Here is a 53,603-nt window from a genome sequence, read left to right as displayed (position 1 = left end):
CTGCAAGGAACATGAACTGAACGAGTTCGAGCTGACCATCTCGGACCTGGAATATCTCTGGTACCTGCATACGGTTTGATCGCTTCCCAAAACCCGAAAACGGCGGCCCAGGGCGCCGTTATTCGTAGAGCAGGTTACTCAAGTACCAACCAGGTGGCTTTCAGTTCCGTGTACTTGTCGAATGCATGCAGGGACTTGTCCCGGCCGTTGCCGGACTGCTTGAAGCCGCCGAACGGGGCCGTCATGTCGCCACCATCGTAGTGGTTGATCCATACACTGCCGGCCCGCAAAGCCTTGGCCACTTTGTGGGCGGTGTTGATGTTGGAGGTCCACACCGCCGCCGCCAGGCCGTAGATGGAATCGTTGGCAATGGTGATGGCTTCCTCGGCAGTCGTGAAACCAATCACCGACAACACCGGCCCGAAGATTTCCTCCGAAGCTATGCGCATGCCGTTGTTCACCCCGTCAAACACCGTGGGCTGGACGAACAGGCCGCCCGTGTCTTCCAGCACACGCTGGCCACCCTCCACCAGGGTTGCCCCTTCGGACTGGCCGATGCCGATGTACTCAATGATGCGATCAAGCTGGGCCTGATCGACAATGGCGCCGCAGGTTGTGGCCGGATCCAGCGGGTGGCCGGGCCGCCAGGTTTTCAGGGCCTCCCGAATCAGTCCGATGAACTCGGCGCGGATGCTGTCTTCCACCAACAGCCGGCTGCCCGCGGTACAGACTTCGCCCTGGTTAAAGGCGATGGCGCTGGCGGCTTCGGCAGCGGCTTTTTTCAGGTCCGGTGCGTCCGCGAAAATGATGTTGGGGCTCTTACCGCCGGCCTCCAGCCACACCCGTTTCATATTGGACTGGCCAGCGTAGATCATCAGCTGTTTGGCCACGTTGGTGGAGCCGGTGAACACCAGGCAGTCCACATCCATATGCAGGGCCAGGCCCTTGCCCACAGTGTGGCCATAGCCGGGCAGCACGTTGAACACGCCGGCTGGAATGCCGGCTTCTTCCGCCAGGGCCGCCAGCCGAATGGCAGTCAGTGGGGATTTCTCGGAGGGCTTGAGGATCACCGAATTGCCGGTCGCCAAAGCCGGGGCAATCTTCCAGGACGCCATGATCATCGGGAAGTTCCAGGGTACGATGGCGGCGACCACGCCCATGGGCTCCCGGGAAATCATGCCGATCTGGTCATGGGCTGTGGTGGCCAGTTCGCCGTAGACCTTGTCGATGGCCTCGGCGGTCCAGCGAATGGCGCGTGCTGTTGCGGGCACATCCCCGGAGCGTGCGTGCCCAATGGGTTTGCCCATATCCAGGGTTTCGAGCAGGGCCAGTTCATCGCCGTGGTCCTCGATCAGTTCCGCGAAGCGAATCAGAATGGCTTTGCGTTTGGCGGGTGCCAGTCGGCTCCACACGCCACTGTTAAAGGCTTTTCTGGCAGCGTCGACCGCAAGGTCTGCGTCGGCCTGGTCGCAACTGGCAACCTGGGTGAGTTCACGGCCATTCACCGGGCTGATGCAGGGAAAGGTCTGGCCATTAACAGCCCATTGATAAGCGCCATTTACATAGGCGCGGCTTTCAAGGGTGAGCTGGTCAGCCATGGCCTGCCAATCGGCCTGGTTGGTGGGAGTGATGGAACGTTCAGGATGATTCATGGCTGCCTCTCAGGCAAGGAAGTTGGCCAATCATAGCAGCACTTTCGCGGGCAATCGCGGCCTCTGGTATAGGTAGAAGAACGTGTCTTCCCGAACGTCCGGTCCTGGCATAGACTTGCCTCGGCGGGCACTGTTTTCACCCGTTTCCAGATCTCCGTCACCCTGTATGGCGCCACACTATGACCCTGTATCCTCCGGTTCCTTCCCTTTACGCCGCCTCTGCCAATCGGGCGCCGAGACGCCCCGCACTGCAGGGCCGGTGTGAGGCAGACGTGTGCGTGGTGGGTGCCGGTTACACCGGATTATCCACCGCGCTGTTCCTGGCGGAGTCTGGTTTTCGGGTAGTAATACTGGAGGCCGCCACCGTGGGGTGGGGCGCTTCAGGACGTAATGGCGGCCAGATCGTCAACAGCTTCAGCCGTGACCTGGATACTATAGAGCGCCAGACCATGCCAGATCATCTGCGCCTGCTGGCGAACATGGCCTTTGAAGGCAGCCAGATCATCCGCCAGCGGGTACGGGATTACCGCATCCGGTGCGACCTGAAAGAGGGCGGCATATTCGCAGCCCTTAACTCGCGACAGCTCAACCATCTGCAAGCTCAGCAAGCCCTGTGGCGCCGGTTCGGCTATGACAAACTGGAACTGCTGGACCGGGAAGCGATCCGTGCCCGCGTCGGCACCGATCGCTACGTGGGCGGAGCAATCGACCACACCGGCGGACACATCCATCCGCTGAACCTGGCTCTGGGCGAAGCGGCTGCGCTGGAATCCCGGGGCGGGGTGATTCATGAGCATTCGGAAGTCACACAGATTCTTCCCGGCCAGCCGGCAACGGTGAAAACCCGTGACGGCGAGGTCAAAGCCCAGTTCGTGGTGCTGGCCGGTAACGCCTACCTGGGCGGGCTGGTACCGGAGCTGGGCGCCAAGTCCATGCCTTGCGGTTCACAAATCATTGCCACCGAACCGCTGGATGAAGCTACCGCAAAACGGTTGCTGCCTGAAGACAACTGCGTGGAGGACTGCAACTACCTGCTTGATTACTTCCGCCTGTCCGGCGACAAGCGCCTGATCTACGGCGGCGGCGTGGTTTACGGTGCCCGCGACCCGGCCAACATCGAGCGGCTGATTCGCCCCAACATGCTGAAAACCTTCCCGGAACTGGACAACGTGAAGATCGACTATGCCTGGACCGGCAACTTCCTGCTCACCCTGTCACGCCTGCCACAAATGGGCCGGCTGCAGGACAACGTGTTCTATTCCCAGGGCTGTTCCGGTCACGGCGTTACCTTCACCCACGTGGCGGGCAAAGCCCTGGCCCTGGCGATTGAAGGCCAGGCCGAACACTTCGACGCCTTCGCCAGCCTGCCGCATTATCCGTTTCCGGGCGGGCGTGCGTTCAGGGTACCGCTGACGGCGCTGGGGGCCTGGTATTACGGGTTGCGGGATCGGTTGGGGGTGTGAGCGTCAGGGGTTGTCTATTCTGAAATCGTCTTTCAGGTCCTGCCAGTGCGTTCTCAAGGTGTGTTTGTGGGCATCCGCCATTGGAAGGTTTTCTAGCGCTTTCGGCCACAGGGTGCGGGCTTTTCCCATAGTGTCATCCAGGTGGGGCTTGATTGCCCGCCATGGTATCCCGGATTTTTCAGCCCAGGACCGGAAGTGGTTCATCGTAGTAGTGTACCACTGTTTATTTTTGCCCAGGTTGAGCGCGAACGCACTCTCATTCTCGATGTAAACGCGGGTTGTGACGATATCGTAGGCTGGTGAAAGCCTGGGCGTAACCTGGTCAGGGTAGATCAGGCTCCAGTTTTTCAGGTGGGCGTCCCCATTCGCGAGCAGGATATTCACTAACAACCGGCGGGCAAATTGTTGGGCGTCTGCCAGGCCCTCGCCGGAATAGTCGTAGACCACCCTGCCAATCTGCTCATAGTTTGCCGAGTTGTATTTTTCGTGGGGGTATTTCACCAGGATCTGTGCAAAGTCTTCCATATGAATACGCTTGGGTCCGTCCCGGTCAAACCGCTTGATTGCGAATGCCTGCCTCTCCTCCGGTAGATTAATGGGCGGAAGGTTATCGAGCTTGTCCATATCCACCAGCTTGATGTCCGGGATATCGACTCCGACCAGGGATGCCAGGCTCATGGCCGTGTATTCGTTCAGGGGGACATGACTGTGTTTTGTGGACGGTGTTTTGATAATCCAGTCGCCCAGTTCGTCACCCTTTGTCAGGTTGTAGCGACCTTCCTTTTCCTTCATGGAAAATTTCATCTGCACGCCCGCCAGCGAGAACCTGTTTTCGAACTTGGGTTTCTCGAACTTCACAGCTTTGGCCTTGCCGTGGGCGGATAACACGCTGTCTGGCACGTCGCCGGGTTCCATGGGAGTGGCGATCAATGCGCCCGGCAGGTCCTCCCCGAGATAAGAAAACAGGTGAAATTCGTTATCAACATGAACTTTCAAACTCTGTGCAATCAGTTCCCTGAGCGACCCTTCCGGTAAGAGGTTGGATAGCGAGGGGTGAAGTCTTTGGTTGCGGGCCCAGGATTCCGTGAGAAGCTTTTCGGAGTTTGGAAATTGGGGATGAGTGATCAGGCTGAAAGTCGGTCGCTCTGTGTTTCTTCGGAATTCGTCCGCAAAGCTCAAAACATTGCGGCCGTTCCCGAAGCCGGCCAGGTAGCCAACCAGTCGTCCGTGAAGAGTCAATTTAAGTACATTGACGTCCTCGCCTGTTGTCTCGCTCATTCATTGTCCTCCAGCAAACCTCGCCAGGGATCATCCGAGAGCGGCTTTTCTGGTTCGGAGGGTCGGCTATTGTTAGAGGGCTGGTTGGTTGTTGTGCCCGCCAGGACAGCCATGACCGCTTCCAGTTTTTCCTGGGGGACTAGTACTAGCTCGCTCCTCAGCCCCAGGGCAATCAGTTCAAGCGTATCAAGCCTGGGGTTACCCTTGGATTCCAGGCGCTGGTATTGCTGACGGGACATGCCGACACGCATCATCATATCGTGCTGTTTCAGCCCCATGCTCAGCCTACGGTGTTTGATTTGATCTAATATTGAAGCCATACGGAAACGTATAAGTTGCTTAAATGAACAGTAGAAACATATTAGTTTCTTTCTTAGTGTTGAGCAACAAATAAGTTTCTTTTGATTAAGGGCGGGATGAGGGAAAAGAAAAAAGCAACTTATGTATTGCTGTAAATAGACAACTCCCGCTCGTGTCGTTCGGGTTTGGGGTCGTCAATGGAGTCCACGGCTTCAATCTGTGCAATGTAGTCCGCAGGAAGGCGGTTTTCCCGCGCGCCGATAAGCACGTGGTCCTTGTACCAGTGGAAGGGTTTTAGCGAGTTGTTGATACGTGTGGCGTAATACATCCAGGCGTGAAGACTGCCTTTTTCGCTTCTCAACTCCACCTGCTTTTCATCGTAGCCAAATCCCAGAGCCTCATGCCGGTCCAGATCGGGCTTTTCTGCATCGGCAATCTCGTAAACCACACCAATCACCCGGTCCTCCGGATTGCCGGTTTCTTCCGCATCGCATTTGGCGGAGCCGTCCCTGGCGGATTTATGGAAGCGAAGCCGATGAGCGGGGAGCTCTGCCACGGCCACGACCCGGGCGGAGGGGACCCGGGCCTGAAGCCTTCGTTGCGACATGTTGGATCCGTAGCAGAAGCAGAGCATGGAGTGTCCTTGTTGGCTATTACACCGAGCTTACCAGTGACGAGGACGTCAATGCAGGTGCGGCCTTTATGAATGAATCCTGCAACTGCACCACCAGCTCATCCACCCTCCGCTCAGCCTCCTTAACCGAAGCCTTCAGCAGCTCACCGCCGTCCTCCTGATGCTCGACAGCAATGCTGTGCACGTTGGTAATGCCGATAAATTCAAGCACGGTGGTGATGGCGGGCTCGAGATGATTCATATGCGCCATCTCGCCACCGGGGTCGAATCCGCCCACACCGCGTGACGAGAGAATAACGGCATGCCTGGGGCGATCGGCGAGTAGCGGTATAAAGGGGGACTCGGGCTCAGACGGGACATAGTCCACGGTCCTGTGCATACGAACCACCTGGTCAACCCATGCTTTCAGTGCTGCCGGCATGCCGAAGTTGTACAGCGGCGCACCAATAACCAGGATGTCTGCTGGTATGAGTTCGTCAATCAGTTGGTCGCTCTCTGCTAGCGTTTCATCCATCCAGGGTTCGTGCTGCTCCGGTGAGGCAAAGGCTGCCTGTATCCAGCGCTGATCAATGAAGGAAGGTGGCGTGCCACCGATATCGCGATAGGTCACGGTATCCCCGGTGCGTTGGGCCTGCCACCGGGAAACAAATCGGTGGGTCAGGCTGCGGCTGTGGGAACCGTGCTCATGGGTGCCGGCGCGGCCAGGGCGGGCGGAGGCGTCGAGTTGCAGGATATGAGTCATGTGAGTCTCCATTCGGTTGTAAGAAAAATTCATCTGTTGTTGACAGTGAATTAAGCCTAAAACCATACTTAAAGGGCCACAAACGATGATTTTTCGCACATATAGATGAGGCAAATTCATCCATGAGTCCTCGCCGCCTGCCTTCGCTATCCGCCCTGCGAGCCTTCGAAGCCGCCGCTCGCCATGAGAGTGCCAAGCAGGCTGCCCAGGAGCTGTCGGTGACCGCTACGGCCATCAGTCATCAGATTCGCGGGCTTGAGGAAGCGCTGGGGGTGGCCCTGTTCGTTCGCAAACCCCGGCAGTTGGTGTTGACGCCCCAGGGGCGGGAGTTGCAGGAGGTTCTGGGTTCGGCTTTCGACAACATTGGCAATGCCATCGAGCGCCTGAAGGCAGTGCCCTCGCGGCAGGCCGTCACCCTGTCGACCACGCCGGCCGTGGCCGTGCGCTGGCTGCTGTCCTGGGTGTGCATGTTGCGGGACACCCATCCGGATATCGATCTGCGTATCCACGCCTCGCACGAAGCGGTGGCGCTGGATGGGGTGACAGCGGACCTTGCCATTCGCTACGGGGATGGCCATTGGCCGGGCCTGGTCGCTGAAAAGCTGTTTGATAACATCTTTATACCGGCGTGCAGTCCCCACCTGGGGCTGACAAGGGTGGAGGATTTGCCAGACCATCCACTGATTCACTTTCGACCACAGCAGGTGTCGATATCACCCCTGGATTGGGCCGGTTGGCAGAAGCAGGTGGGAGTGCCGGGGCTGGATGCCAGTGCCGGGCTGGTGTTTTCAGACGAGACCCACGCTATTTCCGCGGCGGTGGGTGGCCAGGGTGTGGCGTTGATGAGTCGGCAACTGATAGAGGATGAGTTGGCCGAAGGGCGCCTGGTGCAGCCCTTCGGCCCGGAACTCGAGGGTAAGCCGTTCTACCTGGTGTATCCGGAAAGCCGCCGGCAGGACCCGACGATACAGGCCATCCGCGATTGGGTGCTGAATGTACCCGGCGGGTTGTGCCCGGTATCGCCGGCTGCCGCTGGCTGAACCTCAGGCCTCGACCGCTTTCATCGTTTCAGCCAAAGCATCATCCAGTTCATTGGCGCGCTTGGCGGCTGGCCGGCTCTCCGTGCGTTGGATGTAATCCTGGAACACCCTGTTTGGCGGAATGTTCTTCTGCATGGTTTCCCACCATAGGTAACTGCTGACCAGCACATCCGCTGCGGTAAATGTATCACCGCAAATGTAGGGGCTCTTGCCCAGCACTCTCTCCAATGTATTGATGCTGTCTTCCACACGGCCACAGCCGACGGCCTGTACGTTACTGCTATCAATTTTCCAGCCATACGCCAGCGCACTGGTGGCCATCTCGAAGGGGCCCGCCATGAAGAACAGCCAGCGGTAGTAGGCGCCGCGTTCCGGGGATTGTGAAGGTGGCGCCAGCTTCTTGTCCGGAAACTGGTCCGCCAGGTAGGCGCAGATAGCCGCCACTTCAGTGACAACGGTGTTGCCGTGCTTGATGGCAGGCACCTTGCCCATGGGGTTAATAGCCAGGTATTCCGGAGTTTTCATATCCGCGCCGAATTCCATCGTCTCCACTGTATAGGGAATGCCGACTTCTTCCAGCATCCAGCGTACAACCCGCCCGCGGGACATAGGGTGAGTGTAAAACGTGAGTTCTGACATGTTGCTCTCCTTTTCAAGCCAGTTTTCGAAGGGTGTGGGTTACTGCGAAATCAGATTAATCTGGAAATAGGTGAATATCTGTCCTAGATAAATGGGACCATGCATTTATTAATGCAAATTGCCGAAAAAGCTGGCAGAAGGAAGGTGACAATGTCTGGTCCCACTACCCGTGTGTTGACCGTGCTGGAATTATTGCAGGCTCACGGCCAGATCGGCGGCGCAGAACTGGCGGAACGGCTGAGTGTCGACCGGCGGACGATTCGGCGCTACATCACAGTACTTGAAGACCTGGGTATCCCGGTGATGACGGAGCAGGGGCGTTACGGCGGTTACCGGTTGGTAGCAGGCTTCAAGTTGCCACCGATGATGTTCACTGAAGAAGAAACCCTGGCGGTGTCTTTGGGGTTGTTGGCCGCCCGGCAACTGGGGCTGACGGATGCGGCGCCGGCCATTGCCAGCGTGCAGGCGAAACTGGAACGGGTGATGCCGGCCAACCTGAAAAAGCGGGTTCGTGGTGTCAGCGATACCACCCGGGTCATCCTGCCCCGGGGCGAACCCAGCCTGGACGACCGCGCCCTGCAAACCCTGACCATTGCCACGGAAGCGATGCGTGCGGTGGGGTTTACCTACCACTCCCCGGAGCATGGCGGCATCGACCGCAGCGCTGATCCCTACGGGCTGGTGTTCCGCCAGGGGCGTTGGTATCTCACCGGCTTCTGCCACCTCCGGCAGGCCATGCGCTCGTTCCGGCTGGACCGCATCAGCAATGTCCACCTTCTGGACAGCACCTTCCAGCGGCCACCGGATTTCGATGCGGCGGATTTCCTGAGCGAGAGCTTCCTGTCCTGGGGCCGAACCCATGAGGTGTCGGTGTTGCTGCATACGGACCGTGAGTCCGCCGCAGCGGTGTTTGATTTCCATTCATCCTGTGCGGACGGATTCGAACAGCGTGATGACGGCCTGCTGCTGACCACACAAACCGACAGTTTCGAGTGGTTTGCCTGGTGGCTGGCGCAGCTTCCGTTCCGGTTTACCATCCTCAAGCCGGATGCCCTGAAGGATGCGTTGCGGGAGCATGCCACAAGGCTTCTAGAGTGTTGTGAGTAGCCGCCGGAGTTACCCCACAAACATCCTCTTCGCCAGCGGTAACCCCTTCAGACCACTGACCGCCACGGTGGCCAGTAACCCACCGATCATCGCCCCGGCTACGCCGCAGGTCATCACATCCTGGCCGGTCAGGTACAGGCCGGGAATGCGGGTTTTGGGCTTCAGCCAGTCCTGCTCGAAACGGCTCGGGGTGTGGTTCAGGCCGTAGATCTCGCCTTTGCTGTAGCGGCAGAAATAATCGGTGGACAGGGGCGTGGACAGCTCGTAGTAATCCACTTTGCCTTCCAGGTGCGGGAACTTCTCGTACAGCTTGGCCAGCAGCCGCTGGGCATAGGCTTCCTTCTTGGCTTCGTAGTCCTCACCGCGTTTGCCCCAGGTTTTGTCGGCCCAGTCCTGGTACCAGTCGTAAGGCCCGGGGGCGACGATCTCGATGGTGGCGCGACCGGGGTAGCGCTCGGCAAAGCTCGGGTCCTTGGCGGAGGGGAAGGAGATGTACGTCAGTGGAATGTCGTGCTCATCCGGCGCGGCCACGAAGTCGCTGACCTGCTTCTCGTAGTTGGTGCCCGGGTATATCCAGTAGTTGGTCTTCGGCAGCTTCAGGTTCTCGGCGGTATCTTCCAGGCCGATGTACAGGCAGTTGCTGGCCATGGAACGTTCCACGGCTTTCAGCTTTTGCTGGTAATAGTTCCGGTGGGGCGCCGTTTCCGGCAGCAGTTTGTCGAAGGTGTTGAAAACGCCGGCGTTGCTGATCACCAGCGGGGCGCGGACTTCCTCACCGTCCGCCATGCGAACGCCCACGGCTTTGCCTTTCTCTATCAGGATTTCCGTCACATCGGCGTAGGTGAACACCTCTCCGCCACCCTGCTGGATAACCGGAATAATGGTCTTGGCCATTTCCGAGGCACCGCCGATGGGATAATAGCCGCCGTAAAGATAATGGCGGGCGATCAGGGCGTGGATGATAAAGCTGGATTCCGCAGGCGGCAGGCCGTTATCGCCCCACTGCCCGGTGAGCACGGCGATCAGTTTCTGGTTGTTGGTCAGGCCTTCCAATACCTCGCGGGTGGGTCGGTTCAGGAAGGATGGCGCAGTGCGGTCCACGAGCTTGCGCAGGGGGCCAGCCGCCAGGTCAGGCAGCACCTTGCCGATCACCAGCCCCGGCATGGCTTTGGCGACTTTCTTCAGGTACTCCAGGTAGGTGTCGATGGCCTGCTCCTCACCGGGAAACGCCTTCTTCAGCTCGGCCTTGAACGCATCCGGGCCGGCTACCAGGTCTACATGGCGGTTACCGATAAAAATGCGATCAAAGTGGCTATCCATGGGAGCCCACTTCAACTGGCCATCGGTAATGTGATCAAACAGACGCTTCGTCAGAGTGTGGTCCGCGCCCACGTCACCGATGTAATGCACGCCCACGTCCCATTCGTAGCCATTGCGGTCGTAGCTGTGGGTGAAGCCGCCGGCGGTGTAATGCTGTTCGAACACCGCCACTTTCTTGCCCAGTTTGCTCATGCAGGCAGCCGTGGTGAGCCCACCAATGCCGGAGCCAATCACGATGGCGTCGTAGGGCCCATCCAGGCGATTTGCACGGTACCGACGTCCGACACGAATGGTGCTTGGTTTGGGGCTGCTCATGATGCGGTGTCCTTGTGAGGTTGTTCGTCTTCGGCAACTGAGCCATCCAGCAGTAGCGTGACAACGCCTTCCGCCAGATGAGGTTCCGCCTTGGCCGACGGCAGGTGCCCGTCGATGGTCAGTTGCGACAGCCCATGCACCAGCGACCAGGCGGCGGCTGTCATCAACGCAAGCGGCATGGGTTTGACATAACCGGCCTGCTGGGCCCGCGCAATGGTGTCTTCCAGTACCTGGAACGCAGCTTTACCGGCCGTGTCCAGACGGGGATGGACGCCTCTGGGCAGCACCCGCCCGCCAAACATCAGCCGGTACAGGTTGGGTTCGTCCTGAGCAAAAGATACGTACACCAGGCCGATATCAATCAATGCCCGCCGGGGTTTGCTTTGGTCCACAGCCAGCAGCCGTTCCCGCAGGGCCTCGAACCCGGTTACGGCCAGCTCCGCGAGTAGACTTTCCCGGTCAATGAAATGGCGGTACAGGGCCGGCGCACTGACACCGATCTGCTTCGCCAGGGCCCGCAGGCTGATGGCGGCATCGCCATGTTCCCGCAGGATTTCCAGCGCTAGCTGATGGGCCTGCTGGGGCAGGTCGCCGTGGTGGTAATTGGTTTTGAGAGGGGTTGGGCTGTCAGGCATAAGTTATCACCGGTAACATTGTTACCGGTGATAACATCATGGAGTGAAGGCGATTGTCAACTGAATTCTGCGGCTGCCTGTTCACTCATTATCTTCTTTTTCTTCATCAGCCGGCCGCGGCTTTTTGCTGGAGAAATCGGCGCTGGCAAACACCTCTGAGAGGATCGACTGCTCGATGTAACTGCGCCGCCCGGATTTGGCGGGCAGCCGCACGGTGAGGTGGATTTCGTTGGCCACCGGCGCCTGGATGGTCACCCGTGGATCGACAGAGGGCACTTCCAGGCCCCGCAGAACGCCCACCTTGTTCATGTGTTTGCGGACCTGCTCAAGATAGGGCTCACAATGACGATTGGCGGCCTCAAGCAGGGCTTTCTGGGCGGCCTGCCAATCGTCCTCCCGTTTAAAGGGCACGGTGAACACATGGAAGTCCCAGTGGTCGGTAAAGCTCTCGTTGATGACCGGTTCGGCCACGAACAGCGCGTTGGGTATCACAATCATCCGCCCCGTGCGCTGGTGTCCCGTTTTGCCCGGGCCAACCTCGAGGATGGTGGTGGCCAGGAGGGTCTGGTCGATGACATCGCCGCGGAAATCCTTCACCTGAATGCGGTCTCCCAAGTTGAAGGAGCCGGCACCGCTCTTCAGGATCGAGCCGGAAACACAGAGGATCAATTCCTTGGTCGCGACCACAAAGGCGACAGCGATCGCGACGATAGACAGTGCCAGTGAGCGAATCTGGTCTCCCCAGATCAACGCCAGGCCAAGGATCCCCAATAGCAGGAAGCCGTTGCGGGAGTTCACCAGCAACCGGCCCCGCAATTCGGATGACGCAATGTTTCGCCGTATAAAGCGGGCGGTGAGCGTCCGCAGGATAACGATGGCGAGCACCAGCAACACGGTGCTGACCACCAGCCTCAACATGGAGTCCGGCAACGAAAAATTTTCAGGCACCCAGGCCAAACTCTCAAGCATGCTTCAGTCCGATGATTTTTACGCGTAATTGCTCATTGTCGGGGTAAAGCGTCGAAAACAAAAGAGTCCATCGACAACACGCCATGTTCAATGCCCCCCTCAATGACCGAAGCACGGGCTTTGGGGGCACTGGCGCCGAGGGCGACCAGCAGGGGCAGAAAATGTTCCGTGGTTGGATGGGCACGCTGGGCGTGGGGCGCCAGGGTCAAGGCATTTATTAATTGCTGGTGATCTCCTTCCAGAACCGCGTTCCGAATCCACTGGCTAAAGGCCTTGGCGTACTCTGCCCCGTTACTGTCTTTCCAGCGTACCTCGTACAGATTGTGGGTGAGGCTGCCCGAACCGACAATCAGTACCCCTTCCTGTTGCAGCGGTGCCAATACCTGGCCCAAATGCCACGCAGAGTTGCTGTCGAGATGGACTGGCAGGGAGACCTGGAATACGGGCACCGAGGCGTCGGGGTATAGATACATCAACGGTACCCAGGCACCATGGTCCAGACCACGACTGGCATCCGCCGTCGGCTTCCACCCTGCGGTGTCCAGCAGGGAAAGAGCCTTCCTCGCTAATGCCGGATGTCCTTTCGCGGGATACGTCAGTTGATAGAGCTCTGGATCAAATCCCCGGAAATCATGGATGGTGGCCGGCGTTTCCGCCAGGCCCACCTGTACCTCGGGCGTCATCCAGTGAGGCGATACCACCAGCACCGCGGTCGGCCGGGGAAAGTCCTGCCCCAGCCGGGTGAGAGCCGGGCCCGCCAGGCCCGGCTCCAGCGCAAAGGTGGGGGCGCCGTGGGATACAAACAGGCTGGTCATGGCGCGTGCTCCTTTCCGTCAAATCAAACGGCTTGTTCAGCGGGCTGTTACCAGCCGATCCACTGAGGCACGACCGGCACCACTGAACAACAGGGAGACGGAAGCGGCCAGCAGGGCCAGGCCAAACTCGTAGCCGTTGTTGCTCATGAACAGGCCATTCTGGAAGTGCACGCTGAAGATGGCAATCAACATGGCGAACGCCAGTGCCGCACTGGCCGGACGAACCAGCAGGCCGATGATCAGCGCCAGGCCGCCGAAGAACTCTGTACCGCCGGCCATCAGGGCCATCAGGTAACCGGGGCTCAGGCCGATGGAATCCATCCATTGTCCGGTGCCTTCAAGGCCGTAGCCACCAAACCAGCCAAACAGTTTCTGGGCGCCATGGACGGCGAAGATAATGCCGACCGGAATACGCAGGGCAAGGGCGCCCCAGCCAGCGTTGGTGTCGAGCAGTTTGTTGATGAATGTGTTGTTCATGATCAGGCTTCCTTATGTGGGTATGAAAATGCGTTTGAGCATGGTGATACTTTACGAGTCCCGGTTTATGAGATAAACATGCATTTAATGAATTAACTGTCTCGGAAAGTGAAACAAAGTCCATGGATCGATTACTGGAAATGCAGACGTTCTGCGCCGTAGTGGAGGCGGGCAGCTTTGTTGCCGCTTCAGAGAGCATGGGAGTGTCGAAAGCCGCGGTCTCCCGCTATATCAACGAACTGGAATCACGCCTTGGAGTACGGTTGCTGCACCGCACCACCCGCCGGCTGTCCCTGACGGCGGAAGGGGAGGTGTTTTACGTCCGTTGCCGGGAGCTGCTGGCAGGCGTGGAAGAGGCGGAGTCGGAGCTAACCTCCCGTAGTGGCATCGCCAAGGGCGTATTGCGCGTTAACGCACCGGTAAGTTTCGGCATTCGCCACCTGGCGCCCCTGTGGGGGGAGTTCCACGCCCTGTATCCGGATGTTGAACTCAACATCGACCTGTCCGACCGCATCGTGGACATCGTCGAGGAAGGCTTCGACCTTGCCATCCGCATCGCCAGCCTGAGAAACTCCACTCTGGTGAGTCGTCGTCTCACCACCACACGGCTGGTGGTGTGCGCGTCTCCGGAGTACCTCAGGGCCCACGGCACGCCTGAACGGCCCGAAGACCTGGTCCATCACAATGTCGTCGCTTACAGCAATCTGGCCACGGGCGACGATTGGCATTTCCAGGGGCCGGACGGCCCGGTCAGCAGGCGTGTACGCCCCTGGATGTACGCCAACAATGGCGAAACCTGCTGTGCGGTCGCCGTGGCCCACCAGGGGGTGATACACCAGCCCAGTTTCCTGGTGCAGGACGACCTGGATGCCGGCCGGCTGGTGGAACTGATGCCAGGCTACCGCTCCGCCGAACTGGGCGTGTATGCAGTTTATCCCACCCGCAAGTTTGTCACGCCCAAGGTGAGGGCACTGGTGGAATTTCTGGTGTCGGCGTTTCCGGAGGTTGTTTAGTGGTAGGGGATTTGTGGAGCGGGCTGACTACTTCTGCAGTATGTCGAGTTCTGGTAGAGGGATAACCCGGCGCTTCGCAAGATTGACCGGATGATCAAAAACGGCCCGGTAGTGCTTTTCCGCCAGCGTACGGATGAGCCCATCGCGGCTAGCCTCTGGCATCAGCTTGCTCAGCGTGCGGTGGAGCTCCACTTCCCGGGGAGATACGTAGAGGACATGGTCCTTGTCATACACCAGAACCAGGTGTTGCTCGACATCCAGGTTTGGATGCTCCTGCCATTCCCGGGCCATTTCCTGAGCGCCCCTAGGTAGGTAATCAATGCCCCGGTTGCCAACGGCTACCATGTTGTACAGCCGTCGCCATTCACCAACCATCCCGATCACCGGCAGGTCATTGGCCAGCCAGATCTGGTAGTCAAGCCAAGAGGCGCCCATACCTCCAACCACACCCAGGGCCCGGAAATCTTCGAGGGACTTAACCTGGTTGTATCTGTATTGCTGTCCTTTGGGGATGAAGAGGATACGCTGGTTCATCAGGTTATCGGTCATGGCCACCCGCACCGACAGGAATCGGTCGCTGCGTGGGGCTGTCTCGCCCATCATCATGACACTGATCATGCCCTGTTCCAGAAACCACTCCAGGCGCGCGGGCGAAACATCCGATACCTTTACAATATCGACCTCGTAACCGTCTGCTTCCAGCACGTGCGTCAGCAACTCGGACAGGTAGTCGAATTCGGTCAAGTCACCAAGCCTGAGTGTCAGGCGCTGGTTCTCCATGGCGGATACGGCAACAACAAAGGCGGCAAGGACTGCGAGCGCAGTCCTCCAAAGGTATTTATGAACACGTGCGGTTCTGTGAGGCATCACGGGGCACCCGAAACACCGTTGCGCCGAGGCGATGCATTAAGTTTAGTGGAGCGTGGGCGCGCCGGCAATCGACTTTATCCCCTGAGCGCCGCCTCAATGGTCGCAATATCGATCTTGCCCATCGTCATCATGGCCTCGAACGCCCGCTTGGCGGCTGCGCGGTCGGGATCAGCAATGGCTTCCGACAGAACCTGTGGCGTAATCTGCCAGGAGAGCCCCCACTTGTCCCTGCACCAGCCGCAGGCACTCTCTTCACCGCCGTTGCCAACAATCGCGTTCCAATAGCGATCCGTTTCCTCTTGATCCACGGTGGCAACCTGAAATGAAAACGCCTCGCTGTGCTTGAAGGTGGGGCCGCCATTGAGCCCGAGGCAGGGAATGCCCAGTACCGTGAACTCCACCGTTAGCACATCCCCTTCCGAGCCGGATGGGTAGTCCCCCGGTGCGCGATGTACCGCATCAACCGATGAATCTGGGAAGGTCTCCGCGTAAAAGCGCGCCGCCTCTTCCGCATCGCCGTCGTACCAGAGGCAAATGGTGTTCTTTGCGTGTTTCTTCATGCCTTTCTCCTTTTTTGGCTGACTGACATTATGTAGGTCGCGCATCACTCCTGGAAATCGACAGCGAGAGCAAAATTCTCATAGGGGATGTTCCAGGCGGATCGTTTTGGCTGGCCTGCGGATAAGGTCGACATCAGCTACTATTTTTATAGACGCATTTTGTCCATTCGTAGCCCGCCCGATTCACGAGGTAATTATGAGCAATACGGAAAAACGCCCCCTGTACATTCCCTATGCCGGCCCCACCTTGTTGGAGATGCCGCTGTTGAACAAGGGGAGTGCCTTCACCCAGAGGGAGCGCGTGGACTTCAACCTGATCGGCCTGCTGCCGCAGAACGTGGAAACCATCGAGGAACAGGCGGAGCGCGCCTATAAGCAATACCAGTTATGCCAGACCGACCTCGACCGACACATCACCTTGCGTGCAATTCAGGACGACAACGAAACCCTTTTCTACCGCCTGCTGGAAAACCATCTGGAAGAAATGCTGCCGATTATCTACACCCCGACGGTGGGCGAGGCGTGCGAGGAGTTCTCCAACATCTACCGTAACCATCGGGGCCTGTTCGTGTCCTGGCCTGACCGGGAACACATGGACTACCTGCTACGCAGCGCCACCAAGGAGAAGGTCAAAGTCATCGTGGTGACCGACGGCGAGCGCATCCTGGGGTTGGGGGACCAGGGCATCGGTGGCATGGGCATTCCCATTGGAAAACTGTCGCTGTACACCGCCTGCGGGGGTATCAGCCCGGCCAATACGCTGCCGATAATGCTTGATGTCGGTACCAACAACCAGGCCCTGCTTGATGACCCGATGTACATGGGGTGGCGCCACAAGCGCATCGAGCAGAAAGAATACGACGCTTTCGTGGCTGAATTCCTCGCGGCGGTAAAGCGCCGCTGGCCCAATGTGCTGGTGCAGTTCGAGGATTTCGCGCAGAACAACGCCATGCGCCTGCTGAAGAAATACCGCGACGACGCCTGCTGCTTCAACGACGACATCCAGGGCACGGCCTCGGTGTGTCTGGCCACCTTGCTGGCGGCGTGTAAAACCAAGAACGAACAGGTCAGCGAGCAGACAATTGCCTTTGTGGGTGCCGGTTCCGCGGGCTGCGGCATTGCCGAACAGGTCATCGTTGCAATGACGAACGAGGGGGTGTCGGAACCCGAAGCGCGCCAACGGGTTTACATGATTGACCGTCCCGGGCTGCTCACCAACGACATCACCGGCCTGCAGGATTTCCAGTTGGCGCTCGCCCAGGATCCGAGCCGGGTAAAAGACTGGTCAGGCCGGCAATTGATTGATGTGGTGAAACAGGCGAAACCAACCGTCCTGATCGGCGTCTCCGGCCAGCGCGGCCTGTTCAGTGAAGAAGTGATCAAAGCTCTGCATGCCGGCTGCGACCGCCCGCTGGTGATGCCATTGTCGAACCCCACGTCCAAAGTTGAGGCAACGCCCGAAGAGATCCTGACCTGGACAAACGGCGAAGCCCTGGTGGCTGCCGGCAGCCCCTTCAAGCCGGTGGAGCTGAAGGGCAAAACCTACCCCATTGCCCAATGCAACAACGCCTATATTTTCCCGGGGATTGGCCTCGGAGTGATCGCCGCCGGCGCTTCGCGAGTGACCGACACCATGCTGATGGCGGCGTCCGATGCCCTGGCGAAACAGGCGCCGATTGTTCAGCAAACCGGCGAGCGGCTGTTGCCGGACCTGGCCAGTATTCAGGAAATCAGTCGCAACATCGCCTTTGATGTCGCCAAGCAGGCACAGGAGGATGGCGTCGCCTTGCGCTCCGATGACGACACCATCCGCCAGACCATCGAACGCAATTTCTGGCGCCCCCGTTACCGGCATTACCTCCGGCGTTCGATTTAAAGGTGGACCCAAGTCGCATTCATGAGTCGGTAAAGTGCCTTCTGATCTTCACCCAATATATCCGCTGTTTTTTTGTTCTTTAAAGATCTAAAACCCTTGTCCGACAAGGGTGAAGGAAACCTCTCGGCAGCTATACTTCTACGTGTAGTCTCGATAGGCAGGGGGGATAAAAGATGGATAAGATTGATTGGCGCATCAAGGGGTTTGAGTTTGTGAATTGCAACTGTGATCCTGGCTGTCCTTGTCAGTTTAACAGCAGGCCCACTCATGGCAATTGCGAGGCGCTGGGGGCTTTCAGGATTGAAGAAGGGTATTTCGGTGACACCCGCCTGGATGGCTTATCCTTTGCCATGACGTTGAAATGGCCGGGGGCTATATACGAGGGCAATGGCCAGGCTCAGGCGTTCATAGACGACAGTGCCAGCCCGGAGCAGAGGGATGCGATCCTGGCGATCCTGTCCGGAGAGACATCCGAGCCAGGGGCCACCTTCTTCAATGTATTTGCCAGCACCATGACAACCATGCACGAGCCGGTCTTCTGCCCCATTGAAGTTTCGGGGGATATTGATGGCAGAAAGGCGGTTGTTAAAGTGGCTGATCTGATTGAAGCCAGCGGGAAGCCTGTCCTTAATCCGGTGACCGGCGAAGAATTCCGGGGCCGTATCGAACTTCCCCACGGTTTCGAATATGCGGTGGCAGAGGTAGCCCAGGGGCGTACCAGCGCTCACAGCAATATTCCCTTGGAGTTGGATGGCAGTCACTGCCACATGGCGCAACTGGATATAGGTCCAAGCGGCGTCTACCGGTAGGTTGGACGGGATGACTGCAGGAGGGGGAGCATTCGTTCGCCTGGTGTCGCGCAACTCGATTGCCACCTTGGTTGCGGTGGCGATCATTGTGTTGTTGTGCTGGTGGTATCTCGTCGAGATGGCCGCTGGCATGGGGGCCGTGGATGTTGGCGAAGTGATGGCGTTCAGAGCCTGGACACCATCCTATTTCGTTATGATGTTTGTTATGTGGACCATCATGATGATCGCCATGATGTTTCCCAGCGCCACCCCGATGATCCTGCTCTACCGTCAGGTTGCGATAAAAAACCACCTCTCCCACGCCGCCACAGGCACTGCCCTGTTTATAGGTGGGTATGTGGTGATCTGGATGGTGTTCAGCCTGGTTGCCACCGTGCTGCAATGGCTGCTCGAACAGTGGGCGCTGCTAAGCCCTATGATGCGGAGCCAGGATCAGGTGTTTAGCGGCGCTATGCTGATCTTCGCCGGTCTCTACCAATGGTCACCCTGGAAGAATGCCTGCCTGCGTCACTGCCGGGGACCGTTCTTCTTTATCACCCGGCACTGGCGCTCGGGGCTGGACGGCGCCTTTCGTATGGGCCTGATCCATGGTGGGTATTGCCTCGGCTGTTGCTGCGCACTCATGGCCCTTCTGTTTGTCGGCGGTGTGATGGACCTGATGGTGATTGCCGTAATCGCTATTGTCGTATTGCTGGAGAAGCTCATGCCCGGCGGGGAAAGGCTGGCACGGTGTCTGGGTACCGCGGCTGTCGTTCTAGGAGGGGGCCTTGTTGGTTTCAGCCTGGCCTGATTCGGCCCCTCGCTTATTGTCCCTGGCAGTAAAACCCCAGCCGACGGCGGTAAGGAGAATCAATCCGGTGATGATCGGTGATACCTCTCCAAAGGTGACCACGGCCCCAATGACCGAGGCCACTGCGGCGACCGCGGAGAGTTTCCATGAGTATCCGCTGGTTCCGGATTGCTTTTGGGGCGCTTCTTTCATACAAAACCCTCGTGAGCCAAACTCAACAGTAGCAGGAATTGCTTTATTTTCCTCGCTTTGAAGTGGGTTGTGTTACAACATAATCGCCCATATCCCAGACGCGGAGTCTATTCATGGAACCAAAAGACATCGTGGCACAGTTCATTGCTGATATTCATGCCCAGCGTTTTGATGAGGCCAAGGCCTTGCTGGTAAATGAGGGTTTTGAGTATGTGGGGCCGAACATGCGATTCCTTCGCCCGGATGACATGCTGTCCTACCAATTCGGCATGGCCGCCATTCAGAAAGACCTGATCGTCCGCCAGCTCAGTGCCGACGGGGAACACGTGTTCGCAATCCTGGACTACCGGACCAACTTTGAACCCATCGGGGACGTGCGGCTCGCAGTCTGGTTTCGTGTCCGGAACGACAAAATACAGACGGTCGAAGCCTTCTATAACGCGGCAGTGGTTGAAAACATGCTGGGAGGCAACCTGCCTTCAACTTGATCCCGAACACTTCGGCCCAAAGCGAAGCATCCGCATCGAATAAAGTCGCACAATAGACATCCAAACCAACGGTGCAGGAGACGTTCAATGTCTATAGTTTGCGTCATTCGCTATCAGATGGATCCATTCCAGAAAGAGCACTTCAAAGCCTACGCCGAAAACTGGGGTGAAATCATTCCGCGTTGCGGCGGTGATTTGATCGGCTACTTCCTACCCTCGGAAGGAACCAACGACATTGCCTGGGGCCTTGTCGGGTTCGATTCTCTTGCAAGCTATGAGGCGTATCGGCATCGCCTCAAGGCGGATGAGGCCGGAAAGCGGAACTTCGCGCTCGCTGAATCCCAACGATTTATACTACGAGAGGAGCGCAGTTTCGTGGAAACCGTCGAAGGCACCCTGAATGCACCTTCAACACTTTGTCGCTCGAACGCTGCGGAGGAGGTATAGAATGTTGGCAGTGATATTTGAACTGGAGCCACGCTCGGGGAAAACCGCCGAGTATCTCGATGAAGCAGCCGCGTTGGCGCCGCTGTTAGAGCAGATAGAAGGGTTCATATCCATTGAGCGTTTTGAGAGCCTCAAGCAACCTGGCCGGATGCTTTCCTTGTCTTTCTGGCGGGATGAAGCCGCCATTGAGCAATGGCGGAACATGGAGGCTCATCGCCAGGCCCAGGTGAAAGGACGGAGTGAGATCTTTTCCGATTATCGATTGAGAGTGGCGGAAGTTGTACGAGATTATGGGCTCTCTGATCGGTCAGCAGCGCCCAGCGATTCAAAGGCACATCATCACCAGTGAACACCAACGAAATTGCCCGGATAGCGTCATTAGTGGGAGTCCCTGCCCGCACGGCCATGTTGCTGGCACTGATGGATGGCCGGGCATATACCGCGCATGAGCTGGCGAGAATTGGAGGGATTACTCCCCAGACCGCCAGCGGTCATCTGTCGCTGCTGATCGAAGCGGAGTTATTGGTTTTGTTGAAACAGGGCCGGCATCGTTATCACCGTCTGGCGTCAAAAGAAGTGGCGACAATGCTGGAGGGCATCATGCAGGTCGCTGCATTGGGTCGGAAACCGCCCAAGGTTGAGACTGGCCCCCGCGATCCCGGCATGAGACGGGCAAGGATGTGTTACGACCACCTTGGTGGCCGCCTGGGCGTTGCTATTGCACACCACCTGATGGCCGAGCAAGCCATTGTGCTCGAACCCGATGGCGGGGCTCTTACAGGCCGGCTCGAGAACGTGTTGGCGGCCATTGATTTGTCGTTCGACCGAACCCAATCTGCCAATTCCGTGCCTTTGTGTCGCCCATGCCTTGACTGGAGTGAACGCCGGTTTCACATAGCGGGTCCTTTGGGGCAGCGCATTTGCAATCATCTGCTCGACAGGAACTATCTGCGACGGCGTGAGGCAGCTCGGGGATTAAAGGTGACTGCCAAGGGTGCCACAGCCTTGAGTCGCTGGTTGGGCGCGGAACGCTGGAGTAAGGTGTGAGTTGCAGAGGTAGGCTTTCCCGATTAGTGCCCAGAGAGGACACTCGTTATGAGTTACCAGCACCTTTTTGCCAGACAACCCACATTGGATGTCGTGACGGCGCACGCGGGCGGTGATGTCGGCTGCGTGATCCTTGAAGGGGTGAGCAACCTGCCCGGCGGTACCGTCTCGGATCGTGCGGAGTACCTGCGACGTGAAGCCGACGGGCTGCGCCGCATGCTGATTCAGAAGCCCCACGGCGACCCGTCGCAATGCGTGAATCTTGTCGTTCCTCCGGCCGATCCCGCCGCGGACGCCGGCCTGATCATAATGGGAACGATGGGCTATCCGGATTTCTCGGGCTCCAATGCCATGTGTACGATGGCCGCGCTGTTTGGAACCGGGCGATTGCCCATGGAGGAGGGAGAACGACGGGTGGTGCTGGAAACCCCAAGCGGTTCCTCCGAGCTGAGAGTAGCGTGCCATGCTGGTCGTCTTGAGTCCGTGGCGTACGACGCCGTGCCTGGGTTTGTTCTTGGCGAAGAGCGCAGGGTGGTCGTTGAAGGTTGGGGAGAGGTTTCCTTCAGCCTGGTCTATGGCGGTGTCTTCTATGCATTGATCACTGGCGTGGATATTGGGCTAGATCCCGCTAGCGCGCCGGTTCCTGAATTAAAGCGCTTTTTCGAGAAGTTTTTCGCCGTAGTAGCTCCGGGCCTGGAACTTCGGCATCCGGTACGCGGCCATTCCGCGCCACTCACCCTGGGTTTGCTCGTTGGCGAAATAGACCAGGGCCCGTCGACAACGTCTGGCGTTCATGTCGCTGCGTATATGGCCCCGGGTGTTATTTGCCAGAGCCCTACCGGAACCGGGACGACGGCGTTACTCGCGTGGTTGGCCGGGCAGGGGCGAGTATCCGTCGGGACAACAATCCGGACCATCTCACCGTTCGGCAGCGAATTTAACGGAACGCTGGCCGGTCTCACCACCGTTGGCGGGGTCGCTGGCGTACAGACAGTAGTCTCAGGCAGGCCGTATCTATTGGCGCACAGTAGCATAGTCGTTGACACTGAAGATCCGCTTGTTAGTGATCTTGGGCTTGGGTTCAGCCACATCCTCAGGCAGGACCAGTTGGAGTAGTGTTGGCACCTTCGGGCGAATTTTTTGTGACATCGCCAACACGACGGCTCGTTGTCCGCAAGCCATGACAGTATAAAGCACCGGCAGGGCTACCGTTATCATCGGTCGGGATTGGCTCAATCAGCAATGACGGCAAGCGACTGAAGGGGAAGAACAGCGTGGGGTCTTGCCGCAGCTCGGCATATACTCGAGCACAGTCAAACTGTGTCGGCTCTGCAACAAACATCGCTGCCATCAGATCGAAAGGGTAAAAGCCGTTCCGCCCTATGTCTGTCTTCCAGTACCTCAGCCAGGATTGGGCCCGTTGAGCCACCCACCGCCCGCCATCTCCGTTGGAGGCGATGCTGGCCAATGCATGCTCATCGATTTCCACCTCACGGGCAGCCTCATAAGGCAGCAGAACCAGTGGTATATCCAGATCAAGGATTACACGCAGAGCGTCCGGATCCTGAGCAACATTGAAGTCTCGGAACACCGGCCCATGCCCCAGCAGGGTGCCTTCGCCACTGCCCTCGGCAGGATGGAAAATATGCCCTGGCCGACGCCCCATCACCGCAATAATTTTCTGGATTCTGTCGCGAAGATCCGGCCGGGCCTGCAGTGCGGCGGCTATATTGGTCAGCGGACCGAGGGCCACGATGGTCAGCTCATCAGTGGCCAGTGCGTCAATCAGGGCATGCTCCGCTTCCGTACCCCTGTCGTGCATCTCTGGTAGGGGTGCGTCCGCGCCTCGGTAGACCGGCACGTCGTCCTGCCGGCGCTGCAGCTTCGGCACCAGGTCCCGGGTTATAGCGTCAGTAACGTCCAGCGAAGCGTTTCCGAACACCGTGGACACCCCGGCGATGGCCACGTCGGTCTCGCGCATCAGGTACCAGAGGGCGATACAGTCATCGGGATCAACTCGGGGGCCTTTCCCGCAGGCAGGGTCTGCATCCACCCAGATCCGGTGGGGTGCGGCGGGTAATTCAGAGGGCGCAAGCACAGGCAGTGGCGCGGAAAACTGCTGGCCTGTTCGCCAGGTTTCCACCGGTATGGCCAGGGTCAGACCGAACAATGCCAGCAGCCCAACCAACCCCAACCCCGCTCGGACCACAGTTTGTCGAAGCCTGTTTTTCTTACCCGGTGTATTCATTTCCGTTGCTCCGCAGTAACAACCTGGCTTCCCACCGCCGGGTATCGACCGGGGCAGGGATCACTTCCGGGCAACGAGAAAAACCGATGCCTTGTCCGGCTGCCATTCGTACTCAATGCTGAATCCGGCGTTGATCAGCATCAACACCAGTGCCTGCCTGGTAAAGCGATTCACAAACGGAGCCAGCCCCACCCTCTGCATGGCCGGAATCAACAGCCGCCAGAGAAGCATGAGTTCGCCCACCAGCGCCGTGCTGGAGACAAAAATACCGCCGGGCTTCAGCAGCCCGTATGCCCGGGAAATCGCCGCTTCGGCGTCTTCCAGCAGATGCAGGATATTGAGCCCCAGCACGGCATTAAAGCTTTCCGCCTCCAGCGCAAGGCTCTCCAGCGTGCCCTGCTGAAAGCGTACATTCTCAACGCCGGCATCGCGGGCTTTCTGTGTGGCGATATCCAGCATCTTGCCGGATATGTCGGTGGCAAGGATGTCTTTCACATGGGGCGCATGAACCAGGGCGGTGCTGCCGGTGCCGCAGCCGAATTCGAGTACCGACCAGTGAGGCCGGAAATACCCTTGGGTGATCGCGAGCTTCTTTTGATAGGTTGCTTCATCCCGCACCGGGCTTTTGGCGTAGCGGCGTGCACTTTTGTCCCAGAATTCCTTTGAAGCCTTCATCCTGCAAATGCTCCAGTCAGCATATTGCAGCAAACTTTACATCCAGACTCTTCAACTGGCTACCTGTAAAAATCCTGGCGCTTGTCGATTCTGTACGGTGTCATTCGACTAACTGGAGCAACCAGGTAATTCATGGAGAAACCGCAAAATGCGCAACAGGAGTGTCCCGAATGATTCCGACCATCACCGCCTTTGAACAATCGCCGGATCGCGGCCAGGGGCTGGCCCGCGACATGCCCGTTCGCTGGGCGTTTGAAGAAGTGGGCCAACCCTATAACGTTCGCCTGGTCTCTTTCAGCGCGATGAAAGAACGTGCTCATCGTACCCTTCAGCCGTTCGGACAGATTCCGACCTATGAAGAAGGCGATCTCGTCCTGTTCGAGTCGGGCGCCATCGTGTTCCATATAGCGGAGCACCATGCGGGTCTGCTGCCGAACGATGAGAACGCCAGGGCACGTGCGATTGGATGGATGTTTTCAGCGCTCTCAACGGTTGAGCCCGTGATCGTTCAACGCGAAGCTTCGCTGTATCTGGAGAACCACAAGGTATGGCACGAGGAGCGCCTGCCGATCGTTGAGGATCGCATCCGCAGCCGCCTGGACGACCTGGCCGCTCGGTTAGGTGATGCCGAGTGGCTCGACGGCGCGTTCAGCGCTGGAGATCTTCTGATGATACAAGTGCTACGCAGGCTGGACGGGGCGGACATTTTGAACGACTATCCAAACCTCATGGCCTATGTCGCCCGTGGCGAAGCGCGACCGGCTTTCAAACGTGCTTTCAGCGCTCAGTTGGCCCTCGTTCCAACTGACGAGGTACTGAGGATGTCCGGTGTCCGCTAGCGTTAGGCTGGAGCGTTTCAACACTGTCATGCAGGCTCAAAACCATTTCACTATCATTAGGGAAGGCGTTCCGGTACTGGTTGCCAGCACGAGGACAAGATGAGCCAGAGCCCTGAGCTATTGCGAAGATTGTTGCGAGCAAAAGACCGGATGGACGGTGCTCCCCACGAGGAGTGGCCCATCCGCCGGTTGGCACAGGCGAGTGCCGTCTCGGTGGCGCACTTCGCACGGGAGTATAAGAGGGCTTTCGGCCTGCCTCCACATCGTTATCTGCTTACCCGTCGTATTGAGCGCGCCACGGCACTGCTCCGTGATACGGACCTGCCCATAACACAAATCGCGTTCCAAACCGGCTGGAGTAGTGTTGGCACCTTCGGGCGAATTTTTCGTGACATTACCGGCGAGAGCCCTGGAGAGTTCCGAGCCCGTGAAGGTTTGGCTGCGCACACACGGGAAGAAGTGCCCGAATGCTTCGTGCGCAGCGCCGATCGGCCAGACCTTAACATAGCAGTTTCGGAGAAGCGCCGACGGAAGGCCGCTGGCAAACTGGAACTTCCATCCAGTTGAGGAGGTTCTATGACTACAGGTATAAACGTGGCGGGTCTGTATGTGCGCGATCAGGATGAAGCACTTACATTCTACGTCGAGAAATTGGGGTTTGTTGTTCATACCGACGTTCGCAATGGCAACTATCGTTGGCTGACGGTCCAGCACCCGGACCAACCCTCGTTCCAGCTCGGCCTGTTCAAGCCCGGGCCGCCAGTACATGACGCAGCAACCGCGCAGGCATTACATGAGGTCGTCGCGAAGGGGGCCATGCCGCCGCTGGTGCTGCTGGTGGATAACTGCCGTGCGGCTTACGAACGTCTGAGTGGGTACGGAGTTGAGTTCACGCAGGAACCTGTGGAGCGCTACGGCACTGTAGATGCCGGCTTTCGAGATCCATCAGGCAACGGATGGAAGATGATCGAAGCAACATCCAACTCGCAGTCCCGGAGGTTAAAATGAACTGGAGCCACTGGATTCGACAGGCCCATCGTTGGCTTTCCATGGTTTTTACGGCGACCGTGGTTGCCAACTTTGTAGCTAGAGCGGTAGATTCGGCTGAGCCGTCGCCCTGGATAACCTACTCGCCGTTGCCTCCGCTCTTACTTATGCTAATTACCGGTCTATACCTGTTCGCACTACCGTACATCCAAAAGTGGCGCGGTAGGACACGTGCCTAGGTTGGCGAGCCAAAGCCAGTGGACGCAGCAGTTCGCGGCTGCCATACGGACATACATCCACACGTTCAGTCCGTATGCAACTCCTGAACGGCCTCTGCAAACAGGCCGGCAACCGGAAGGGTGGTAACCCGGCCTTGGGCCTCCGGTTCCTGCTGGGGTGTCACGCTGTCTGTAATGAAAAGCTGATCGATAGCCCCCGCACGGTAAAGTTGCTCCGAACCTGGCCCGAACAGGGCATGGGTGATCACCCCGAAAACCTTAGTGGCTCCCTTGTCCTTGCAAGCCTCGGCGGCGCGCAGCAGGGTGGTGCCGCTGGCCACCATATCATCGACGATGATGGCCACTTTGCCTGTCATATCCCCCATCACGGCATCGCCGGTTACTTTGCCGTCTTTGCGGTGCTTTTCCAGGAAGGCGGTGGGTGGCTGTTCGTCGGCGGCATCCGCCCAGGCGTCCCGGAACCGATCCACGCGTTTGGTGCCTCCAGCGTCGGGGGAAACGATCACCAGCGGCTCTTTACCGACGTGGTCTTTGAGTGTGTTGACGAACAATCTGTGGGCTTCCAGGTGCACCGTCTGGCAGCGGAACGCGTTGTCGAATGCGCCCTGGTTGTGAACTTCCAGTGCCACCACGCGGTCCGCCCCCATGGCTTCGAACAGTTGCGCCACGTAGCGTGTGGTGATCGGGTCCTGGCTCTTGCCACGTCGATCCTTGCGGGCATAGGCCAGATACGGCAGCAACGCGGTGACGCGCTTCGCACCGGCATCTTTTGCTGTCGCGACGAAAAACAGCAGGCGCATCAGCTTGTCGTTAACGCTCGACGCTTTCTCACCAAACAGGGAGAGGAGAACGTAGACGTCCCGGCTCCGCACACTGTCCAGCGGCCGGGACTTGTGTTCACCATCCTCAAAATTGCGATCTTCATGGGCGGCCAGGCTAATCCCGAGCTGTGAGGCAACGGCATGACCAAACGCCTGGCTGCCTTCCAGGGCAAACAGAACCGGCTCGCTGTCCATAAAGTAGTCTCCGATTGGCACATGGTTCAGGAAAGTGAAGCATGGCGACGGCTCGGTGACAATCGCTAATTCAGGCGCCGGGCCAGAATGCACTTCAGCCCCACCTCATAATCCTCAGGCCGAATTTTCCATCGCCGCAAACGCCTCACCGATGGTCACCGGGGCTGTGGGGCGGGCGTACATCGCCTTCAGGTAGTCCCGCAACCTCGGTGCATCCTCCAGCATCTTCTCTTCATTCGCCCAGTCCAGCATATACGCAGCGTTGAAATCGGCCACGCTGAGCCGGTCGCCGACCATGAACTTGCGGTTTGCCAGGTGTTGTTCAAGCACCGCCACCATCTCCAGGCACTCCTGCCTCGCCAACTCAACATCCTGAGGCAGCTGTTTCTCTTCCGGGTAAACGAACGTGTGACGCGCGATGCGCCACAGGGGCTGTTCAACCTCGGTCACCAGGAAGAAAATCCAGCGGTACATCTGGGCCCTGTCCTCCAGTGATTCCGGAATGAAACCGGCCTGGGGATATTTCTCAGCCAGGTAAAGCTGGATTGCGGCAGATTCAGTGACCACAAGGTTGCCGTCCACCAATACCGGCACCTTGGCGGCAGGGTTGAGGGAAAGAAAATCCTGTTGAAGATGCTCACCTTCCATGAGGTTCACCGGGTGCAGCTCGTACTCCAGACCCAGTTCGTTGAGCAACCAGATAGCGCGCAGGGCGCGGGTTGGGGGTGTTCCGTATAGTTTCAGCATAGCCAGATTCTCCGATGGACAGGGATTGTTTATTCGCTTTACTCCCTATCTAGTCGGACCAGCGCATGTTAAATCGACACCGCATCAAAAACACCGCCGGTTCACTGCTCTTCCCAGTCGCCCTGTCGTATTCAGAACGTATACAATAAGGGTCAAGATTGGATCAGTCACCAAGGGAGAGCGTAATGAGTGGAAGCCGGCAGATGGCGGAGTCTACCTCAAGTGGCCAGCAGCAGGCGGCAACGCCCGGGCCGAAGAAAGCGGGAGGTAAGGGGCTGGATGCTATCTATCGGTCGATTTCGGAGGCCATTATCGAGCATCGTCTCAAGCCCGGGGCTCGTCTGCGGGAGGATGCCCTGGCCGATGTCTTCGGTATCAGCCGTACCGGCATTCGCAAGGTTCTGCAGCGGCTGGCGCTCGAGCAACTGGTAACGCTCACACCACGCCGGGGCGCCAGTGTTACCCGGCCTTCGGTGGACGAGGCGAAAGACGTGTTTGAGGCCCGCCAGATGGTTGAGTGCGCCCTGATGGAAGCAGCGGCGAAACGCATTACCACCGCCGACGTGGAGGAACTCCGTGAAATGGCGCGGGAAGAGAGAAAAGCACTTCGTAGCCGTGAGCAGCGGGTGGCCATCAAACTCTCCGCTACCTTCCATGCCCGCCTCGCGGAGATTTCCGGTAATAGAACGCTCGCCGAGTTCGTGGGCCAGTTATGTTCCCGTTCGTCGCTGATCCTGGCTGTTTACGGCAACCCCGGCCACCTGGGCTGCGAGTCCCATGATCACGACAACCTGATCGAGCTGCTTGCGGCAGGCGAGGGTGGCAAGGCGAGCGACTTCATGGAGCGCCACCTGAAGTCGATTGAAGCGTCGTTGTCGATCTTTGACGAGCCGGAGGAAACGCCGGACCTGAGGGATATCTTTGCGTTCGATGCCTGAGCACTAATGGCAGCACGCCCCTACTCGCCGGAGCGGGGGCGGCCGTGTCCTGATCAGCCTTCCGGCTGTACCGCGGTGATGGCCTGTTTCCCGGGCATGAGCAGGCGATAGAAAGCACCCCCCAGCGCCGCCCCGATCAGCCAGCCGTAGCCGCCCAGGCTACTGAGTGCCGGCACCAGTACCGTTGATATGGAAAACAGGGCGGCCAGGCCAAAGGCCATCAGCGCCCGGGTGTTCCAGCCCTTCGTGTAGTGATAGGCACCGTCCGGACTGGACGAGAACAGTTGCTCCATATCCAGGTTCTGGCGCTTGATCAGGTAGTAATCCACAACAATGATGCCGTAGAAGGGCGCCAGGATGGCACCGAGGGCATTCACGAATCCGGGCACGCCGATCTGGCTGATCACCGACACCCACAATGCGCCCACGAAGAAGGCAATCGTGGCGGTAATCAGGCCGCCGATCCGGAAGCTCACCTTGCTGGGGAACAGGTTGGCGAGGTCGTAGGCCGGCGGGATGAAGTTGGCCACCAGGTTAATCCCAACCGTTGCCGCGAAGAAGGTCAGCGCCGCAATAATGGTCAGGGCCACGGAATCCACGCGCTCCACGATTTCCGTCGGGTTGGTGAGCGGCTCGCCGAACAGCACGAGAGTGCCTGCGGTTATGATCAATGCGATGAACGAGAAGAACGCCACGTTCAGGGGCAGGCCCAGCAGGTTGCCGAGTTTCATGTCGCCCTCGCTGCGCACGAAGCGCGTGAAGTCGCCGAAGTTGATCACCACCGCAGCGAAGTAGGCCACCATGGTGCCAACGATGGCCAGGAAGGCGCCCACAGGGTTAACGGACCCTTCGCCACTGGAGCTGAAGATAGTGCCAACCGCCGGCAGGAGCTGGTCGCCGGCCTTGACCCAGACAATCACCATCAACGCCACCATCACCAGATAGACCAGCGGCCCGGCCCAGTTCAGGAAGCGCTGGATGTACCGGAGCCCACTGCAGAAAATGACAATCTGGAACACCCAGACAATCACGAACGAGAGCCAGGCAACACCGGACAAGCCAAGGAAAGTCGCGCCATCACCGGCTCCATAAAAGGCGGTGATCAGCAGTGTGACAGCGGTGGAGGCGAAGTAGGTCTGCACTCCGTACCAGAAGATCCCGACAATGCCGCGCAGCATGGCCGGGAAGTTGGCACCCCGTACCCCCATGCTGGCCCTGCTGAGCACGGGAAACGGTATGCCGTACTTGACGCTGGGCCTGCCGGAGAGGTTCACCAGGAACATCACGATGACGCCGGCCAGGATAATGGCGGCCATCACCGCCCATCCGTTCAGCCCATAGGTCAGGAAGAGTGAAGCCGCCAGGGTGTAGCCGAAAAGGCTCTGGATGTCGTTTGACCACACGTTGAAGATTTCAAACCAACCCCAGGTTCGCTTGCTGTGGGGAATCGGGGCCAGGTCGTCGTTGTAGAGCGAAGGGTCTATCTGTCGGATGTTCAGTTCGCTGTCATTCATGGGTGTCACCGTTGTGTAAGAGGGCTGGATCAGTCGCGGAAGCGCTGGCAGGCAGGCCAGTACTTCATCAGCAGGTAATAGCTCAGCCCCGCAGGAATGAGGCTGGCGTACCAGGACACCGCAGAGAAACTCAGGGCAACAACGACACCCAGAACCGTCGCCACCAAAGCCCCGTAGTTCATGCCCTGGTAGGGGCCTTGGGGGTTGTACAGGTGGTCCAGGTTCAGTTCCCGGCCCCGGATCAGGTAGTAATCAACCACCAGCACCGCGAAGATCGGGCCGAGGAAGGCGGAGTAGGTCTGCACGAAGATTTGCAGGCCGGCCGCGGAACCATCTTTAACCAATTCCCAGGGGAAGGTGGCGAAGGCCAGCAGGCCCACGATGACCGTAGCCTTCTTGAACGTCAGCTTGAAGACATCCATCAGCACGTACGTTGGCGGAACCACGTTGTTGAGTACGTTGGTGGTTACCTGGGCGAAGGCAATAAACATCAGGGTGGTCATCAACAGCGGCGTGTTATCCACCGCATTGGCAAAGACCTGAATCGGGTCTGCAACGCCCGTGGCCTCGGAAACCATGTAGCCGATCATGCCCATGAACAGCGTGCAGGGCAGGATGGACATGGAATAGATGGTGGTCATCAGCCCCGGGCCGGTGCCGTGCTTGTGCTCGCGGGCGTAGTCGCTCACGTTCAGGATCATCGTGCTGTAGATGCCGAGGAACAGCATGGTCGCGCCCCAGAATGGCATGCCCCAGGAACCTTCCATGGTCAGCAGGTTGGCCGAGAGGGTGTCGCCGTATCGTTGCACTGTGGCGTAGAACATATAAACCAGCGAGGCCAGGATAAAGGCGCTACCGATGTTCTCCAGCCATTTGATGCCCTGGAAGCCCATCACCGAGAGCCCGATCTGCAGGAACTGGAATGCGATAAAGAAGAACACCAGGTTGTCGAAACCGAACAGGGTGGCGGACACCATATTCAGCGCCCCGGCGCCGATCCAGCTCTGAAAGCCATACCACACGATTGCTGGCACAGCTCGAACCAGGCCGGGCAAACGGGTGCCGGAAAAACCGAACGCGCTGCGGGCCTGTACCATGAAAGGAATGCCGTATTTGTAACCGGCCGCGCCGTTGAGAGCCAGGGCCGCACCAATGACGAAGCAGCCAATGGCAATGGCCAGCGTGGCCTGGATAAGGTTAAGGGTGCCAACCACGCTGGACCCCATGGTGAAGGTGCCGATGGAAACGCAGCCCCCGAACCAGGCCAGCAGGTAGGACGCTCGCCCCATGATGCGGGTTTTCTGGGGAGCAAGGGATTCATCCCCGAGCGCCTTGGTAGCTGTCTCGGGTGCGTTCTCGGGCACCCCCCATTCTCGTTGTGCATGCAGTGTCATTGTCCACTCCGTACTGGGTGTAAATGTGTGTGCCCCGATGTGGCTTGTGGGGCTTTATAGTTAGAACTGCATCAGATCTCTTGGCGGCTTTATGTCTTGTTCTGTTTTTATCGGGTATTCAGGTCAGAGAAGCTCTCAAAACGACCGGTAAACGGTTTCGGGCGCGGAAAGGCCAGGTCACCGTGTTTGCTGGTGCCCAGGTTCAATCCAACCAGTGCCTCAGACAGTTTGACGGCTGCGGTAACCCCCTCAATGATGGGCAGGCCAACCGCGTCGGTAAGGTAATCGGTCAGGTCCGCCATGCCACCGCAGCCCAGCACGATGGCGCCAATGTTGTCCTCTTCCTTCGCCCTTCGGCATTCCTCAACCAGGCGCTGCACCGCGACCTTCGCATTGCGTTCCAGGTCCAGCACCGGGATTTCCGCTGCGCGCACGCGCCGGCAATGGTGGTTGAAGCCATAACTTTCCAGCAGATGCTCGGCGATGATGCCGGTACGGCCCAGTGTGGTGACAACGGAAAAGCGGGTGCTGATCATGGTTGCGACGTGGAACGCCGCTTCCGCGATGCCGATAACCGGCGCCCGGGTCAGCTCCCGGGCGGCCAGCAGGCCGGGATCGCCAAAGCAGGCAATAACATAGGCATCGACGGGATCTTCACTGCGTTCCCCAGCCAACACCTCCTCGGCGACACCCACGGCGCTGATGGCTTCATCGAAATGGCTTTCGATGGAAACCGGGCCACTGGCGGGCTGGGTGGCGGTAATACGGGTACCCGATGCCGCCACGTTTTTCGCTGCTGTGCCGATGGTTTCGGTCATGGCGCGCGTGGTGTTGGGGTTGATAATTCTGATGTGCATGGTTTCCCCGGTTGACATACTTTGTGAACAATACAATATGTAATTGTACACAATTTAGAACGGAGACTCCTGGCGTGCAAGTTTTCGTTGCAGAAAAATGGCAGGAAGGGGGCTGATCGGTGTTGGCGAGTTGCCACAGGAAAACGATTTTTCGTATACAATAATTTCACAGCGTGGATGTAAGAGCCCCCACAACCAAACCCTCGGACTCGATTGAGGACATGTTTCTATGAGTATGACGCCAGAATACCCCCGTGACCTGATCGGCTACGGCCGTGCATTACCGGAGGTTCGTTGGCCGGGCCAGGCGCGGGTGGCCGTCCAGTTCGTGCTCAACTATGAAGAGGGTAGCGAGAACTGCGTGTTACACGGGGACAGCCACTCAGAGCGCTTTTTGTCCGAGATCGTGGGCGCCGAGCCCTTTGCCGACCGCCACATGAGCATGGAGTCCATCTACGAATACGGCTCCCGGGCGGGGGTATGGCGCATCCTGAACGAGTTTGAGCGCCGCGGCCTGCCGCTGACGGTATTCGGCGTCGCCATGGCCCTGCAGCGTAACCCCGAGGTAGCGCAGGCGTTCCGGGAGCTGAATCACGAAGTGGCCTGCCATGGCTGGCGCTGGATTCACTACCAGAACATACCCGAGGAGATCGAGCGCGAACACATGCAGCGCGCCATCGACATCTTCCAGGAGCTGTACGGCCACAAGCCCTCAGGTTGGTACACCGGCCGGGACAGCCCCAACACGCGGCGGTTGCTGATGGATGAAGGCAGCTTCCTGTACGACAGCGACTACTACGGCGACGACCTGCCGTTCTGGCGTCGCCAGAGCGATTCCAGCGGCGAGCTGCACAACCACCTGATTGTTCCCTACACGCTGGACACCAACGACATGCGGTTTGCCACCCCGCAGGGATTCAACACCGGAGATCATTTCTTCGAGTATTTGCGGGACGCCTTCGACGTGCTGTACGAAGAAGGCAAGGACACGCCAAAGATGCTCTCCGTGGGGCTGCATTGCAGGCTCATCGGCCGGCCGGGCCGCTTCCGGGGGCTTCAGCGCTTCCTTGACCATATTGAGGCCCACGATCGTGTCTGGGTGACACGGCGTGTGGACATCGCCCAGCACTGGGTAAAGCACCACCCTATTGATTCCGGAGCACTCTGATGACCAACCGACAAACCCACTCCCCCTACTACGCGCCAACGGGCGGCCACCCGCCGCAGACGCAGTTGCTGACGGACCGCGCGGTATTCACCGAGGCCTACGCAGTAATCCCGAAGGGCGTGATGCGGGACATCGTTGCCAGTTACCTGCCGTTCTGGGACAAAACGCGCCTGTGGGTCCTGTCGCGCCCCCTGTCCGGATTCGCGGAAACCTTCTCCCAGTACATCATGGAAGTATCACCCGGCGGCGGCAGTGACAAGCCGGAAGTGGACCCCGGAGCGGAAGCCGTACTGTTTGTGGTGGAAGGCGAACTGACCCTGACCCTGGCGGGACAGACCCACACGATGGCGCCAGGCGGCTATGCCTTCATTCCGCCGGGCAGTGACTGGCAGGTGCGCAATGAGGCCTCGTCAGCGGTGCGTTTCCACTGGATCCGCAAAGCCTATGAGGCCATTGATGGCATTGACCTCCCCGAGCCCTTCGTCACCAACGAGACCGACGTAGAGCCCATCGAAATGCCCGATACCAACGGCTGCTGGGCCACCACCCGCTTTGTGGACCAGAGCGACATGCGGCACGACATGCACGTGAACATCGTGACCTTCCAGCCGGGTGGCGTGATTCCGTTCGCGGAAACCCACGTGATGGAACACGGCCTGTACGTACTGGAAGGCAAGGCCGTATACCTGCTCAACAAAGACTGGGTTGAAGTAGAGGCCGGCGACTATATGTGGCTACGGGCCTTCTGCCCTCAGGCCTGTTACGCCGGCGGCCCGGGCCAGTTCCGCTACCTGCTGTACAAAGACGTTAATCGCCATATGAAGCTCTCCGGCTTTGGCGGCCGCTGAGCCCGTTTGAGGACAAAGAAGATGCTGAACCTGAAAGCCCAGCCGCTCACTCCGGAAGCCTTCGAGCCCTTCGGCGACGTGATCGACAGCCGGAGTGCCAACTCATTCCCCATCAATGGCGGGCGAACCCAGCGCTACCACGACCTGGCCAGCGTCGAGATTCTGGGCGATGGCGGCCGGCCCCTGATCAGCATCTTCGTGAGCCAGCCGGTACAGGTACCCCTGGCGGTAGACTGCCTGGAACGCCATCCCCTGGGCAGCCAGGCGTTCATCCCCCTGCATGGCGAGCAATTCCTGATCGTGGTGGCGCCACCCGGGGATGCGATTGACCCGCAGAGCGTGCGGGCATTCATCACCGACGGGCACCAGGGCATCAACTACCGGGCGGGCACCTGGCATGCGGTCCATTCAGTCCTGGACCACGAGGGAGAGTTCCTGGTGGTGGACCGTGGTGGGCCCGGGCACAACTGCGATGAGAAACCGGTGGAGATACTCGTCAACCTCGAGTGATTACGGCTTCTGCCACGGATAAGCCGTCGCCTTTGCCTCCCCGAAGGCCATTGAGTTTGACCCGGAGAACGGCCGTGACGCCCTGAGACCGGGCCGCCGGCAAGGGCGTGCTGACACAGGGAGTTTTCCTGCCATCATGGAGCGCTGACAGGAACATCTTGGCACACCACTTCCACATTGATGCCGTCAGGGTCCAATACGTACGCCGCATAATAGTGCTCGTGGTAGTGCTGTCGGATGCCTGGCGGACCGTTGTCGATACCACCGGCCGTCAGTGCGGCCTGGTGAAAAGCGTCGACGATGGCTCGCTCTCCCGTAGCGAAGGCAATGTGCGTGCCGGCTCCTGAGGGTTCGTTGTCATGGATCCAGAGACTGGGATAGCCGTCTTTGCCGAAGCCGTGGCGTGTACCTCCTGTGCGGGTGCGCTCGGGCCCGACGGTGATGACCCGGACGATATCCAGAGGCGCGAGGGCAAGTTCGTAGAAGCGCCGCGATACTTCGGCGTCGCGAACGGCAAATTCGATGTGGTCGAGAATGGTCATGGTGTTGCAGCTGCTCCAGTGGCAGGGATAATGAAGCCGTTTTAGGATCTGTTGCGCTTCATTCTACCAATCTGTGATGGTCGTCCCTTCGATCGTCTCGGCGAATCCGCCACCGAATAGCCGCGCTGGTGTTTCGAACCCCGGCCTGCGGTCACCGCCCAGTACCCGGCGCGCGGCCTCGATCGCAGCCAGCGGTGTGTAGGTATAGCCATTGACGGTTTCGATCATAGATCGGGCAACCGTGCCATCGGCCCCCGTCACCTCCGCTACGGCGCGGGCTCGATGGGCGTCGCGTTGTTCTGCGGTTGGGCCATCAGGCAGTTGTGACAGGTCGCCCTCCGGAAACGCATCGCCACTGACATGCACGAACATAGCGATGTTGGGTATGCCGGAAGAGTGCCAGCCGGTCACCAGATCACCGAACGACAGCGGCGCGCACTGCACCGGGCCTTCACCAAAATCGAAGTATCTCGGCTGCGCACCGGGGGTCGGGACGAGGTGGCCGTTGACCCTCGCCATCAGGCCGGCGCTGATAATCTCGCCGGCACTTATGGCGGACCCTCGCGACATGGCTCCGGGAACCTGAAGTGCCACGCTCAGGGATTGTGGCTCGTGCACACGCTGCGCAACATGCACCGCCAGGCAGTCTGTCGGCACCACGTCCCAGCCCACGCCAGGCAGGAGCATGACACCGGAGTCAGCCGCTTCGGCGCACATTCTTTCTGCCAGGCGATAGACGTTGATCTCGGCAGTGATGTCCAGGTAATCGACGCCGGCTTTGAGACATGCCCGCATCAATGGTTCCGCTGTTTTCGCGAAAGGACCGGCGAAGTTCAGCAGCACATCCACGCCGGTCAGTGCCTTTGCTGCCCCGGCATCGGCATCGCCATCGACGTCAAACACGCGAAACGGAACCGCCAGGGCGTCCGCGAGCAAGGCCAGCGTTTGCCGATTGCGTCCGGCTATCTCGACATCGAGCCCTGACGCCTTGGCATGCTCTGCCGCCATGCGACCGGTATAGCCTGTGGCGCCGTAGATCAGTAGTTTTTTCATTGTGGGTGCTGCCAGTTCTTGTAGACGAACTCGATACTGTAGCTATCGGGATCCAGAACGTTGGCGGCGTAGTAATTGGGGTCGTAATGCAGCCGTGCCCCAGGCGCGCCATTGTCGATGGCCCCGTTGTCGATGGCCTTGGCGTAGGCCGCTTCGACCTCCGCTTTGCTGTTCGCCACGAAACCGACGTGAACGGTTTTTCCCTCAACTACCCCCTCACGTAGCCAGAAGAACATCCGACCATTGGCGCCGAAACCCTTGAGATCCGGGTGGCCTGGCGGGCCGTCTTTCCCGTTGTAATCGAGCCGCGCGGATATCCCCAGCGGGGCAAGCGTAGCTTCGTAGAAGCGAATCGAGCGTTCGATGTCGCTGACGGAAAGAAAGATATGATCAAGCATGCGGTGTTCTCCTGGACGCAGATGAAGAGTTAGATCCAATAGCGAGGTGTTCACTGTAACCAATACTCCCCACCGCAGGCTCAGCCGTTCCTGCTCGAAACCTGCCCGTTTCTGCTTTTTGCTTGCGCGGATGTGCGTCCAGGATCAACATACCTCACCATGAACGATCAACTGCTTGAGCTTCGCTCCCTGGCTTCCAAGGCCGAGAATCGCCGTACTGAAACGGGCATCCCGCGTGTGGCCATGGTTCAGGGCCAAATTCCGGAACATATGCTGGCGGCCGTCTACGACCCGATGATCAACCTGATCCTGCAGGGCAGCAAGACGATGACGATCGGCGACCGCACGCTGCGCTATGACCCGGCCACGTATTTCGTCATGTCCATTGAGTTGCCAGCGGTGGGCACGGTCCATCCGGCGGCTTCAGGGGAACCTTATCTCGCGTTGAGTCTGACGCTTGATCCCACGGTACTCTCGACACTGCTGACCGACCTGTCCTCGCCCGCCCGGAATACTGAGAGCGACGCAGCATTTTCGGTAGCGGCCACCACTCCGGCATTGATGGACGCGTGGCTACGCATGCTGCGGCTGATGGGCAGGCCTGAAGAAATAATGGCCCTCGCCCCCGTGTACGAGCGGGAGATTCTCTACCGGGTCCTGCAAGGCCCCCACGGCTGGATGCTGCGTGATATTGCGGCGCCGGATACGGCCATGGCCCGCATCAGCCAGGCCATCCAATGGATCCGTCGGGATTTCGCCGAGCCGATCAGAGTGGAGGCGTTGGCCCAGAAAGCGGCGATGAGCGTGTCCGCTTTCCATCGGCACTTCAAAGCGGTCACTACGCTGAGCCCATTGCAGTATCAAAAACGGATCCGGTTGCTTCGGGCAAGAATGCTCATGGTGGCCAGCGCTAAAAGTGTCACCAACGCAGCCTTCGAAGTCGGCTATGAAAGCGCCACGCAATTTAGCCGTGATTACGCCCGGGTATTCGGGCTCCCGCCCGCCCGGGATACCGCGAGAATGAGGCATGCAGATACACCGCACCATCCTCGGTCAAACAGGGGACGACAATGGCATTGACTTTACTGCGCCGGGGTAGGTGTGATAACGACGCCAGCGATGCGGGGGTTACCCTGGAACAGCTTTCTGCCACCTACACGCTAACCGGCGGGGATGTCTTTAACACCACCATTACTATTCAGGAAGACGGTACCCTGGAAGGCAGCGATGAGTCGGGTTGCCAGTATTTTCGTTGGCCAGCGGTAGATTCGAGTCCCCTTCAACCTTTACTGGAAGCAAACACACTCCGCCCCAGCCACTGCCAAAGGTCCCGGCAATCCCGCTTGCTGCCACGGACAAGCAGCCGGCGCGCCTGTTGCTCGGCATCCGGGTCACTGTCGCCGGTCCAGATTTCGGTCAGGCTGGCAACGCTGGCCTCCACCACCAGGGTCAGCTCGTGGCCCGGGTCTTCACGGCACAGGTCGATCTCGCCGTTGGCAACCACCAGCCACCAATGCCGTTCCCGTTGCCGGGCATCATTCAGGAAAAAATGGATGACCACTTTGCGGTCGGAGGGGAATTCGTCAATGTGTGCGAAACGGCGGATATCCCACATCAGGAAGCCGGCATCCAGCTGGTTTGCCTGCAACCGGCTGCCAATCCATCGTGCCCCCCAGTGACCAATGGCCAGGATGATCGGGCGCAGCTCCTCACCCGCCGGTGTAAGCACATACTCCTGGCGGCTGCCCTCCTGCACCCGCCGAAGCACGCCCACCTCCTCAAGCTTTTTCAGGCGCTGGGCCAGAAGCGTTGCCGACATTCGCGGCAACCCCCGCCGGATCTCGTTGAAATGGGTGCTGCCACACAGCAGCTCCCGCACCACCAGCGGTGTCCATCGCTCGCCGAGTATTTCCGAACCCCGGGCAACGGTACAGAACTGTCCATAGTTGGTCATGAGCGTTGGCTCCATGGGCGGCGTGAGTGCCCCGACTTTTCATCCTAGTCCTTTTCAGTACGGCTGGCGCTCCATTTTCTGGACTATCGCCCGCACCTGCCCGGGGAGATAGTGATTTCAGACGCCACGGTAAAGGGGAACAACATGATCAGGCTCGCCATCGTTCAGGAACCACCGGTCTTTCTGGACCGGGATAAGACCATCGAAAGGGCGGTACAACTGGTACAGGATGCCGCCAACCAGGGAGCCCGGCTGATCGTTTTCTCGGAAGCCTTCATCCCCGGCTATCCCGCCTGGATATGGCGGCTGAAACCGGGCGGCGATTGGGGGTTGTCGGAGCAGTTGCACGGGCGCCTGCTGGGCAACGCCGTCCAGCTCGGATCTGACCAGTTGCGCCCCCTGCTGGAGGTTGCCAAAGAAATGCAGGTGACCATTGTGTGCGGCATCGATGAGCGCGACGAAGACACCAGCCGGGCCACCCTCTATAACTCGGTAATCACCATCAGCCCGCAGGGTACGGTGCAGAACTGCCACCGCAAACTCATGCCCACCAACCCGGAACGCATGGTATGGGGTTTCGGCGATGCCAGCGGGATGAAAGTCATCGATACCCCCGTTGGCCGGGTCGGGTCACTGGTGTGCTGGGAAAACTACATGCCACTGGCGCGCTACGCGTTGTTCGCCCAGGGCATTGATATCTACATCGCCCCCACCTACGACAGCGGCGACCGCTGGATTCGCACCCTTCAGCATATTGCGAGGGAAGGGGGATGCTGGGTGCTCGGCGCGGGCAATGTGCTGCGCACGAGCGACCTGCCTGCGGACTTCCCGGAGGTCGAACGCCTGTATCCGGACAAGGAAGAATGGATCAACTCCGGAGATTCGGTGGTCATTTCGCCCGCCGGGGAAATCGTCGCCGGCCCCCTGCGCAAAGAAACCGGCCTGCTGATCGCCGACATTAATGTCAGCGACGTGAACGCGGCAAGGCGCAGCCTGGATATCGTCGGCCACTACGCCCGGCCGGACATATTCTCACTGCAGGTAAACACCCGGCCGCAAAGGCCGGTGAGTTTCAATGAGTAGGGTGGAAAATGGTACATTTCCCATTTCGATGGTTTCGTAATTTATGCCTTCGATTAAAATAATACAATTAATCAAATATATGATTTTTAATAAAATAAATTCTTGTAAATTAAAACATCGTGTCGTATTTTTGCAATTGTTGGCTGTCGTATTTTTGTGGAGTTGGTGATGGCTCTGACCACGCTTAAAAGTAAGATCAAATACCGTCTAAGCCGGAGTAAGGATACTGTCTTTACGCCGAAGGACTTCCTTGACCTCTCTGGAAGAGATCAGGTAGGTCGTGTGTTGCGTGATCTTATGGCTGATGGGATTGTTATCAGGTTCGGCTATGGTTTATACGCCAAAGCTGAGAGATCACCGTATTCTGGCAAGATCGTACCAAAGAAGCCCTTGCCTGCCTTGGCTGAAGAAGCGTTGAACAAGCTAGGGGTGAAGGTGGTTGCCTCGACCGCCAAGGAACTCTACAACAGCGGCAGGTCAACGCAGGTCCCGACGGGGCGGGTAATAGGTGTAAAAGGGCGTGTATCACGCAAAATGGGCTATAACGGACAGTCGGTAAAACTAGAGCATGTCGCTTGACAAGGATGTCGCAGAATATCTATCCAGGGAAGAGGGTATAGACCCGGCCTTTATCGAAAAGGACTGGCACGCTGTTAGGGTGTTGGAAGCTCTCTCTGGTCACTCCCATGAGGGCATTACTACCATTTTTACTGGCGGAACTAGCCTCTCCAACGGTCATGGTCTTTTGAAACGATTTTCCGAAGACCTTGATTTCAGGGCGCGAATAGAAGGAACGCATAGCGCCAGTCAGCTTAAAAAGCAAAAAAGTTCCTTTCGAAAAGGTGTTATCGGTGTATTGCGCGAAATTGAAGGCATCTCATTTGGAGATGGCGATATTGTCGTCGACGGCCTGGGCTTCAAGATTCAACTCGCTTACCCCAAAGAATTTGAAACCCCTCAAGGGATTAGACCCGAACTTCAGATAGAGTTTAGTTATACCCAGCCTCGACTAGACCCCAAACACCGCCCCATAGCCTCCATGATTGCTCGTTATAAGGATGATCCGGACGAAACCGGATTTCTCTGCCTCTCACCGGTAGAGATAGCGGCGGATAAGTTCAGTAGCCTTGTCTGGCGGGTTCATAAGCGGGACAGGGAAGACGAGAAAGACGACCCGGCTATGCTTCGCCACCTTCATGACTTAAGCGCCCTGAAAGACATGGTTGAAGAGGACAATGCCCTCTTCGTTGCTACCACACTTGACTCCTTTGCGACCGACCAGGAAAGGCTGAACCGTCGGGTTAGTATGGCTTTGAAAGACGCCGCGCTGAAAGCGTCAACTATCATGCAGAGCGACGCCCTCTACCGGGAGGAGTATCAGCAATTTGTGGATGCTATGTCCTATGCCCCTGACGATGAGCGGATTGATTTCGCTCAGGCGCTGGATAATTTTCAGAAGCTAGCAAATCTGTTGGACGCCTAGCAAAAAAATGAATATGGCCGACGTGTCAGCAAACACACTCCGCCCCAGCCAAAGGGCCCGGCAATCCCGCGTACTGCCACCAGAGCTCAGACGGCATAATTGGAGCTCATTCTCTTCATTTGCCCATTAGCGTAGCCGCCGGGAATGCGACGGCTACAATGTTCGGCTCAAGCAATGTGCTTTCGATGCTCAATCGCCGGAAAACGAAATTCAGGGACGACAGACAAAGTAGTCGTTCTGGATGTCGTGTTCCAGTTCGTGCACGCCCACTCTGGTGAAGCCCGCACGTTGCATATAATCCAGCGCGCGCTCCCGGCCCCACATGGTTCCCAGCCCCTCGCCCCCCTGAGCCAGGGAAACGGTCATGCAGTGCATGCAGGAAATCGCGTACAAAAATGCCCCCATCGGGTGGTCCGCATCACTATGGTGGTGGCTGGTGCCGCGTATGTCCTGGGCCAGATAGACCCCGTCTGGCGTTAACGCCTTGCGAATGCCCTTCAGTACGTTCAGCGGTTTGGCCTGGTCATGGATGGCATCGAAAGTGGTGATAAACTCAAAGCTCGCCTCTGGTGCTGTTTGATCGAAGTCGGTCAGGTCACGCACCTCGAAACGGATATTCTCCAGCCCCCGCTTCTGTGCTTCGTCTTGAGCCCATCGTATGGCTTCCTCAGACAGGTCATAACCGGTGAACGTGCTGGCGGGAAAGCGTGTGGCCATTTCGATCAGCGCTTTGCCGCGCCCGCACCCCACGTCCAACACCCGGATGCCCTGGATCAGCCGTTGCTCGATGCCTTCGGCCAGGGGCAGAATGCCATCGAACAGTGCTGCCAACACCGTCTGGCTGCTGTCCTCCGCCATTACTTCGTGGAAGCGCTCGTAACGTTCGTAGGGCACGCCGCCGCCCTCACGGAAGCAGTGCAGTATGTCGTCTTCCACCTTGCCAAGCAGTGGTATGAACTGGGCGTAAACCGCCATGGTTACCTCCGCCGCGCTTGACAGGAGAGCGGCCCACTCATCGGGCAGTTGATAGGTGTTTGTTTCGGGATCGTTCTCAATCACACGGCCCGCCACCAACGCGCCCAGCCATTCGCGCACATACCGTTCCTGCAAACCGGTATTGTGAGCTAACGCGGAGCTGCTCAAGGGACCGGCACCGTGCATGGCGTCGAACAGCCCCAGGCGATGACCGATGGACACCATCAGCAACATGCCGGCGTCGTTCAGGGCGTTTACATAGCGTTCCTCGTGCTGTGCGAAACGTTCTTCGTCAAAGGCTTTTCGGGTTGGTTGTGCTAGCGAGTTCATGGCAGCTTCCTTCAATCAGGATCAATGGAGGTTTCAGGCTAGCCTTGGTGCCACCCGAGTGCTAAGGTCAAAAAGTACCCAATTTGGCTGTTTCTGCCACCGTCAGATTCCCATGAACATGCACAAGATTTCCGTTGCCCTGCTCGTCACGCCGGAATCCACTTCAGGCACGCTTTTCGGCATGTACGATCTGTTCAAATCGGTACAGCGAGACTGGCACCTGCTGCAGCATGGGGTGCCTGGCGAAGGCGTTTATGAGCCCCGGCTTGTGGGCAGGGAAACCGGCTTTGCGACCATCTGCAACGGCATCAGGGTGGAAGTCGAAGCGAAAATCAATGCGGAGCAACCACTGGATATTATTTGCCTGCCGGACCTGTTTATCGCTCCAGATGAGCCTGTAGCGGGGCGGTTCGAGCAGGAGCTGGCCTGGCTGCAAGCCTGTTATGAAAAAGGAACACTGCTGGCTGCCGCGTGTTCAGGCACCCTGCTGCTGGCGGAGGCCGGTCTTCTGAACAATATGGATGCCACCAGTCACTGGGGCTACTGCGATGTTATGCGCGAACGCTACCCGTCCGTTCGTGTTCACCCCAAGCGTTCCCTGGTGGTCAGTGGCCGCGAGCACCGGCTGGTGATGGCTGGCGGCGGCACCTCCTGGCAGGATCTGGCCCTGTACCTGATTGCGCGCACTCTGGGGCTGCGCCAGGCACAGGAAGTGGCCAAAATATACCTGATCGACTGGCACAGTGCCGGCCAACAACCCTATGCACTGTTGGCCCGCACCCGACAGTCCGACGACCCCATCATCGGTGAGTGTCAGTCCTGGGTGGCGGAGCATTACGATACCCACTGCCCCGTTGCTGCGATGATGCAGATGAGTGGTCTGTCCGAACGCTCATTCAAACGCCGCTTTCAGAAAGCTACCGGCATGACACCCATTCAGTACGTGCACACCTTGCGCCTGGAAGAAGCCAAACAGCTACTGGAGTCAACAGATACGTCCATCGAAGCCATTGCCGGGGAAGTGGGATATGAGGATATGAGCTTTTTCTCCCGCCTGTTTCGGCGGGAGGTGGGTCTGACCCCAGGCCAGTACCGGCGCCGGTTCGGTGCCCTGCGTCGAACCTTGCAAAGCATCACTCCTGATGGTGTACCGCTGAACCGATGACGATGGCCAAGGCTCTGGGCCTCCTGATTTCTGCTACTCTGCGAACATCGATTCCAGATGTGCCTGCAACCCTTCATCAAGTCTCTCTTTAGTTGCTTCTCGAATCAGGATGAGGCCGTTGTCTTCAAGCTCCCTGACCGACTCCTCGAATTCTGGAAACCCCTGAATGGGAAAATCGCTGACGTGTACAATCTTATCTTCGGAAAGATCCACCACAAAAATGGCCGATGGGATTGTCAAGATTGCGGTGTCTGTTATCGCATTTGACTGGACAAAGATGCCAGATGACCTGAGCGCCATCAGGTACTCATAGCCCGCCTGGGTGAGCTCAGTCCGAAACTTCTCGGTCAGGTTAAGGCCCACTGGTGCTCCCTCGGAATCCAGTTGCGGAGACTTGAATACGCTTTTCTCAAATTCTTCATAGGATTCCGGGGAAACAACTGAAGCAGCGGGTTCGGCATTTAGGTTCTGGCTTGAAGCGGCCGCCGTCAGCTTGTCTGTATACTCCTGGTCTATGTCCCAGAAGCCTTCGAATACGGCTTCCTGCGTGCGCGTTTCGTTCCAGAGGACTTTGTATACCATCTCGTTATAAGTGACCTTTTTGTCAACGACGTAAGCTGCTGTCGCCAGCTTCCCGTTCTCAATCCCACTTGCGATATCGGGGGTCAGAGACGGTGTCGCGCAACCGGACAAAACTACCAGAGAGAAAACTACCGTTAACAGTCTCAGCATCTTATTCTTCACCTTTTCGTTGATCTAAAACCTGCCGTAAAACACCGCTTTCATCGAAGCCATAAACCATGGCCGCATTCTCGAATTCTTCTCCCGCAACCTCATCGATAGTGACATGCTGCATGTTGACGGAGGTCGCATCGACAGGGACCGGAATGATAAACCCGGACAGGCGGGGAGAGGCGGTATAGCCCCACAACAACATACCGGACTCATTTTTGACCTCCGCCGGTAGCCCCAGCGCTTGGGCAACGTCCTGCTTGCTTGTTTCACCAATCGCAAACTCGACCTGCTCGAAATCGGCACGGTTACCAACGGTGGCTGAGCAACCCACAAGAAGGGCGGCGGCGAGGAGAGAAGATATTCTGACTGAAGAATTAAACATGCTTTAAATCCGTGACTTATGTTGAAGAAGTTCAGAGTATAGATAATTAAATTCTGTTCATTTCAAGAAAATTGTAACGTTTTGAAAGCAGTTGATGCTCAGAATGTGAGGCTGGTCAGATCAACAATCAGTACCTTCTCATCGCCTGCAAGGAACAGGGTGTTGCCGTCATTCGATATCGCCAGGCCCAATGCACCCCTGGGCCCATCAGCCAGACTTATGGTTTCGCCGATCTGCTGTGGAGCTGCCGGGTCAGACAGGTCGTACTTACTTAACAGGTATGATTCCGTGCCATTGAACCGGGTAAACGTGTAGGCGATTGAGCCATCCGGAGAAAAGGTGGAACTGGTATGGGACAGAGGTAAAGAGCTCAACAGATCCAGGTTTTCATCGTAGAGCTCCTCCCCATTGATCAGGATCAGCGATCCATCGGGTGAGAATGTGGCGCTCCGAAAACCGATAGTCCCCCGAATGAGACCGGTTTCAGAAGGAATGTTTTCGCCAGTAGTGAGCCTGTAAAGTCTGCTGGTAGTAATATTGCGCTCCCCCAGGAAAATCTCGATTCCGTTCGGTGAAGAAAACAGGTTTGGCTGGAAGGAGGAATAGTTCACGAGCGTACCCTGGCTGGTACGGAACTGCAGCGTGCCCGTTTTTCCGGAGTCGAGATCATAGGTAAAAATTGGCGACCGCTGATCATTGGAAACGCCATAGATAACTCCGTTGCTCCCCGCCTCGACGTGGTCGAGCGAGTAATCGATTCCCAGTTCAACATCACCCTGGTCGCCCAGGGTCATTGAGTTGGTACCGAGCTCGACTTCATAGAACCGTATCCCGTCTACCAGCACCAGAGTCCTACCATCCGGCGCCAGAGCGGCATCGCTTACACCGGCAAGGTAGAGCTGATCGAACTCCCAATTTGTTCCGGAATCAAACCTGTACCGCTCAAGAACACCGACGGTAGGGTTGACCACGTAGAGCGCGCTGCGTTGGTTGTCAAAGATGATCCGGCTTTTTTCACCGGCAGAAGCGATGTCGACTGACTGGAATGTCTGGTCCGGGATCACGTGCAGATCCACCGTGCCCGGGAAATCCACGTCAGATCCTGAAAGTTTTCCTGACAGAGTCACCGGGTGAATACCCTCACTCAAGCCTGGGACGGTCATGCTTATATGGGAATCGCTGATGATCTCGACATTGGTGGCAGGTGCGCTGCCGACATGGATCGCGGGTAGAGTGCCGGCGTCCAACTGGTCGAAGCCATGACCGCGAAGCGCAACATCTGACGCAACGCCCTCCCGGGCGACATAGGGCGATACATAGGTGATTTCAGGGTCTGGCAATGGCAGGTCAGAGATGGTGTAAGTGATGGGAATGGTAATGCGTTTGCCGGAATTCTCCACGGCCAGGTAGCTTGTATGAACCCCAACATCAAGAAAGTAGGGCGCCTTGACCGTTACCTCAATATTCATGGTGTTGTCGCTGGGGAAAGTCGTATCGGCAGAGTCTATTACGTCATCTGTGTAAACGGTATCGGGAGTTTCAGTCTGGGCTTCACGGGCAGTGATTATAATCTGTCTGGAGGGCGGGGCTTCCTGATCAATTCTGGCGGAAAAGGTGAGTGATGCTGGGGAAACCGAAAATTCGGACCCTATATCTGAAGGATCAGAAGTGCCATCACTTCCGCCACCTCCACACCCCGCCAGGACCACAAAAGCAAAGAACGCCAAAAAACAGCGTAAGTATCTGAGAGGAGCCATTTATCAATATCCCTTTGATGGAGTGCCAGTCGTTTGAAGATGAAAAGATTAATTGAATGTAATTAATCTGGCAACACGTCAAGGGTGAAGGCAGCGGTTGTTCTCCCCCATCTTGAACTTCTGGATATTCCCGGCTTTGTCCCGGTTTTCGGGTTTTCGTCGAGTCCGAAGCTAGGCCTACTCGCCGCGCGCGGCCTCCGCCTCGCGGATCGCAGGGCAGTAGTCCATCGGGCGGAGTTCGATGCCCCAGCCCAGTTCCTCGCCCATGCGCGCTGCCGGGTGTAGCGAGGCGAGCCTCACCGCAGCGTCGAAGTCCGGCGCTTCGATGATCACCACGCCGCCCACAACCTCCTTGGTTTCCACGAACGGCCCGTCGGTAACCGTCAGTTTGCCGTCCTTGAGGCGCATCGCCTTCGAGCCCCAGCTCAGGCTTCCGCCCCATGTGACCTCGCCAGCCGCCTGCATCTCGGCGTCGAAGCGTTTGCACTTCTCCCCAATCTCGGCCAGCTCGTCTTTGCTCATCTGGTTGAACTTTTCTTCGTTTCCGTAGGCCAGCAGCATGTATTTCATGGTGTTTCTCCCGATCGTTGTTTCATAAAAAATCTTCGATAGACTCATTGGGTAGTCGATCGGGCACCGCGATTTTCGACAATCGTGCGATTTTTTTCGATGCGGAAAGATGGCCAAGCCGCTGGGCTTCCTGGAGGTGCTGCCAAGCTCTGACCCGGCGTTAGCGCGACGTTCCTTTGACCGGTTTGCCAAACTTGAGCGCCAGATCCATGTCGGCATGCTCAAAGTCGGTCTCCATGTACTGATGCTTCTCCTGGCGCACGACGAGGTAACGCCCCCAGCGATCCGGTGCAGAGTCGCTGAAGGCATTGAATATAGGTTTATCGTGCGGGAATTGAGGGCCCCTTAATACCTGACGCGCTGTGGCAGCCGTTCCTCCTCTAACATTAGGCCTATTTCATCGTTTTCAGTAGCGGCAAGATCGGACAGGCCGTCAAGCATCTGTAAAACGAAAAGGGCTTGAGCGAGGTGTCCTAACTGCACGGTAGGGTCGCCATTTTCAATTTTTCTAAGAGTGGGCGCGCTGACCCCCATGCGCTCAGCCATGGTGGCGGCTTTTATGGGGCGTCGCTTTCTGGCCATCCGTAAATCAGCGCCGAGCTTTTTCAGCGCTTTTTGAACGGATATCGGGTATCGGCGTTTCATATTAATGCAACTATAGTTTCGCATAAATGCGGTTAAGAGAAATTATGACTTCTCTTAATGTCCTTTTCAAGGAATTAGCGCTAGTAGCGACAGGATTCTACCTTTATTGAAACTATAATTTCTCTTAAAACGGTTTAGGAAAAAATATAATTTCACTAATGTGTATCCGCCTGGGCGAATTCCATGCCCAGCCTTGCTATGCAACTTCCCCACGGAAGATGAAATACGCCGCCCCCACCATGCAGAGGCCCGCCCACAGATAATCCAGTCTCAGCGATTCCTTCATATAAAGTATGGCGAAAAGCACAACCACGCTGAGCGTAATGATCTCCTGAAGGATCTTCAGTTGCCCCAAACGTTTTACTGGCGAGCTTCAACGTACCTGGCAAAATTATCCAGGATGGCTTGCCATCCCTGGCGCTGATCTTCCACAGAATTCTCGGATTCAGCCTCGAACGTGACACGCACAGTGACACCGGTTGCGCCAGAGACAAACTCGACCAAAGCAGAGCGGTCTCCAAACGAATACTCAATCAGCTCGTTAGGAACGATCTTAGTGTAGGTTCCGGAAAAGTCGAAGCCGAAGCTGCCGTCTTTGGCTTCCATGCGTGATGAGAATGCCCCGCCTACGCGCAACTCGACAGTGGATTCGGTTGTGTGCCAGTCTTCCGACGCGGCATTCCACTGCTTGATATCGTTCGGCGTTGTGTAGGCACTCCAGACTTTTTCGACGGGGGCGTTGACGACAGTTTCAACGGTGATGTTCATCGGGTGACTCCTCGTGGTTGGCAATGGACTTACCGCAGTGGGCACTAACTGCTGTTTACCAATAGTCGATTGGGCACCGCGGATTTCGACAATCGTGCGGTTTTTTCGATGCGGTAAGATGGCTTAAATGCCGTACTTCCTACGGAGCATCAAGGCACTCCTTAATTGAGTTTTTCATATAGGAAACAAGCGCTTCGAAACCCTCCTGCTTCTCCTCCCATCGATCCTCAATTATTCCCAGGTAACCTTCTCGCGCATACTTCAATAGCCTTGCGTGGTCAGTAGGTACTTGCTTTTCCGCCCACTCCGCCCCAGCATCTTTTGGGGCGATATCGCCAGTGGCAGTCGTCAGCCACATACGTGATAAGGTCAAAACGACATTACGTTCATCACCTGCGGCCCCTGCCAGAAGGCTCGGCAAAGAATCACTGATGGCCCGTCGAAGATCCGCTACTGGCACTGGCTCGAAAAGTTCAGCAGCATCGCTTCCATACAGCGGCAGGCTGTGATCGATCACCTGTTTCAGAACAATTGCAAGATCAGGATCGCAGACTGGCTCCGGGACGCTACCGGCCTCAAATTGCTCTCGTAACCACTCACCGTATACGAACTCAGCGCGGGGCGGAAATTGCCAGGGAACAACATCAGAGACCGTTATCACCGTCAGCTCTAACGGCCTGATGGCTTTTGAGTTTCCAATCGCGCCGGATACGCTCATCAACTGAGCAACAAGGGACTTCCTTTGCTCAAAGGTAGGAGGGTCAGAAACGGCAACCAACATATCTAAGTCGCTGTCACGCTTTAAACCACCAACGACAGCAGAGCCGAAGAGATAAATACCGACGATCGAGTCATCAAGCACAAGTTCAACGAGTGACAGTGCTTGTTTTACTTCGTTTGGTATCTCCGGGTTTACCATATTCTGGGCACCGCGGTTTTCGACAATCGTGCGATTTTTTTGATGCGGTAAGAAAATAAACCTGTCCCGATTTCACTGCTGTTGTTCAGCTAGATTTCCATCCACGAGGTAAATGGGGGCCCATTACGCAGTCCACGCCAAATGCGAACTGGAAATTGATGGATAAAATCAACCTTTCCCGGGCTTTGCTGCTTCAGCTCTTAATGCCCCAAGCAGGGGAAGTAACTCGGGAACGTCGTCCTGGATGATGCTCCAGAGCGTGTCGTCATCGATACCAAGATAACCATGAATCAGACGATTTCTGGTCGCAATAATCATTCGCCACGGTATTTCCGGGTGGGCATTCCGTACTTCGCTAGGGATGTGTGTGGCAGCTTCTCCGATCAGTTCCAGGTTTCGAAGTGTGGCGTCATAGGTCAGTTCGTTTTCCACGAACCCGGCTTGATCGAGCCCTTTGGTGTAAGTCAGCACCTTTTCGGCAAATTCGATCATATCGCTCAGGTAGAAATGCCATTCACGCTGGAAGTTATCAGACACGTACTTGCTCCCTTTCAACGTACGGACGTAGCTCTGGGCGTAAGGCTTTTTCGGTAACCAGGTCGACAGGGCAGCCGAGCAGATCTTCCAGATAGAATTGCACGCCAAAATAACGCTTAGAGGTAGCCGGGCCGTCGAAGGCCACCAGCACATCAATGTCGCTGTTGCTAGTTGCTGTATCGCGGGCGGTGGAGCCAAACAGCGCCAACTGGGTTACGCCAAAACGGGCCTCCAGATCAGGCTTGCTGTGAGTGAGCAATTCAAGAGCTCGCTTTCTGTCCATCGTTCAACCTCCGGTGCGCATTTCCAACGGTGTCCTGTTTGCCAGTCTATCAAAAAGCCGCTCCTAAGGTACGGTCGGCTTAAATGCCGTACTCCCGCTCCACCTTCGCAATCCGAACCCGAAAACTGGAATACCATTGCTGATGGCCAAGCCGTTGGGCTTCCTGATGCTCCGCGTTCTGCTTCCAGTTGCGGATGGCCTCAAGGCTTTCCCAGTAGGACACCGTAATGCCCAGGCCCTCCCTGGCAGACTCCATGCCCAGGTAGCCTGGTTGCTGGGCCGCTAATTCAGCCATTCGCTCAGCCATTTCGGCATAGCCGTTGTCGCCGTCTGTGCGGTGGCTGCTAAAGATAACGGCGTAATAGGGAGCTTTGGGGGTATTGGCGATGTCAGACATTGGTCACTCCAGGGATAATAGGGATTGTTTGAAATTGCATCCATGCTCTCCTTAGCAAGTAATACGGCCGGTGCGCGCGCGTTCAATCCACTGTTGTCTGGTCATCCGCCATTCAACCTGGGTCCAGCCTTTGTTAGACATCCAGTCGGGAGCCGGTCGTGTGATGGCCGTGGCGCCAAGCGCTTCTACCAGCCTCGCTATACGGGAGTTCGCACTGACAGTGCCACCATAAATGGTATGCAGCTCCAGGGTATCAAAGCCGAACATGGCCAAGGCTTGCATTACCTCCACCGCGTAGGCGTATCGCCCCCAGTATTCCGGCGCCAGTTCGATTCCCAATTCCGCTGTCCCTGCTTCCGCATTCGCACATCGCAGCCCACAACAGCCAACAAGTACCTGGGGAGAGCCCCGTAAAATAATGGCGAGTTGATAGTTCAGCCGTGGCTGCTCAGCCGCCCATGCCTTGAACAGGCCAATGAGCTCGCGAGCATGCTCGGGATTGGCTTGCTCGGAACCATAGAATTCCTGAGAGCGCGGATCGTTGTGGTACGCCTCGAATGCGGCAGTATCCCCATCCTCGAAATCGCGAAGAATGAACCTTCTCGTTACCAATTCCATCGTACACGCTCACTCCCTTAAGGCTGCCAAAGGCTATGTGGCTACCGCCTTCACCATACTATTTGTTTGTCCGTCGTGGAGGTTTCTTCTGCATAAGCTCTCAAGCTCGGCTAAGTGCCGTATTCGTCGTGCAAACGCCACCACTCATACGGAGGGGTTTGCGGCCAGCCTTCGGGAGAGTCTTCCCATCCTTCCTGCCGCCCGTATGGTGTGAGGTCGAGCAGTCTAAAATTGGTGTCGAACAGCTCGCCGCCGCGATCGGTGGTGAAGTATGTGCGGTATATGCGATCCTCATCATCACGAATGAACACGTTGACGGCAAACCCCTTCCCCGCATCGAAGGCGTCGGCGAAGCGGCGACCGTGATCCGTGTACCAGGGAGCGTTCCAGCCCATCCGTTTTTGCAGGGCAATAATCTCGTTCTGCGGTGCCGGTGATGTGAACACGAAGGTGGTATCTCTGGCATTGACGTGTGAAAGATTGTGGCCAACATTGTCCATAACCATTGAGCAGCCCATGCAGGGCGCCGCACCGGGCTCCAGCATTGCGCAATAGACGATCAGTTGCCGGCGCCCATGGAACAGGTCAATCAGTGATGCCTCACCCTCGGGTCCGGTGAAGGCGTAATCGTCTTCGACAGGTACCATCGGTAGTCTGCGGCGCTCAGCGGCCAGCGCATCCAGCGCTCGCGTCAGTTTCTTTTCTTTGGCGAGTAGCTCCTGGCGCGACTTTTGCCACTCTTCATGCGATACGACTTTTGGAAGTGCAATTTTACTTGCTGTCATGATCTAGTCCTCGTTAGTTCAAGATGTACTTCCTAGTCGAATGGGGAAGATCGATTTCGACCACTCCAGGTGCGTCATCGTTATGTGGTAGAGGTGCGCTCATTGAACAGAATCCTGTTTGAAAACGGGTCTACCACCTCGAATATTCTGTCGCCCCATGGGGCTGTAGTAATTTCCGGGCGACTGTAGCGGTAGCCACGCGAGGTTACTTCATCGTAAAGGCCCTCGAGATCATCCGTATTCACGAACGTTTTGGAGCCAGGTGTGCAGTCCCCTGAATGCTCGCTGAGGTGGAAGACGAGGTCACCTCTGGAAACCTGCATATAGATGGGAAAGTCTTCCCCGAAGCGGTGCTCCCAGTCCACCGACATACCGAGGAACTCCAGATAGAACTCCTTGGCCTTTGCCTCATCAAAAATTCGGATAATCGGGATTGTTTGAAATTGCATCCATGCTCTCCATTAGCAAGTTATGTGACCGGAGCGTTTGCCAAAGGCTAAGTGGCTGCCGCCTTCACCATACGGCGTTTGCGGTAGATACGAACATCCCAGCCACGGTATTTGGTATGGGTATCAATTCTGAACCCCACTTTCTCCGCCACACAAGCAGAAGCGGTAATCCCCCCATTTTTAACGGGGTTCAAAAGTAGACCTCAGGCCATCATGGCCAACTTCTGTTGAGGGGTAATCCCTCCGAGTCCCATATTGGGTCGTTCGTGATTGTAGTGCCAGAGCCAGCGGGTGGCATAATCCTGGACTTCTTCGGT

General features: G+C 57.6%; 64 protein-coding genes and 1 pseudogene (1 of these 65 running past the window's edge). 25 read left to right on the top strand and 40 right to left on the bottom strand.

The features are described from left to right. A protein-coding gene (locus NLU14_RS11010) for a glutamine synthetase family protein (RefSeq protein WP_275706379.1) crosses the window boundary here: on the top strand, nt 1-79 show its 3' end. 1,286 nt of this gene lie to the left of the window's left edge; only the last 79 of its 1,365 coding nucleotides appear in the window; its start codon lies off the left edge, out of view; the stop codon is at nt 77-79. Between the two features lie 55 nt (nt 80-134). On the opposite strand, the gene NLU14_RS11005 is transcribed toward NLU14_RS11010, so the two are convergent. Then, nucleotides 135-1,598 (bottom strand): aldehyde dehydrogenase, encoded by a 1,464-nt coding sequence (locus NLU14_RS11005; RefSeq protein ID WP_420845060.1) that lies wholly within the window; start codon nt 1,596-1,598, stop codon nt 135-137. Between the two features lie 233 nt (nt 1,599-1,831). Here NLU14_RS11005 and NLU14_RS11000 point away from each other — a divergent pair, with 233 nt between their 5' ends. After that, the gene (locus NLU14_RS11000) at nt 1,832-3,115 is read left to right on the top strand and encodes an NAD(P)/FAD-dependent oxidoreductase (RefSeq protein ID WP_275706375.1); all 1,284 of its coding nucleotides are present in this window, start codon (nt 1,832-1,834) and stop codon (nt 3,113-3,115) included. Nucleotides 3,116-3,118: 3 nt separating this feature from the next. On the opposite strand, the gene NLU14_RS10995 is transcribed toward NLU14_RS11000, so the two are convergent. From NLU14_RS10995 to NLU14_RS10980, 4 genes are all read right to left on the bottom strand, one after another. Beyond that, complete coding sequence (locus NLU14_RS10995) at nt 3,119-4,393, bottom strand: type II toxin-antitoxin system HipA family toxin (RefSeq protein ID WP_275706372.1); 1,275 nt, start codon at nt 4,391-4,393, stop codon at nt 3,119-3,121. After that, entirely contained in the window at nt 4,390-4,713 is a 324-nt protein-coding gene (locus tag NLU14_RS10990; RefSeq protein ID WP_275706370.1) for a helix-turn-helix domain-containing protein, read from the bottom strand. The genes NLU14_RS10995 and NLU14_RS10990 overlap by 4 nt, the downstream gene beginning before the upstream one ends. 119 nt (nt 4,714-4,832) lie before the next feature. Then, nucleotides 4,833-5,327 carry a gamma-glutamylcyclotransferase family protein gene (locus NLU14_RS10985; RefSeq protein ID WP_275706368.1) on the bottom strand — a complete coding sequence of 165 codons (495 nt, stop codon included), beginning with the start codon at nt 5,325-5,327 and terminating at the stop codon, nt 4,833-4,835. 19 nt (nt 5,328-5,346) lie between these two features. Then, nucleotides 5,347-6,069 carry an FMN-dependent NADH-azoreductase gene (locus NLU14_RS10980; protein WP_275706366.1) on the bottom strand — a complete coding sequence of 241 codons (723 nt, stop codon included), beginning with the start codon at nt 6,067-6,069 and terminating at the stop codon, nt 5,347-5,349. A 122-nt stretch (nt 6,070-6,191) separates the two neighbouring features. On the opposite strand from NLU14_RS10980, the gene NLU14_RS10975 reads away from it, so the two are divergent. After that, nucleotides 6,192-7,109, top strand: a complete 918-nt coding sequence (locus NLU14_RS10975; RefSeq protein ID WP_275706364.1) for a LysR substrate-binding domain-containing protein — start codon at nt 6,192-6,194, stop codon at nt 7,107-7,109. Nucleotides 7,110-7,112: 3 nt separating this feature from the next. On the opposite strand, the gene NLU14_RS10970 is transcribed toward NLU14_RS10975, so the two are convergent. Beyond that, nucleotides 7,113-7,748: a glutathione S-transferase family protein gene (locus NLU14_RS10970; protein WP_275706362.1), complete on the bottom strand. Its 636-nt coding sequence runs from the start codon at nt 7,746-7,748 to the stop codon at nt 7,113-7,115. A gap of 150 nt (nt 7,749-7,898) precedes the next feature. Here NLU14_RS10970 and NLU14_RS10965 point away from each other — a divergent pair, with 150 nt between their 5' ends. Further along, nucleotides 7,899-8,855: a helix-turn-helix transcriptional regulator gene (locus tag NLU14_RS10965; RefSeq protein ID WP_275706360.1), complete on the top strand. Its 957-nt coding sequence runs from the start codon at nt 7,899-7,901 to the stop codon at nt 8,853-8,855. 9 nt (nt 8,856-8,864) lie between these two features. Here NLU14_RS10965 and NLU14_RS10960 read toward each other — a convergent pair whose 3' ends face one another. The 5 genes from NLU14_RS10960 to NLU14_RS10940 all read right to left on the bottom strand — a co-directional run bounded on the left by NLU14_RS10960 (nt 8,865) and on the right by NLU14_RS10940 (nt 13,386). Then, nucleotides 8,865-10,490 (bottom strand): phytoene desaturase family protein, encoded by a 1,626-nt coding sequence (locus NLU14_RS10960; RefSeq protein ID WP_275706358.1) that lies wholly within the window; start codon nt 10,488-10,490, stop codon nt 8,865-8,867. Next, on the bottom strand, nt 10,487-11,125 hold the full coding sequence (locus NLU14_RS10955; RefSeq protein ID WP_275706356.1) for a TetR/AcrR family transcriptional regulator: 639 nt from the start codon (nt 11,123-11,125) through the stop codon (nt 10,487-10,489). Before NLU14_RS10955 ends, NLU14_RS10960 begins: the two co-directional genes overlap by 4 nt. Nucleotides 11,126-11,206: 81 nt before the next feature. Beyond that, entirely contained in the window at nt 11,207-12,094 is an 888-nt protein-coding gene (locus NLU14_RS10950) for a mechanosensitive ion channel domain-containing protein (protein ID WP_275706354.1), read from the bottom strand. Between the two features lie 32 nt (nt 12,095-12,126). Further along, nucleotides 12,127-12,909, bottom strand: coding sequence for a dioxygenase family protein (locus NLU14_RS10945; RefSeq protein WP_275706352.1), 783 nt, complete (start codon nt 12,907-12,909; stop codon nt 12,127-12,129). Between the two features lie 36 nt (nt 12,910-12,945). Next, entirely contained in the window at nt 12,946-13,386 is a 441-nt protein-coding gene (locus NLU14_RS10940; protein WP_275706350.1) for a DoxX family protein, read from the bottom strand. Between the two features lie 122 nt (nt 13,387-13,508). Between NLU14_RS10940 and NLU14_RS10935 the strand changes: the two genes are divergently transcribed. Then, a complete protein-coding gene (locus tag NLU14_RS10935) occupies nt 13,509-14,399 on the top strand; it encodes a LysR family transcriptional regulator (protein ID WP_275706348.1) in 891 nt (296 codons plus the stop codon). A 27-nt stretch (nt 14,400-14,426) separates the two neighbouring features. Here the strand turns inward: NLU14_RS10935 and NLU14_RS10930 are convergent, their stop codons facing one another. Together NLU14_RS10930 and NLU14_RS10925 are read right to left on the bottom strand one after the other, a co-directional pair. Then, entirely contained in the window at nt 14,427-15,266 is an 840-nt protein-coding gene (locus NLU14_RS10930; protein ID WP_275706346.1) for a hypothetical protein, read from the bottom strand. A 77-nt stretch (nt 15,267-15,343) separates the two neighbouring features. Beyond that, a complete protein-coding gene (locus NLU14_RS10925; protein ID WP_275706344.1) occupies nt 15,344-15,829 on the bottom strand; it encodes a VOC family protein in 486 nt (161 codons plus the stop codon). A 196-nt stretch (nt 15,830-16,025) separates the two neighbouring features. Here NLU14_RS10925 and NLU14_RS10920 point away from each other — a divergent pair, with 196 nt between their 5' ends. From NLU14_RS10920 to NLU14_RS10885, 8 genes are all read left to right on the top strand, one after another. After that, nucleotides 16,026-17,705, top strand: a complete 1,680-nt coding sequence (locus NLU14_RS10920) for an NAD-dependent malic enzyme (RefSeq protein ID WP_275706341.1) — start codon at nt 16,026-16,028, stop codon at nt 17,703-17,705. Nucleotides 17,706-17,878: 173 nt separating this feature from the next. Then, nucleotides 17,879-18,514, top strand: coding sequence for a DUF1326 domain-containing protein (locus tag NLU14_RS10915; protein WP_275706339.1), 636 nt, complete (start codon nt 17,879-17,881; stop codon nt 18,512-18,514). 10 nt (nt 18,515-18,524) lie between these two features. Then, a complete protein-coding gene (locus tag NLU14_RS10910) occupies nt 18,525-19,304 on the top strand; it encodes a DUF2182 domain-containing protein (RefSeq protein ID WP_275706338.1) in 780 nt (259 codons plus the stop codon). Between the two features lie 305 nt (nt 19,305-19,609). Beyond that, on the top strand, nt 19,610-19,984 hold the full coding sequence (locus NLU14_RS10905) for a nuclear transport factor 2 family protein (RefSeq protein ID WP_275706336.1): 375 nt from the start codon (nt 19,610-19,612) through the stop codon (nt 19,982-19,984). An 87-nt stretch (nt 19,985-20,071) separates the two neighbouring features. Beyond that, a complete protein-coding gene (locus NLU14_RS10900) occupies nt 20,072-20,431 on the top strand; it encodes an NIPSNAP family protein (RefSeq protein WP_275706334.1) in 360 nt (119 codons plus the stop codon). 1 nt (nt 20,432) lies between these two features. Continuing rightward, the gene (locus NLU14_RS10895; protein WP_275706333.1) at nt 20,433-20,780 is read left to right on the top strand and encodes an antibiotic biosynthesis monooxygenase family protein; all 348 of its coding nucleotides are present in this window, start codon (nt 20,433-20,435) and stop codon (nt 20,778-20,780) included. Beyond that, on the top strand, nt 20,777-21,478 hold the full coding sequence (locus NLU14_RS10890; protein ID WP_275706331.1) for an ArsR/SmtB family transcription factor: 702 nt from the start codon (nt 20,777-20,779) through the stop codon (nt 21,476-21,478). The genes NLU14_RS10895 and NLU14_RS10890 overlap by 4 nt, the downstream gene beginning before the upstream one ends. A 48-nt stretch (nt 21,479-21,526) precedes the next feature. After that, complete coding sequence (locus NLU14_RS10885; protein ID WP_275706329.1) at nt 21,527-22,594, top strand: proline racemase family protein; 1,068 nt, start codon at nt 21,527-21,529, stop codon at nt 22,592-22,594. Here the strand turns inward: NLU14_RS10885 and NLU14_RS10880 are convergent. Both NLU14_RS10880 and NLU14_RS10875 read right to left on the bottom strand, forming a co-directional pair. Continuing rightward, nucleotides 22,572-23,726 (bottom strand): nucleoside hydrolase, encoded by a 1,155-nt coding sequence (locus tag NLU14_RS10880; RefSeq protein ID WP_275706325.1) that lies wholly within the window; start codon nt 23,724-23,726, stop codon nt 22,572-22,574. The genes NLU14_RS10885 and NLU14_RS10880 overlap by 23 nt on opposite strands. A gap of 60 nt (nt 23,727-23,786) precedes the next feature. Beyond that, the gene (locus NLU14_RS10875; RefSeq protein ID WP_275706323.1) at nt 23,787-24,401 is read right to left on the bottom strand and encodes a class I SAM-dependent methyltransferase; all 615 of its coding nucleotides are present in this window, start codon (nt 24,399-24,401) and stop codon (nt 23,787-23,789) included. A 170-nt stretch (nt 24,402-24,571) separates the two neighbouring features. On the opposite strand from NLU14_RS10875, the gene NLU14_RS10870 reads away from it, so the two are divergent. The 3 genes from NLU14_RS10870 (at nt 24,572) to NLU14_RS10860 (ending at nt 26,248) form a co-directional block, all read left to right on the top strand. Beyond that, nucleotides 24,572-25,240 (top strand): glutathione S-transferase family protein, encoded by a 669-nt coding sequence (locus NLU14_RS10870; protein WP_275706320.1) that lies wholly within the window; start codon nt 24,572-24,574, stop codon nt 25,238-25,240. Between the two features lie 99 nt (nt 25,241-25,339). Then, on the top strand, nt 25,340-25,807 hold the full coding sequence (locus NLU14_RS10865) for a helix-turn-helix domain-containing protein (RefSeq protein WP_275706318.1): 468 nt from the start codon (nt 25,340-25,342) through the stop codon (nt 25,805-25,807). Between the two features lie 9 nt (nt 25,808-25,816). Continuing rightward, nucleotides 25,817-26,248: a VOC family protein gene (locus NLU14_RS10860; protein ID WP_275706315.1), complete on the top strand. Its 432-nt coding sequence runs from the start codon at nt 25,817-25,819 to the stop codon at nt 26,246-26,248. A 283-nt stretch (nt 26,249-26,531) separates the two neighbouring features. On the opposite strand, the gene NLU14_RS10855 is transcribed toward NLU14_RS10860, so the two are convergent. Next, nucleotides 26,532-27,482, bottom strand: coding sequence for a ribose-phosphate diphosphokinase (locus tag NLU14_RS10855; protein ID WP_275706313.1), 951 nt, complete (start codon nt 27,480-27,482; stop codon nt 26,532-26,534). Nucleotides 27,483-27,596: 114 nt separating this feature from the next. Beyond that, nucleotides 27,597-28,229: a glutathione S-transferase family protein gene (locus NLU14_RS10850; protein WP_275706311.1), complete on the bottom strand. Its 633-nt coding sequence runs from the start codon at nt 28,227-28,229 to the stop codon at nt 27,597-27,599. A 203-nt stretch (nt 28,230-28,432) separates the two neighbouring features. On the opposite strand from NLU14_RS10850, the gene NLU14_RS10845 reads away from it, so the two are divergent. Further along, nucleotides 28,433-29,167, top strand: coding sequence for a GntR family transcriptional regulator (locus NLU14_RS10845; protein ID WP_420845059.1), 735 nt, complete (start codon nt 28,433-28,435; stop codon nt 29,165-29,167). A 53-nt stretch (nt 29,168-29,220) separates the two neighbouring features. Here NLU14_RS10845 and NLU14_RS10840 read toward each other — a convergent pair whose 3' ends face one another. The 3 genes from NLU14_RS10840 to NLU14_RS10830 form a co-directional block, all read right to left on the bottom strand. Beyond that, nucleotides 29,221-30,681, bottom strand: a complete 1,461-nt coding sequence (locus NLU14_RS10840; RefSeq protein ID WP_275706308.1) for an NCS1 family nucleobase:cation symporter-1 — start codon at nt 30,679-30,681, stop codon at nt 29,221-29,223. A gap of 29 nt (nt 30,682-30,710) precedes the next feature. Then, entirely contained in the window at nt 30,711-32,075 is a 1,365-nt protein-coding gene (locus tag NLU14_RS10835) for an NCS1 family transporter (RefSeq protein WP_275706306.1), read from the bottom strand. 107 nt (nt 32,076-32,182) lie between these two features. Next, complete coding sequence (locus NLU14_RS10830; protein WP_275706304.1) at nt 32,183-32,932, bottom strand: aspartate/glutamate racemase family protein; 750 nt, start codon at nt 32,930-32,932, stop codon at nt 32,183-32,185. Between the two features lie 235 nt (nt 32,933-33,167). Between NLU14_RS10830 and puuE the strand changes: the two genes are divergently transcribed. From puuE to NLU14_RS10815, 3 genes are read left to right on the top strand one after another with little or no spacing between them, the layout of a single operon-like run. Then, the gene (gene puuE / locus NLU14_RS10825; protein ID WP_275706750.1) at nt 33,168-34,100 is read left to right on the top strand and encodes an allantoinase PuuE; all 933 of its coding nucleotides are present in this window, start codon (nt 33,168-33,170) and stop codon (nt 34,098-34,100) included. Continuing rightward, on the top strand, nt 34,100-34,948 hold the full coding sequence (locus NLU14_RS10820) for a bifunctional allantoicase/(S)-ureidoglycine aminohydrolase (RefSeq protein WP_275706302.1): 849 nt from the start codon (nt 34,100-34,102) through the stop codon (nt 34,946-34,948). The genes puuE and NLU14_RS10820 overlap by 1 nt, the downstream gene beginning before the upstream one ends. A gap of 21 nt (nt 34,949-34,969) precedes the next feature. Then, nucleotides 34,970-35,458, top strand: coding sequence for an ureidoglycolate lyase (locus tag NLU14_RS10815; RefSeq protein ID WP_275706300.1), 489 nt, complete (start codon nt 34,970-34,972; stop codon nt 35,456-35,458). 134 nt (nt 35,459-35,592) lie between these two features. Here NLU14_RS10815 and NLU14_RS10810 read toward each other — a convergent pair whose 3' ends face one another. From NLU14_RS10810 to NLU14_RS10800, 3 genes are all read right to left on the bottom strand, one after another. Beyond that, entirely contained in the window at nt 35,593-36,000 is a 408-nt protein-coding gene (locus tag NLU14_RS10810; RefSeq protein WP_275706298.1) for a VOC family protein, read from the bottom strand. A 63-nt stretch (nt 36,001-36,063) separates the two neighbouring features. Continuing rightward, nucleotides 36,064-37,053, bottom strand: a complete 990-nt coding sequence (locus NLU14_RS10805) for a saccharopine dehydrogenase family protein (protein ID WP_275706296.1) — start codon at nt 37,051-37,053, stop codon at nt 36,064-36,066. Beyond that, on the bottom strand, nt 37,050-37,451 hold the full coding sequence (locus NLU14_RS10800) for a VOC family protein (protein WP_275706294.1): 402 nt from the start codon (nt 37,449-37,451) through the stop codon (nt 37,050-37,052). Before NLU14_RS10800 ends, NLU14_RS10805 begins: the two co-directional genes overlap by 4 nt. A 159-nt stretch (nt 37,452-37,610) precedes the next feature. On the opposite strand from NLU14_RS10800, the gene NLU14_RS10795 reads away from it, so the two are divergent. Continuing rightward, the gene (locus NLU14_RS10795; protein WP_275706292.1) at nt 37,611-38,531 is read left to right on the top strand and encodes an AraC family transcriptional regulator; all 921 of its coding nucleotides are present in this window, start codon (nt 37,611-37,613) and stop codon (nt 38,529-38,531) included. Between the two features lie 199 nt (nt 38,532-38,730). Here the strand turns inward: NLU14_RS10795 and NLU14_RS10790 are convergent, their stop codons facing one another. Next, nucleotides 38,731-39,405, bottom strand: a complete 675-nt coding sequence (locus NLU14_RS10790; RefSeq protein WP_275706290.1) for a winged helix-turn-helix transcriptional regulator — start codon at nt 39,403-39,405, stop codon at nt 38,731-38,733. Nucleotides 39,406-39,549: 144 nt separating this feature from the next. On the opposite strand from NLU14_RS10790, the gene NLU14_RS10785 reads away from it, so the two are divergent. The 3 genes from NLU14_RS10785 (at nt 39,550) to NLU14_RS10775 (ending at nt 41,971) form a co-directional block, all read left to right on the top strand. Then, the gene (locus NLU14_RS10785) at nt 39,550-40,488 is read left to right on the top strand and encodes a carbon-nitrogen hydrolase family protein (RefSeq protein ID WP_275706288.1); all 939 of its coding nucleotides are present in this window, start codon (nt 39,550-39,552) and stop codon (nt 40,486-40,488) included. Between the two features lie 168 nt (nt 40,489-40,656). Beyond that, entirely contained in the window at nt 40,657-41,067 is a 411-nt protein-coding gene (locus NLU14_RS10780) for a DUF6088 family protein (RefSeq protein ID WP_275706286.1), read from the top strand. Beyond that, the gene (locus NLU14_RS10775) at nt 41,057-41,971 is read left to right on the top strand and encodes a nucleotidyl transferase AbiEii/AbiGii toxin family protein (RefSeq protein ID WP_275706284.1); all 915 of its coding nucleotides are present in this window, start codon (nt 41,057-41,059) and stop codon (nt 41,969-41,971) included. Before NLU14_RS10780 ends, NLU14_RS10775 begins: the two co-directional genes overlap by 11 nt. A gap of 210 nt (nt 41,972-42,181) precedes the next feature. Here the strand turns inward: NLU14_RS10775 and NLU14_RS10770 are convergent, their stop codons facing one another. Beyond that, on the bottom strand, nt 42,182-43,276 hold the full coding sequence (locus NLU14_RS10770; RefSeq protein WP_275706282.1) for a class I SAM-dependent methyltransferase: 1,095 nt from the start codon (nt 43,274-43,276) through the stop codon (nt 42,182-42,184). Between the two features lie 118 nt (nt 43,277-43,394). On the opposite strand from NLU14_RS10770, the gene NLU14_RS10765 reads away from it, so the two are divergent. Continuing rightward, nucleotides 43,395-44,441, top strand: coding sequence for a GlxA family transcriptional regulator (locus NLU14_RS10765; protein ID WP_275706280.1), 1,047 nt, complete (start codon nt 43,395-43,397; stop codon nt 44,439-44,441). A gap of 33 nt (nt 44,442-44,474) precedes the next feature. On the opposite strand, the gene NLU14_RS10760 is transcribed toward NLU14_RS10765, so the two are convergent. The 15 genes and pseudogenes from NLU14_RS10760 to NLU14_RS10690 all read right to left on the bottom strand — a co-directional run. Beyond that, nucleotides 44,475-45,173, bottom strand: a complete 699-nt coding sequence (locus NLU14_RS10760; protein WP_275706278.1) for a hypothetical protein — start codon at nt 45,171-45,173, stop codon at nt 44,475-44,477. 1 nt (nt 45,174) lies between these two features. Further along, on the bottom strand, nt 45,175-45,558 hold the full coding sequence (locus NLU14_RS10755) for a hypothetical protein (protein ID WP_275706276.1): 384 nt from the start codon (nt 45,556-45,558) through the stop codon (nt 45,175-45,177). Nucleotides 45,559-45,656: 98 nt separating this feature from the next. Continuing rightward, nucleotides 45,657-47,027 (bottom strand): IPT/TIG domain-containing protein, encoded by a 1,371-nt coding sequence (locus tag NLU14_RS10750; protein ID WP_275706275.1) that lies wholly within the window; start codon nt 47,025-47,027, stop codon nt 45,657-45,659. 465 nt (nt 47,028-47,492) lie between these two features. Then, a complete protein-coding gene (locus NLU14_RS10745; RefSeq protein WP_275706273.1) occupies nt 47,493-47,885 on the bottom strand; it encodes a YciI family protein in 393 nt (130 codons plus the stop codon). A gap of 345 nt (nt 47,886-48,230) precedes the next feature. Beyond that, a complete protein-coding gene (locus NLU14_RS10740; protein WP_275706271.1) occupies nt 48,231-48,530 on the bottom strand; it encodes a helix-turn-helix domain-containing protein in 300 nt (99 codons plus the stop codon). Between the two features lie 196 nt (nt 48,531-48,726). Beyond that, nucleotides 48,727-48,894 (bottom strand): annotated as a pseudogene (locus NLU14_RS10735) (DMT family protein); the annotation flags it as partial. Beyond that, nucleotides 48,891-49,298 carry an SRPBCC family protein gene (locus NLU14_RS10730; protein ID WP_275706269.1) on the bottom strand — a complete coding sequence of 136 codons (408 nt, stop codon included), beginning with the start codon at nt 49,296-49,298 and terminating at the stop codon, nt 48,891-48,893. The pseudogene NLU14_RS10735 and the gene NLU14_RS10730, both read right to left, overlap by 4 nt. Before the next feature lie 139 nt (nt 49,299-49,437). Beyond that, complete coding sequence (locus NLU14_RS10725; protein ID WP_275706267.1) at nt 49,438-50,217, bottom strand: aminoglycoside adenylyltransferase family protein; 780 nt, start codon at nt 50,215-50,217, stop codon at nt 49,438-49,440. A 168-nt stretch (nt 50,218-50,385) separates the two neighbouring features. After that, complete coding sequence (locus tag NLU14_RS10720; protein WP_275706265.1) at nt 50,386-50,754, bottom strand: HepT-like ribonuclease domain-containing protein; 369 nt, start codon at nt 50,752-50,754, stop codon at nt 50,386-50,388. Then, nucleotides 50,747-51,037, bottom strand: a complete 291-nt coding sequence (locus NLU14_RS10715; RefSeq protein WP_275706263.1) for a nucleotidyltransferase family protein — start codon at nt 51,035-51,037, stop codon at nt 50,747-50,749. Before NLU14_RS10715 ends, NLU14_RS10720 begins: the two co-directional genes overlap by 8 nt. Before the next feature lie 79 nt (nt 51,038-51,116). Continuing rightward, nucleotides 51,117-51,434: an antibiotic biosynthesis monooxygenase family protein gene (locus NLU14_RS10710; protein ID WP_275706261.1), complete on the bottom strand. Its 318-nt coding sequence runs from the start codon at nt 51,432-51,434 to the stop codon at nt 51,117-51,119. A 51-nt stretch (nt 51,435-51,485) separates the two neighbouring features. After that, a complete protein-coding gene (locus NLU14_RS10705; protein WP_275706259.1) occupies nt 51,486-52,052 on the bottom strand; it encodes a GNAT family N-acetyltransferase in 567 nt (188 codons plus the stop codon). 110 nt (nt 52,053-52,162) lie between these two features. Beyond that, the gene (locus NLU14_RS10700) at nt 52,163-52,837 is read right to left on the bottom strand and encodes a DUF899 domain-containing protein (protein WP_275706256.1); all 675 of its coding nucleotides are present in this window, start codon (nt 52,835-52,837) and stop codon (nt 52,163-52,165) included. Between the two features lie 80 nt (nt 52,838-52,917). Then, nucleotides 52,918-53,286 (bottom strand): glyoxalase superfamily protein, encoded by a 369-nt coding sequence (locus tag NLU14_RS10695; protein WP_275706254.1) that lies wholly within the window; start codon nt 53,284-53,286, stop codon nt 52,918-52,920. Nucleotides 53,287-53,489: 203 nt separating this feature from the next. Further along, a partial coding sequence (locus NLU14_RS10690; RefSeq protein ID WP_275706748.1) for an integrase core domain-containing protein occupies nt 53,490-53,603 on the bottom strand: 114 nt, incomplete at its 5' end.

It is taken from the genome of Marinobacter iranensis, from assembly GCF_029207565.1.
GTDB classification, from domain to species: domain Bacteria; phylum Pseudomonadota; class Gammaproteobacteria; order Pseudomonadales; family Oleiphilaceae; genus Marinobacter; species Marinobacter iranensis.
This window is presented reverse-complemented; position numbering and strand designations above follow the sequence as displayed.

Coding starts and splice junctions, on each gene's coding strand:
- NLU14_RS11005 (WP_420845060.1), bottom strand. CDS start 1,598: ATGGCTGACCAGCTCACCCTTGAAAGCCGCGCCTATGTAAATGGCGCT.
- NLU14_RS11000 (WP_275706375.1), top strand. CDS start 1,832: ATGACCCTGTATCCTCCGGTTCCTTCCCTTTACGCCGCCTCTGCCAAT.
- NLU14_RS10995 (WP_275706372.1), bottom strand. CDS start 4,393: ATGAGCGAGACAACAGGCGAGGACGTCAATGTACTTAAATTGACTCTT.
- NLU14_RS10990 (WP_275706370.1), bottom strand. CDS start 4,713: ATGGCTTCAATATTAGATCAAATCAAACACCGTAGGCTGAGCATGGGG.
- NLU14_RS10985 (WP_275706368.1), bottom strand. CDS start 5,327: ATGCTCTGCTTCTGCTACGGATCCAACATGTCGCAACGAAGGCTTCAG.
- NLU14_RS10980 (WP_275706366.1), bottom strand. CDS start 6,069: ATGACTCATATCCTGCAACTCGACGCCTCCGCCCGCCCTGGCCGCGCC.
- NLU14_RS10975 (WP_275706364.1), top strand. CDS start 6,192: ATGAGTCCTCGCCGCCTGCCTTCGCTATCCGCCCTGCGAGCCTTCGAA.
- NLU14_RS10970 (WP_275706362.1), bottom strand. CDS start 7,748: ATGTCAGAACTCACGTTTTACACTCACCCTATGTCCCGCGGGCGGGTT.
- NLU14_RS10965 (WP_275706360.1), top strand. CDS start 7,899: ATGTCTGGTCCCACTACCCGTGTGTTGACCGTGCTGGAATTATTGCAG.
- NLU14_RS10960 (WP_275706358.1), bottom strand. CDS start 10,490: ATGAGCAGCCCCAAACCAAGCACCATTCGTGTCGGACGTCGGTACCGT.
- NLU14_RS10955 (WP_275706356.1), bottom strand. CDS start 11,125: ATGCCTGACAGCCCAACCCCTCTCAAAACCAATTACCACCACGGCGAC.
- NLU14_RS10950 (WP_275706354.1), bottom strand. CDS start 12,094: ATGCTTGAGAGTTTGGCCTGGGTGCCTGAAAATTTTTCGTTGCCGGAC.
- NLU14_RS10945 (WP_275706352.1), bottom strand. CDS start 12,909: ATGACCAGCCTGTTTGTATCCCACGGCGCCCCCACCTTTGCGCTGGAG.
- NLU14_RS10940 (WP_275706350.1), bottom strand. CDS start 13,386: ATGAACAACACATTCATCAACAAACTGCTCGACACCAACGCTGGCTGG.
- NLU14_RS10935 (WP_275706348.1), top strand. CDS start 13,509: ATGGATCGATTACTGGAAATGCAGACGTTCTGCGCCGTAGTGGAGGCG.
- NLU14_RS10930 (WP_275706346.1), bottom strand. CDS start 15,266: ATGCCTCACAGAACCGCACGTGTTCATAAATACCTTTGGAGGACTGCG.
- NLU14_RS10925 (WP_275706344.1), bottom strand. CDS start 15,829: ATGAAGAAACACGCAAAGAACACCATTTGCCTCTGGTACGACGGCGAT.
- NLU14_RS10920 (WP_275706341.1), top strand. CDS start 16,026: ATGAGCAATACGGAAAAACGCCCCCTGTACATTCCCTATGCCGGCCCC.
- NLU14_RS10915 (WP_275706339.1), top strand. CDS start 17,879: ATGGATAAGATTGATTGGCGCATCAAGGGGTTTGAGTTTGTGAATTGC.
- NLU14_RS10910 (WP_275706338.1), top strand. CDS start 18,525: ATGACTGCAGGAGGGGGAGCATTCGTTCGCCTGGTGTCGCGCAACTCG.
- NLU14_RS10905 (WP_275706336.1), top strand. CDS start 19,610: ATGGAACCAAAAGACATCGTGGCACAGTTCATTGCTGATATTCATGCC.
- NLU14_RS10900 (WP_275706334.1), top strand. CDS start 20,072: ATGTCTATAGTTTGCGTCATTCGCTATCAGATGGATCCATTCCAGAAA.
- NLU14_RS10895 (WP_275706333.1), top strand. CDS start 20,433: ATGTTGGCAGTGATATTTGAACTGGAGCCACGCTCGGGGAAAACCGCC.
- NLU14_RS10885 (WP_275706329.1), top strand. CDS start 21,527: ATGAGTTACCAGCACCTTTTTGCCAGACAACCCACATTGGATGTCGTG.
- NLU14_RS10880 (WP_275706325.1), bottom strand. CDS start 23,726: ATGAATACACCGGGTAAGAAAAACAGGCTTCGACAAACTGTGGTCCGA.
- NLU14_RS10875 (WP_275706323.1), bottom strand. CDS start 24,401: ATGAAGGCTTCAAAGGAATTCTGGGACAAAAGTGCACGCCGCTACGCC.
- NLU14_RS10870 (WP_275706320.1), top strand. CDS start 24,572: ATGATTCCGACCATCACCGCCTTTGAACAATCGCCGGATCGCGGCCAG.
- NLU14_RS10865 (WP_275706318.1), top strand. CDS start 25,340: ATGAGCCAGAGCCCTGAGCTATTGCGAAGATTGTTGCGAGCAAAAGAC.
- NLU14_RS10860 (WP_275706315.1), top strand. CDS start 25,817: ATGACTACAGGTATAAACGTGGCGGGTCTGTATGTGCGCGATCAGGAT.
- NLU14_RS10855 (WP_275706313.1), bottom strand. CDS start 27,482: ATGGACAGCGAGCCGGTTCTGTTTGCCCTGGAAGGCAGCCAGGCGTTT.
- NLU14_RS10850 (WP_275706311.1), bottom strand. CDS start 28,229: ATGCTGAAACTATACGGAACACCCCCAACCCGCGCCCTGCGCGCTATC.
- NLU14_RS10845 (WP_420845059.1), top strand. CDS start 28,433: ATGGCGGAGTCTACCTCAAGTGGCCAGCAGCAGGCGGCAACGCCCGGG.
- NLU14_RS10840 (WP_275706308.1), bottom strand. CDS start 30,681: ATGAATGACAGCGAACTGAACATCCGACAGATAGACCCTTCGCTCTAC.
- NLU14_RS10835 (WP_275706306.1), bottom strand. CDS start 32,075: ATGACACTGCATGCACAACGAGAATGGGGGGTGCCCGAGAACGCACCC.
- NLU14_RS10830 (WP_275706304.1), bottom strand. CDS start 32,932: ATGCACATCAGAATTATCAACCCCAACACCACGCGCGCCATGACCGAA.
- puuE (WP_275706750.1), top strand. CDS start 33,168: ATGACGCCAGAATACCCCCGTGACCTGATCGGCTACGGCCGTGCATTA.
- NLU14_RS10820 (WP_275706302.1), top strand. CDS start 34,100: ATGACCAACCGACAAACCCACTCCCCCTACTACGCGCCAACGGGCGGC.
- NLU14_RS10815 (WP_275706300.1), top strand. CDS start 34,970: ATGCTGAACCTGAAAGCCCAGCCGCTCACTCCGGAAGCCTTCGAGCCC.
- NLU14_RS10810 (WP_275706298.1), bottom strand. CDS start 36,000: ATGACCATTCTCGACCACATCGAATTTGCCGTTCGCGACGCCGAAGTA.
- NLU14_RS10805 (WP_275706296.1), bottom strand. CDS start 37,053: ATGAAAAAACTACTGATCTACGGCGCCACAGGCTATACCGGTCGCATG.
- NLU14_RS10800 (WP_275706294.1), bottom strand. CDS start 37,451: ATGCTTGATCATATCTTTCTTTCCGTCAGCGACATCGAACGCTCGATT.
- NLU14_RS10795 (WP_275706292.1), top strand. CDS start 37,611: ATGAACGATCAACTGCTTGAGCTTCGCTCCCTGGCTTCCAAGGCCGAG.
- NLU14_RS10790 (WP_275706290.1), bottom strand. CDS start 39,405: ATGACCAACTATGGACAGTTCTGTACCGTTGCCCGGGGTTCGGAAATA.
- NLU14_RS10785 (WP_275706288.1), top strand. CDS start 39,550: ATGATCAGGCTCGCCATCGTTCAGGAACCACCGGTCTTTCTGGACCGG.
- NLU14_RS10780 (WP_275706286.1), top strand. CDS start 40,657: ATGGCTCTGACCACGCTTAAAAGTAAGATCAAATACCGTCTAAGCCGG.
- NLU14_RS10775 (WP_275706284.1), top strand. CDS start 41,057: ATGTCGCTTGACAAGGATGTCGCAGAATATCTATCCAGGGAAGAGGGT.
- NLU14_RS10770 (WP_275706282.1), bottom strand. CDS start 43,276: ATGAACTCGCTAGCACAACCAACCCGAAAAGCCTTTGACGAAGAACGT.
- NLU14_RS10765 (WP_275706280.1), top strand. CDS start 43,395: ATGCACAAGATTTCCGTTGCCCTGCTCGTCACGCCGGAATCCACTTCA.
- NLU14_RS10760 (WP_275706278.1), bottom strand. CDS start 45,173: ATGCTGAGACTGTTAACGGTAGTTTTCTCTCTGGTAGTTTTGTCCGGT.
- NLU14_RS10755 (WP_275706276.1), bottom strand. CDS start 45,558: ATGTTTAATTCTTCAGTCAGAATATCTTCTCTCCTCGCCGCCGCCCTT.
- NLU14_RS10750 (WP_275706275.1), bottom strand. CDS start 47,027: ATGAATATTGAGGTAACGGTCAAGGCGCCCTACTTTCTTGATGTTGGG.
- NLU14_RS10745 (WP_275706273.1), bottom strand. CDS start 47,885: ATGAAATACATGCTGCTGGCCTACGGAAACGAAGAAAAGTTCAACCAG.
- NLU14_RS10740 (WP_275706271.1), bottom strand. CDS start 48,530: ATGAAACGCCGATACCCGATATCCGTTCAAAAAGCGCTGAAAAAGCTC.
- NLU14_RS10730 (WP_275706269.1), bottom strand. CDS start 49,298: ATGAACATCACCGTTGAAACTGTCGTCAACGCCCCCGTCGAAAAAGTC.
- NLU14_RS10725 (WP_275706267.1), bottom strand. CDS start 50,217: ATGGTAAACCCGGAGATACCAAACGAAGTAAAACAAGCACTGTCACTC.
- NLU14_RS10715 (WP_275706263.1), bottom strand. CDS start 51,037: ATGGACAGAAAGCGAGCTCTTGAATTGCTCACTCACAGCAAGCCTGAT.
- NLU14_RS10710 (WP_275706261.1), bottom strand. CDS start 51,434: ATGTCTGACATCGCCAATACCCCCAAAGCTCCCTATTACGCCGTTATC.
- NLU14_RS10705 (WP_275706259.1), bottom strand. CDS start 52,052: ATGGAATTGGTAACGAGAAGGTTCATTCTTCGCGATTTCGAGGATGGG.
- NLU14_RS10700 (WP_275706256.1), bottom strand. CDS start 52,837: ATGACAGCAAGTAAAATTGCACTTCCAAAAGTCGTATCGCATGAAGAG.
- NLU14_RS10695 (WP_275706254.1), bottom strand. CDS start 53,286: ATGCAATTTCAAACAATCCCGATTATCCGAATTTTTGATGAGGCAAAG.